Genomic DNA, 57671 nt, shown 5'->3' with positions numbered 1-57671 from the left:
GTTGTGCTGGTGACTACTTCGCTGCGCGTGCGGCGGAGAGTCGAGTTGCGGCGAATCCTGCGAGAGCAAGGAGTGCTGCGAGGCCGCCGAGGCCGGCGACGAGGATGCCGTTGTTGTTGTCAGCGGCGAGTCCTGCGGTTCCGGCGTCTACTCCACCGGGGTTCGAGTGGAGACCGTCGATGGTCTGCACGGCGAGGGTGAGGTTGTCGTCTGCGGCGCTGCCCCAGGCGTACACGATCGTGTTGACACCTTCGGCGATTTCGACGTCGGCCGGGCCAATGACGGGGTCAGTGGTTCCGGTGAGCGCGACAGCGGCGGAGATGGTTCCGACCGCGAGGTCAGCCTTCACTTCGTCGGGGTTACTGAGGTTGTCGAAGGCGACTGCATCGTTGGCGAGCACGTCGACAGCAGGGGCTGCAGCAGTGTGGCGAACGGTCAAGCGGCCTTCACCCGCAGCAACAGTGCTGAGGTCGTTGGTGAAGAGGCTGGCCGTGGGGTCACCTGATTCATCGAGGTGAGCAACAGCGGTGTAGCTCGTGTTGGCTTCGAGCGTGAGGTCGATGGGGCCGATAGCGGGCTCCGAGTCGTCGGCAGCATCAGAAGCGGTGATGGCGACCGTGTACGTATCGGCGGGGAGGTCGAGGGGGCCTGCGAGGTCACCGGGCTCGAAATCGTCGAGGGTGAGTTCACCGTTGACGTAGACGTCGACGGTGAGTCCCGGCACAGCGTGCAGAACATACAGGTCAGCGGTGGTGTCCGAAATGGCGTTGGCGGGGATGGCGACTCCTACGGCGGCAATCGCTCCGGCGGCTACACCGGCAAAAATTTTGTTTCGCACTGTTCTTGTCCTCTCATGGTCGGGCGTAAATCGCCTTACATGGAGTACTTCCGGCTGAACCCCTGTTTTGGATGCAGCAATCTCAAAAAACTTTAACGTTTCTTTTCTGGGGCGGTCGGCTCGGCGCCCTCCGGAGTTGATTCTCGGCCAGCGGGCGCGATTGCCGGAGCCTTTTTTCGGCGCCAACCGAGCCACGCCATGATGACCGCTCCCCCGATGAGCGCCCAGAACGCGGAGCCGATTCCGATCACGGTGATGCCCGACGCGGCAACGAGGAAGGTGGCGATGGCCGCGATGCGGTGCTCGGGAGCATCCAGAGCCGTGCGCACCGAGGTGATGAGAGCACCGATGACCGCGAGCCCCGCAATGGCAACAACGACGATCGGAGGCGCTACCGAGACGAGCGCTGTGGCGAAGCCAGCGGCCAGCCCGATCACGACGTAGGTTGCCCCAGCGGACACCGATGCGATCCACCGCCGCTTCGGGTCATCGTGCGCCTCCTCGCTTGCCGTGAGCGCTGCCGTGATGGCAGCCAAATTGAGAGCGTGGCCTCCGAAGAATGCGCTCGCCGCCGATGCTGCGCCCGTGGCGGTGAGTGCTGGACCCGCAGGAACGGCGTAGCCATACGTGCGCATCACCGTGAAGCCAGGCACGTTCTGGCCCGCCATCGTCACGATGAACAGCGGAATGCCGAGGCTCACGATCAGAATCGGATCGAAGACAGGAACGACGGGAGTGAGCTGCGGCACGACGGCGGCATCCCCCAATAAACTGCCCTCGGTCGTGAGCGCGATCGCGACAATCGCCGCCACGAGCGCGCCGGGAACAGCCCAGCGCGGCGCCACCCTCAACAGGATCAGCCACACCACGACCATCGGTAGCCCCAGCAACGGGTAGTCAACCGAAGCCGTGATCGGAGCAAGACAAATGGGAAACAGGATGCCCGCGAGCATCGCACTCGCGATCGGCTGCGGAATGCGAGTGATGAGGCGGCCGAGTGGCGGCACGAGGCCACACACCATGATGAGCACCCCACACACAATGAACGCGCCAACAGCCGCCTGAAACTCGACATCGCCCTGCGCCGCGACGATCAGCAGCGCTGCTCCCGGAGTCGACCACGCCACCGTGATCGGCATCCGGTACCGCCAGGCCAAACCGATCGTGACTAGCCCCATCATCACGGTCAGAATCAGCAGACCGGATGCCGCTTGCGCGTCACTAGCGCCGACGGCCTGGAGCCCAGCAACAACGAGGGTAAACGACGAAGCGAAACCGGCGATGCCCGCAATGATGCCGGTGGTGAGGAGCTGGAAAATAGTGGTTGTCGCTCTCTGCGCAGGGACGTGGCTAGGCCAGGTGGTGCGCTAGAGCGCGAGAACGATCTTTCCGCGGGAGTGACCCTCGAGGAGCTTCGTGTAGGCCTCAGAAACCTGCTCAAACGGGAAGACCGAATCAATCGGCACCTGCACGGAGCCGTCAGCAACCAGCGCGGCGAGCGCCGCGAGGTCGTCGGGGGTCGCACCGGCGGCACCGATACCCGATGTACCGTATTCGGAAATGGCGGCGTAGTCGGCGATCGTGTTAATGCGGTGGGCTGGTGATCCAAGCGCAAGCGCAGCATCCACGGTTTCGCGGCCGTTGTTGTCGAGAGCCGCGGTGATGCCCTCGGGACTAATCTCCAGAATCCGTTCGACCATGCCCTCGCCGTAACGAACCGGATGGATGCCGAGAGAACGCAAGAACTCGTGGTTCGATTCGCTGGCGGAGCCAATGACTTTCGCACCCTTGAGCATGGCAAGCTGAGCGGCAATAACGCCGACACCGCCCGCTGCTGCGCTCACCAAGACGGTATCGGCGGGTGTCAGATCGATTGCTTCGACACTCGCCCACGCGGTGCGCCCGACAATGTCGAGGCCACCGGCCTGTTCCCAACTGAGATCGCTGGGCTTTCGGACGAGCTTGTCGGCGGGAACGACAACGAAATCAGCTTGACCGCTGAAGCCCTTGCCACCGAGAACGTCATCCCCGACGGCCCATCGATCAACTCCAGTGCCAATCTCGTCAACGACACCGGCAAAATCGTTGCCGTTGCCACTCGGAAACTGCACATCTTGAGGAGCAGCCGTTGCTGCACCCCTGAAAACCTTCGAGTCAAAGGGATTGATGCCGGCGAACTTCACCCGCACTCGCACCTCACCTTCGCCCGCATGAGGTTCAGAGACTTCGGAAATCGTGAGCACTTCAGGCCCACCGAGCTGAGAATAAGTAACACGACGCGACATGGTTCGAGCCTAATGGGTGCGTCGCAGTTGCACACCGGGGCAATCGAACTGGGAGAATGAGAGAGTAAGGCACCACTTGACAACTCTGGATAAGGACCCTCATGAGCTCGTCTGACAGCACGACACCGCCAACCACTTCGGTGAATGATCTTCTTCCCGGCTTGCTGCGCGTGCACCGTGGTCAACTCATGGCGGTGGCCGTCATCGGACTCGTCCTGGGAGTGATCGGCCTGCTGTTCCCCGGCGCCACGTTGCTCACCATCGCGGTGCTCTTCGGTATCTACCTCATTGCCTCCGGCATGTACCGCGTCACCGCAGCCTTCGTTGCCAACAACCTCGACTCCCCGATGCGCTGGACGACCGGCCTCCTGGGACTCCTCGTCGTCATTGCCGGCATCCTGTGCCTTGCCAACCCCTTCCAGTCACTCATCGCACTCGCGCTCGTCATCGGAATCGGTTGGATTCTCGAAGGGATCGTTGACCTCGTCGGCGGCGTTCGCGGCACCATCCACCCCCGCTGGTTTGGCTGGGTTAGTGGAATCGTCTCGATGGCCGCTGGTGTTGCCATGTTCGTGCTTCCCGCTGCGGGCGTTTTCTCGCTCGTCGCGATCGGCGCGATCCTCATGATCGCCGTGAGCCTCACCACCCTGCTGACGCTGCCGCGCAAGCCCAAGACCGACGCAGAAAGCGCCACAGCCACCACCGCCTAGGGAGCACTCTCGACCGACCGAATGGGGTCGGGCTAACCGCACGGTTCGCCCGACCCCATTCCGTTTAAACGGTGCAGCTCATTACTGACGAAACTCGCACGGGGTCCAGCCGCTACGCAGTGCAGCTCATTCGTCGGACCGCACTACCTCTGCAGGAAACAACAAAGGCCGCCATCGCATTGCGATGACGGCCTTTGGCAAGTGTGACGAATCGACTAGCGACGCAGTCCCAGCTTCTCGATCAGCGTACGGTAACGCGTGATGTCAACGTTCTGCAGGTAACCCAGCAGACGGCGACGCTGACCAACAAGAAGAAGCAGTCCACGACGTGAGTGGTGGTCGTGCTTGTGCATCTTGAGGTGCTCCGTGAGGTCGAGGATGCGACGAGTCATCATCGCGATCTGGACCTCGGGGGATCCCGTGTCACCTGGGTGGGTTGCGTATTCTTCGATGATCGCCTTCTTGATACTTGCTTCAAGTGCCATTAGGTAATCCCCTCTCTAGTCGTTGCGCGGTGCTCATAGCTGAATGCGCGAGCTCTCTTTATCCGCGGCCGTTAGACGGCAACCTTGAAAGCTTAGCAGAATGGATGCTCCGGCAGAACTATCCCGAGAAGAGCGCAAAGACAGCGGGAATCGCGAACGCCAGCATTGTGACGGTAGCCGCGAGGGCAACCGCTGCCCCGAAGACGATCCACAGCCGCGAGCGCCGGCGGGCGGCATCCACTTCTGTTCGCAATCGTTCGAATCGTGCCGTGAGTCGAACGCTCGCACCCGTGACGGCAGGGCGAACCTGCCAGCCCGCGAGGCGGCCAGCCACCGGCACGAGAGCCGCGACTTGAGCACGCGAATACACCGCTTCATGGCGGATCAACCAGCCGGCTAGCTCGCCGAGAGCAAGCACGGGTACCGGTGCTTTCGACCGGCCACGGATGAGATCGGATGCGCCGGTGAGCGCCACGATCGGCCGCACAGCGACATCGGCCGCGCCTCGTTGCACAAACTCTTCCGACAATTGCACCGCACGAGTTGTTGCATCGCGCACGTAGGCGGCACGGTGACCATTCACCAAAATCATGCGTCCCGCAGTGACAATTCTGTCCCCCGGATGCCGTCGGCTGCACACGATAAAGGCACCGGCCGGGCCTAACACCAGGTGGTCGGCGCCCACGCTCTGATCGTGATCGTCATCGGAGTGCGCGACCATCCAGTCGGATCCCAGCGCGGCAAGCGCCACTGCCGACTCCAGCTCGCCGACTCCGTGCTGGTACAGATCCTTCGCTTCCGGAGACAACGGGCTCGTTCCGCGAAGGGCCCGAAACCAGGTGCGTGGTTCATGATCAGCTTGCGCTCGGAGACATGCAGCCATCGCAGCGCCAAAGCCGCGATCGAGCGTTGGGGTCGCCGGAGCTTGGTCTTCGTGTGCTGACTCGCTCACCGGATCCCCCAACATCGTTCTGTCAGAGAATATCTGGCGTCTCGCTTTCGCCCAACTCGACACGTCACGCGCCGACGCAGTTTAGGCTGAGTCCATGAACGTGGCGCCCTTGCTCGATCTACTCCTCGTAGTAGTTCTGCTGGGGTATGTCATCTATGGCCTTGTCATCGGACTCACTCGCGGCATCTTTGTGATCGCAGGCGTTGGTGTCGGCATCTTTTTTGCCACGATGCTCGCCCCGGCAGCATCCCAGCTCGTCGCTCTCCCCCAGCTGCGGGCGATAGTTGCGATCTCTGTTGCCATCGGGCTTGTTGCCCTTGGCCACGCTGTGGGAGTTGCTGCGGGCAAAGCAATCCACGTAGAAATCCAGACCAGCGCCTTGCGTGGAGCCAACCGCGCGGTTGGTGGCCTGGTGATCGGCGTCGTTGCGGCCCTCGTGATCTCGACAGTGAGCTTCAGTGCTGCCCAACTTGGGCTGCCGGTTCTCTCGCGCACCATTGCCTCCTCTGCGGTCATCCGAACGATTCAAGACATCACCCCCGATGTCGTCGAAGCGAGCATCGCCCGCTGGCGAACAGTGCTCACCGAACAAGCTCTGCCCCTGCTCGGCTCCCCTCTCGGCGACCCCAATGCTCTGATCCCGACGATCGACTCCGACAGTCCAGCACTGGCGGCCGCTGCACAATCGGTCGTACGGATTACCGGAAACGCGTACGCCTGCGGTCAGGGTCAAACCGGCAGCGGGTTTGTCATCGCCCCTGAGCGTGTGATGACAAACGCGCACGTGATCTCGGGCACTACAGACCCCGTCGTGGAGGCGCTGAACGGTCAAGTGTTGCCTAGCACCATCGTGTACTTCGACTCCGTCAACGACCTCGCTGTACTCGCCGTTCCCGGATTGAGCCTCGATCCATTGCGCCTCGGCGTCACCGCTCGCCCCGGAACGAGCACGGCGATCCAGGGCTACCCCTACGGCGGTCCGTTCAGCACCCATGCCGCTCTCGTGCAGCACATCAGCACGTTTGAAAGTCCCGATATTTATGGGGATGGAGCTGCGCCGCGGGAGGTTTACACCCTCGCCGGTCAGGTAAATCCTGGCAATTCAGGCGGCCCGCTTCTCACCCTCGATGGAGAGTTCGTCGGCACCATTTTCGGCAGCAGCACCGAACAAAATAATGTCGGTTACGCTCTCACGCTGGATGCCGTTCAACCGGTAGTAGACAACGCTGCAGACCTGACGAGCACCGTTTCTAGCGGGGCGTGCATCGCGCGTTAGCCGGTGCCATCACGCCGCAGGAACTCGGCGACGGGTTAGAGAGCAACTCTCCGCCCACTCGTTACCGATTGATAGCTCTGCGAGGAGCACGGGCCGCTAGCGACCGAAAATTAGGTACTCCGGTGCATCCGGTGTTCCCGGGCACGTATCAATTGTCGATTCGCCGGCCGCGCTAAACGCAAACCATGACCAGTCATCGCCGAGTTTTTTGCCGATCGAGCGCGGAACAAGGAAGCGAACAGTGGAGCCATCAACTTCGGCGTCGTCAGTGTCGAGGCTGTCGCTGTCGTCGCGGTAGAGCTCATAGGCCGAGACCTCGTCGATTTCGCCATCATCCAACTCCACTAAGAATTGGTAGGCACGCTCACCGTCAGCAGTCTCCGCATAGATCCCGAGCTGGGATGAATTCTGATCGACCGGTGCTGTGAGAGAAAACTCGATCGCGACCTCCTCCCGGTCCGATTGCGCCACCAAAACCGACTCGATATCGAGCGACGCAACCTCACGCGTGAAATCGACACACTCGTTGCCACTCGATTCACCGGCAGGCGCAACCACGGTCGACTCAGGCTCCGGAGCGCGTGGTTCGAGCGATGGTGCGGACGAGGACGACGCGGCAACCGGAATCGCCGGCTCCTCGTTAGTCGATGCCGCCGCCAAGGTAACGACGACGGTCAAGACAACGGCGAAGACCACTAACAGAGCGACCCCGACGACCACAGGGACGACGGCGACGCGTCGGTTCACAGAAGGCTCGGAGGGCTCGGGAGTCACCCGGATACGCTAGCAGTGTTCCGCGAGCCTCTTCGTGCCGCAACAAAGCCAACCGCGATCAGAAGCTGACCACCGGTATAGAGCGTCATGATGAGAGCATCTGACTGCCACCACACCGCTGCTGGTGCAAAAAGTGCCCAGGCAAGCGCGGTGTCAGACGCCAAAAATAACACCGCTCCGGTTGCGATGAGCCGAGTGGTCGCGAACGCTGAGGCAGTGGATGCCGCCAACACGGCCCCGTAGGCCGCGAGTGGCACAAAAAATGACCCAAGGTCAGCCCGCAGCACGACGAGCAATCCCACCCACCACACGAGGAGGACTGCGGTAGCCCACGGAACTCGGCGGGAACGCACGGCCCTCAGGAACAGCACGAGGTACACCGCGTGGGCGGCGAGAAATGCCGCAAGCCCAATGATGAAGCTTGAGCTTGCGGCATCCGCTACAAAAATATCGCCGACCCAGGCCAGAGTGAGTGCACCGATAAAGGCGTAGTCGGGCCACCGAAACCCGCGCGCGGTCGCGAGAATGACCCCCACGCCGAGCGTCGGCATGAGGAGAAATTTGCTGGGGTTGGCCACTGCGTCCCAGCCCGCGAGAAGGCTCACGACGTGCACAATCGCCACCGCGACGTAGATCCCACACCATCGGAAGTTGACCACGCTCATAGCGTAGGGCGAATCACCGTTTTTGTGAATAATTATCGTAATTGGTCCGGCGTTGATGACGCCGGCGAGCGCGCTCGCGAGCCGCCGCCACGCTCAACGTCACCACGACGCCGATCGTGGCCCCCAGCGAATTCGACACAATGTCGCGCACGTCAGATACCCGAGAAGGAATGAACTGCTGCACCCATTCGATTCCCGACGTAAGAATGACGGCCAGACCGAGAGCGAGCCACCAGCGACGCTTACCCACCAACAGCACGAAGAACAACCCGAGCGGCACAAACAGCGCGATATTCGCGACGAACTCAAGATCGTTGAACGTCAGCCACTGCGTCGCCGGGAAACGATCAAGAAAGACAGCAAACTGCCACAGCGGACCATCGCGTTGGTCAGGGGCCTGCGGGCTCAACGTCAACCACGCCACAACGGCGAGATAACTGAACGTGGCAGCGCTCAGATAAGGGTGACGCCGAAACATCCACCAATCGTGCCCTATGAACGCTCAGAAAGTGCTCGACGCGCTAGGAACTCATGACAAGACGGGCCAATACCGACACGAGAACCCACACCGACAAGAAGGTGACGATGAGGGCCACAACGATCCACAAGAAACTTCGGAAGCTTGCAGCGCGAACATCATGATGGATGCGCACGAAAGCGCGCGTCAGATTCCGCGACTTCTGCGCCGCCTGTTGAGGATGCGGCCAGGTTGTTCCCGCTTCAGCCGCAGTCGAGATTGTGGCAACTTCATCCCCGGTGAACACTTCGGGCGCGCTGGCGAGCCATTGCTCTAGCTGCGTGGAGGTGAGGACATGGACGTCAGCGGGGGCGGCCAGTAGTGAAACTTTTACCGGCTCGACCATGACGAGCACAGGAATAACCTCGACCTCGTGACCGAGCGCTGCCGTCAACGCCGTAGCGACCGCACGAGCAGCGGTGCGCGACGCAACGATAGCGGTGCTGACCGCTCGGGTAACGACGAGTTCGTCACCGTTGACCGCGACATCGTCACCCTGGCAGTTCACGACGGTCACCGCGAAGATGCCGGCACGGCCAACCGCAAAGTGATCGAGAGAAGTTTCTCCAAGCGGAACCCCGTGGAGCACGTCCCAACTGTGCCCGAGCCGATCAAGGATTGAGCCGACGAGGAGCTCGCCGACCGCACCGCGATACTGCGCGCGGCTTTCTTTGGTCAACGGAGAGACGCCACACAAGCGCGCCACAAAACCTCGCGGCGCACGGCGCGATTGTGCCTCAACGACGGCAGCCATGGCTGACTGTCCGGCGATCCGGCCGCGAAGATCGATATTCTGCGGCACGCAGACCTCCAGCTCTCACATGCGTCTGAATGCATGCAGAAATACGTTGGGCCGGAGGCTCCCCCGCCTCCGGCCCGACTCGTGGCGAAGAATCGCTCCCGAGTGAAGGTTCCTCCCCCGAGGAATAACTTCTAGGTACATACTGCCGAACCTGTGAATCCGCCGAAACCCCCACTATTGGGCATACCCGAGTGGGGGTCAACTACTCAGACCACCCCTTATGACGGTTGCGGAATACCTTCAGGAAGGCCCTCAGCAGCCACGATGGCGAGCCGCTGAGTGGGTCGCGTCATGGCGACATACAGCGCCGCGGCACCCCGGGAAATCTCCTCCACGATCCGCTGTGGCTCCACCACAATGACCGAGTCGAACTCGAGTCCCTTCGACTCTTGTGGCGTCAGCACCGCGATGGGCCGATTGAGCCCCGCGGCACCCTCCCCGACCTCTCCGGCGAACGACTGCTGCAGGGCATCCACGATGGTTGCAGTCAAAGAATCGCTCACGATCACCGCAATGGTGCCGTCGTGGGAAATAGCACGGTCAGCTGTTACGACCGCGGAGACACTGGCTGCCAGCTGTTCGGGGGTCGAGACAGTGACCGCAACGGGCCACTCACTGTGACGAACCGCGCGCGATGGAGTGATCGAGACGTTGTGGGCAACCGCCACTGCCTCGGCAACCGCAACAATCTGCGACGGCGTGCGGTAGTTGACCGTGAGTTCCTCAAGACGCCAGTGGTCACCGATGTCGGCCGAGAGCGCCGCACCCCAGCTGGAGGTAGCTGCAGCAGCACTCGCCTGAGCGACGTCTCCGACAATCGTGAAGGACTTCAACGGATTGCGACGGGCCAGCAGTTTCCACTGCATGGGCGACAGCTCTTGAGCTTCATCAACGACGATGTGGCCGTATGTCCACGACCGGTCAGCGGATGCCAGCTCCGCCGTCGTTGACCGTTCGACACTCGCCTCGAAACCCTCAGCCAGCGTTTCCGCATCGATCATGCCGTCGACACCCATGTTGCGAATGGCCGCCGTAGCGTTCTCCACATCGCGTTTACGCTGCTGTTTGCGTTCGTGTTCCGCCGCGGTCTGGGCAACATCGACTTCACCGAGCAACTCGGCAGCTTCGTCGAGCAAGGCAACATCACTGATCGTGAACGGAACGTCCCGCTCGCGACGCAACAGTTCGCGCTGCTCGGGCGTCCAGTGCGGCGTGAGGCTCTGCAACCAACCAGGTCGGGCATAGAGGTCGTCAACGAGTTTTTGGGGCGTCAGTGGCATCCACGCCGTGTTGAGCGCCACCTTCACGTCGTGGGCGGTGCGAATGTCTTCCCGCAACCACTTCTGGTCTGCGTCATCAATCGTGTTGCCGTGAGCGCGCAACTGATTTGCGAGCAGACGGCTGATCCCCGCGATCGCTGCCTTGTTGAAAATCACCCGTGCAAGGTTGTGTGGTTTGTGAGAGTCCCACGCTTTTTGCATGGCGGAGCGCAGAAGTTCGGCAGGGACATCCAGGATCTCGCCGTTGATTTCGAGGCGCTGCGTCTCAGTCGGAACGACACGGCGCGAACGAACAGCACGCTTGATGAGAGCCGCCATTTCGCGCGAGCCCTTGAGCTGCGCCACCGCAGCGACATCATCGTGGCGCGCATCTTCGCCAGGGAACAGTTGCCCGAGGCTCGCCAACACAACGCCCGTTTCGCCGAGAGACGGCAGCACAGCTTCGATGTAACGCAAGAATGCGCGGGACGGTCCCACAATAAGCACACCGGATGCCGAAAGCCGTTCTCGATGCGAGTACAGCAAGAATGCAGCGCGATGCAGCGCGACCGCAGTTTTTCCGGTGCCAGGCCCACCCTGCACGACGAGCGCGCCGCGAAGTTCGGAGCGGATGATCGCATCCTGCTCAGCCTGAATCGTCGCGACAATGTCGCCCATACGACCGGTGCGCTCCGCGGTGAGACTCGCCATGAGGGCGGCTTCGCCCTGAAGCGATGCTGCATCGGTCTCGAGGAGTTCAGCGTCAAAAATCTCATCGTCAATGCGCACGATGTCTCGGCCCTTGCTCTGCAGATGCCGGCGGGCGCGGGCTCCTAGTGGCGTCGCGGCTGTGGCCTGATAAAACGCTCGGGCCTGAGGAACGCGCCAGTCGAGCAATAGCGAGCGCTGATCTTCGTCACGCAATCCGATGCGACCGATGTACCGCACCGGGCGTTCAACGGCGCTCTCGCTCTCGGCGTCAGTTTCAGTGCCGGCCTCTGTGTCAGTCTCGGCTTCGAGTTCAAGGCGCCCGAAGGCGAGCCGCTCATCGATTTCGCGCAACTGACCGATCCGGTCTTCGTAGATGCGGGCGAATGCGTCGCGCTCTGAGCGGTTTTGGTGGGTGCCACCTGGCGCACTCCGGCGCACTGATTCGAGCTGCTCCTGAGCCGCATCTCTCAGGGCGTCGAGCCGCCGGTAGAGGCCGTGGACATAGTCCCGCTCGCGTTCAAGCTCACTCGATGACATCAGCTGTCCTCTCCAAATTGCGACCTCCAATCGTACGCGCTTTTTGACTATGAATTCGCCGCTTAACCCTTGCGCTCAGCGAAACTCAGTGGCAATCTAAAAGCAGTTAAACTCATCGCCCTCCAGGTCGCAGGCAGTGCCGCACCGGCGGGCGATGAGTCTGTTAAAGGACAAAGACTGAGCAGATCACCCCCAAAGGGAGGCTGCAGCAGACAGCATCCCAGCCTCTACGATGGGCTGATGCTTCGCTCTATCGACTATTCCGGGTTGATCTATCCGGTGAACCCGCACGATGTCGCAGAGTTCAAGCGCAACCGCCGGGATCTCTTCGGGTATTCGCAAGTGCAGCTCATGGGCAAAGTTGTGCTCGTCGGCGTTGCCGTAGTGGTGTTCATATTCGTCGCCGGCGGGCCACTCATCGCGATTGCGACCCATAACTTTCGCACTGTAGCGGCCACAGGCAACATTGGCCCGTCCGTTCCTGCGCTGATCATCGGTGCTCTTGTCGTATCGATTGCGGGAGGCGCACTCTATTCGCTCGTGCGGGCGTGGCGCAAAAACGGCGGACCATGGCAACGTTTTTATCGGATGAACACATTTGCCGAAGACAACGAACTGGTCTTTTCGCCCCGTGATCGAGTGATCGACTATCCGGGGCTGATTTTCGATGAAGGCGGAAACCGTTCCATGCGCAACCGCTTTCGAAGCGTGAGCGGTCGAACCCTCGACTACGGAAACTACCGCTATACCACCGGTTCGGGAAAGAACAAGCGAACCCATGACTGGGGATTCTTGGCGTTCGAACTCGACCGCGCTCTGCCCCACATGGTCCTCGATGCCACCGGCAATAACCAGCTTTTCGGCGTAAGCAATCTCCCGCAATCGTTCGCGAAAAATCAGATCCTGAAGCTCGAGGGTGACTTCAATTCGCACTTCACGCTCTATTGCCCGCGCGAGTATGAACGCGACGCCCTGTACATTTTCACGCCCGACCTGATGGCGCTGCTGATCGACAACGCGGGAGCGTACGACGTGGAAGTCGTCGACAAGTGGCTACTGGTGTACTCCCCGAAACCGTTTGACCTTGTTGACCCGGCGCAGCACCGCCGCCTCCTCGGCATCGCCGACACCGTCGGCACAAAAACGGTGCGGCAATCCCGTCGCTATGCCGATGAAAAAATCGGCGATTACAGCGTCAACCTAGTGGCTCCCCGCGGTCAACGCCTCAGGGCCGGTATCCCCGCAACCACGCTCGTAATGGTCGCGCTCTTCGCGGTGGTGTGGGGCATCCCCTTCGTACTGGGGATGTTCAACTAACGCTGCAGAGATCGTGTTCGGCCGGTGCGATCAGAGCGCTACGGTCGCCGCTCACCCGTGAGCGCGTGGCGTGCTTCGACGATTGCGCTGAGCAATACTGCCTCGTCGGCAATTGCGCCGATCCTGTCTCGGCCCGTAATGATGCGCTGACGCGCAAAAGCAAGCCGAGTGGCCTCTTGAATGTAAACCTTCATCGTGGCGCGCTTGTTGTTCTGCGCAGCCCAAGCAAGGGCGCGCCGACGGCCCTGGGAGGTCGCGAGCACCGGAACCTCATCCTGATTGAACCAGCCAGCGTTCGCGTACTCTGCGAGCCTTTCAAACGTCATCCGTTCTTCTTGGCGACGCAGGTAGACGACGATGATGATCGCAATCACGAAGAGCGGAACCTGCACGATGGCGTAGTAGCCAAAGAAGTCGTTGACGAAGAAGAGGGCGCCGTTCCACAGTGCGTGCAGCGCAATCGCGAGCCCAAGCCCAGCAGCGAAGACTCCGACACTGCGGCCGTTGCTTCGTGACCGCACGGCGAAGCCCAAAGCGATGCCAGTGCAGGCCGTAAACATGACGTGGGCGAACGGCGACATGAGGCCGCGAATGAGGAACAACTGCAGGATGCCCGTGCTGTTGTCTCCCACATTGAGGAGCTCGGAACCAAAGTACAGAATGTTCTCGGTAAAGGCGAAGCCACCAGCGATCCACGCTCCATAGACGAGCCCATCAACCGGGCCATCGAAGTGGCGTCGTGCCACCCAGAAAATCACGAGGATGCCGAGGGCTTTGCCTGCTTCTTCCACGATTGGCGCCTGAATTGCCGCCGAGAAGAACGCGTAGCCGGGCCCTGGACCACCGAGCGAGTTGATCACGTTATCGATCTCGGCTCCTACAATGAGCGCAAGCAACACGGCAACGCCAGCGCCCCAGAGGAACGCAAAGACTACCGCGAGCCGCGGCTCAGGCTCCCAACGGTCGATCCACCGCACGGCAAAAAATACGACAGCAAGCGGGACTACGGCCAACACCCCGCCGATCGCGAAGGCGTCTGTTCCAATGCCCGAAATCACGTAGACAACAACAAAGAGGAGCACAAACGAGAGTGCGATGACTCCGAGAATTCCCAGAATCAGCAGCCCCGGGCCGCGGGGCTGAGGCACATGGGGCGGCAACTGGTGCCTCCGCGCCTCGTCGGCGATCTCGGCAGATGCCGCAGTGGGGTGAGGGGCTGATCGCCCCGACGATGCCGTGAAATCGGGAGTCGCAGAAGAAGAATGGCTCTCGGTCATGTCAACGAGACTAACGTGCAGGCTGCACCCCGCTGCGTCACTGCTACTCGGTTTCTTGCTGCTCGCGCAGAATGCTGAGCGCGCGAGTGACTCGATCGCCGAGCCCCGCAACACGCTTCTTGGACGAGCGCTCCGCATCCACAATCAGGCTCATTAGTTCACCGCGGTAGACGTCCTGCGTCGACCGCACCGATGCTCCCAGCGCGAGAGATGCCTGCGCAGCGCTGACGCCAATGACGAAGCTTGCCACCAGGGCGATCACGGCGATGAGGACGGCTAAGCCCTGCGACGAACCCTGCGACGTTTCAACGACGGCAGCGATCACCAGGCCGAGAGCAAGAACAGGGGCGATCAGGCGATACGGGGTGCGCACGCTGAGTTGCAGTGCCGCACTGACCGTGCCGGCGTCCGTGTTCACGCGACCACGGGAGGCGCCGTCGATTGCCGAGACGCGTGCACGAAACTCGTCGACCTGATCTTGATGGATGCGCAGCCCGGCAGACTCGATGAGTTCGTCGCGCACGAGACGGTAGCTATCCGCGGGGGGCCGAACGACCACGACGGCAATGATCGCCACAATCGTGACCGCAACAACCACCGTGCTGAGCGCGATAAGAATTGCGGCCGGTGCTTGTGCCGGTTCAGCAAAGAAAAGGCGCGTGCTCCAGTCGGCGGCAATGGTGAGCGCCACAATCCCCAGCCCGGCTGTCGGCACGATCCACGCCACCGGGTGCAAGCGCAACCGGGTTCGAACTCCACGCGCGAGGCGAAGGTCATCAAAGCGGGCTGTGGCGTAGTCAGCGAGTTGCGCCGAAAACGCAATGAGCCAGAGAGCTGCCAGAACGGTAAGGGCTGTCCACGAAGATTCCACGGTGCGACTGTAGCCGTTCACCGTCCCCTTCTGCACCGTCGTCGTGGAGCGTTGGGGAGAAACCCTGCCACAGTGATGTCTGATTTCCGCTGGTCAGGCACCACAGGCAGTGACAGAGTTAAGCCATGGTCTCCCCCACGCTCAGCTTCGACGAGCAATACCGCGCCCTCTGCTCGCGGGATGCTCGCTTCGATGGCCAGTTCATTGCTGGCGTGCACTCCACGGGAATCTACTGTCGCCCCAGTTGCCCAGCCGTTGCGCCTCAACCACGCAACGTGCGTTTCTACCGCACCGCCGCCGCCGCGCACGAAGCGGGCCTTCGCGCCTGCAAACGCTGCCAACCGGATGCGGTTCCTGGCTCCCCCGAATGGAACCTCAACGACGATCTCGCCTCGCGCGCCATGCGGCTCATCGCCGATGGCGTTGTCGAACGCGACGGCGTCGAGGGCCTCTCAACTCGCCTCGGCTACACCAGCCGCCACCTCACCCGCGTGCTCTCTGCCGAGCTCGGAGCCGGCCCGCTTGCTCTGGCCCGCGCACACCGCGCGCAGGCCGCCCGCACCCTGCTCGCCGCGACAGAGCTCAGTATTTCTGACGTTGCCTTTGCTGCCGGCTTTTCCAGCATCCGTCAGTTCAACGACACCATTCAGGCTGTATACGAAACCACGCCGAGCCAACTACGCGCCCTCGCCAGACGCGGAGCAGCAGCGCACCCGCACGCTGCCCACGAACGCCCTTCTTCTCTCACGCTGCGCTTGCCCACCCGCGCGCCGTTCGACGGTGCAGGACTCATGACGTTCTTCGCGAATCACGTAGTAGCCGGCATCGAGACCGCCACCGACACCAGCCTTGAGCGCGCCATCCGGCTCCCCGGCGGTATAGCTCGGGTTCGTCTAGAGCTCGCAGACCAGGGCATCATCTGCACGGCCCAATTAGCCACAATTTCGGATGTCGCCCCGCTCGTCGCTCGAGTGCGTCGCCTCTTCGACCTCGACGCCGACTCGCTCGCGATCGATCACGCGCTGCGCAGCGATCCGGCGCTGGCTGGGTCCGTGGCGCACGTTCCCGGGATGCGGCTCCCCGGCAGCGTCGACACCGAAGAGACTCTCTTCCGAACGCTCATCGGCCAACAGATTTCCGTTGCTGCCGCCCGCACGGTGCACGCCCGCGTCGTGAAAGAACTGGGCAGCGACGGGCTGTTCCCCTCCGCGGCCGTGCTCGCAGCATCCGGAGCACAGGTTCTGCGGGGTCCGGCCACGCGCATTGCCAGCATCCTCGGGGTCGCCGAAGCCATCGCCTCGGGTGACCTCGACTTGGATGTCTCGACCCCTGTCAACGAATTCACAGCAAAATTGGTGGCGATGCCCGGAATCGGTCCGTGGACTGCGGGCTATATGGCGATGCGTGTGCTCGGCAACTCCGACATCATGCTCAGCAGCGACCTCGTGGTTCGCCAAGGTGCTGGGGAGTTGGGGCTGCCCGATACCGCGAAGGCTCTCACCGAATACTCACGCCGGTGGGCGCCGTGGCGAAGCTACGCGTGCATGCACCTGTGGCGATCGAGGCCCGTGCAGGTGGAGCGAAAGGCAACGTCACCGTAGGCTGGGGTCATGAACGCCAGACTCTTCATCCTCGGTTTCGGTATCGCTGTCGGATACGTTGTTGGCGCCCGCGCCGGCCGCGAACGTTACGACCAAATGAAGGGCAAAGCCACCCAGGTGTGGGAGAGCCCTCGAGTGTCGAGCGCACGCACTTCGGTCGAAGAATATGCCCGCACTCAGGCTCCGATCGTGCGCGATAAAGCAACCGCCGTGGCCAAAGCGACCCCCGGCTTCGTGAGCGCGAAGGCGAAAGATGTCGCCGAGAACACTCGGGAATTTGCCGAGCACACGCGCGACACCGCCAAAGATCTCGCGGAGAACGCAAAGAAGTCAGCCAAGGAGCTGGCGGAGAACGCGAAAGAGTCAGCCAAAGAGCTCGCCGATACCGCGAAAGAATCCGCCAAGAGCCTCGCCGATCGTGCTTCCAGCACTGCGCGCGGTGCCGTCGGTCGCGTCACGGAAACGGCCGACGACGTTCGCGAGAACGCCAATAAAGAATTAGCAGAGCTTCGCGAACGCGGCGAAGAAGCCATCGACCGCGCTTTCATCACCGCGGGTAAGGCTCGAGATGAAGCACTCGCGCCCCTCGATGACGAAGACGACGAGGATTACGACGAAACGGCCGCCCCGAAGTAGCGCCACCTGCACCACGCTTCGCTATCGCCAACGAGCGACCTGAGCACACAAAGACGCCCCAGCTTCTCTCGAGAAACTGGGGCGTCTTTCTGCCTTACCGGGTGGTTATTTTTCTTCCAACCAGGGCAACGAGATCGCTGCTGTCATCGGTGAAGTTCCGCTGAGTCGCTCAGGCGTGAGGACGCGCTTGACGTCTTCTTCCTTCATGAGCCCCGACGAGACGACAAGCTGCGCGATCGACGCGTTTGTCGTGAGCGCAGTGTGGGCAAGATTCGCTGCCGCCGCGTAGCCGATGTACGGGGTCAACGCGGTCACGACACCGACACTCGTCTCGACCTGAGCGGCAAGTCGCTCTTCATTGGCTGTGATGCCATCAATGCAGTTTTCCCGCAGCGTGCGGCAGGCGTTGGTCATCCACATCACTGACTGGAGTATCGAGTGAGCAATCACGGGCTCGAAGGCGTTGAGCTGCAATTGGCCAGCCTCCGCGGCCGCCGTGACCGTGGCATCCGCCCCAATAACGCTGAAGGCAACCTGGTTGACGACTTCGGGGATGACCGGGTTGACCTTGCCGGGCATGATCGACGACCCGGCTTGCTTGGCGGGCAAGTTGATCTCGCCGAAGCCAGCCTGCGGTCCGCTCGAGAGCAAGCGAAGGTCGTTACAAATCTTGGAAAGCTTGACAGCAGAGCGCTTGAGAACGCTGCTGAGGGTCATGAAGATTCCGACGTCGCTCGTGGCCTCGATGAGGTCGAACGCGGTCTTCATCTCGATGCCGGTCGCCTCGGTGAGGTGACGGCGCACCGCTTCGGCGTAACGCGAATCGGCGGTGATACCGGTGCCGATCGCGGTAGCACCCATGTTGATCTCGCTCATGAACGGCAGCACCTCAGTGAGACGCGCGTAGTCCTCTTCGAGGGTGTGCGAGAATCCCGTGAACTCTTGCCCAAGAGTCATCGGCACAGCGTCTTGCATTTGCGTGCGACCAATTTTGAGGATGTTGACGAACTCACGTCCCTTGGCGCCGAACGATTCCGAGAGCAACTCGTGCTCCACGAGCAGTCGCCGCACACCGAAGACCATCGCGAGCTTGATCGCCGTGGGGTACACGTCGTTCGTGCTCTGGCTGCGGTTGACGTCATCGATGGGATGCAGGAACGAGTATTCGCCTTTGCCGTGTCCCAAAATTTCCAGAGCCCGGTTCGCGATCACTTCGTTCGCGTTCATGTTGGTCGACGTGCCGGCGCCGCCCTGGATTACTCCGACGCAGAATTCTGCGTGCAGTGCGCCATCAAGGATCTCTTGGCAGGCCTGATCGATAGCGTGCGCCTTGCGTGATTCGAGAACGCCGAGTTCGGCGTTAGCGCGCGCCGCTGCCTGCTTGATGTGGGCGAGCGCGCGGACAAGATCGGGGTAAACGGAGATAGCGCGACGCGTGATCGGAAAGTTCTGCATCGCGCGTAGCGTGTGCACTCCCCAATACGCATCAACAGGGACCTCAAGCGAGCCGAGTGAATCGGATTCGATACGGGTGGCGGTGTTCTGCACAGAGGTGTTGCTCAACTCTTTTTCTCATCTCCATTGATTTTTGGCGCGACGCACAAGCGTTGTGATCACGCCTCAAGTGTACGCTCGCGCAGAGTCGTGCCGGAGGAAAGAGCGGTGACCAGAAAGCCATTTCTTAACGCGGTGCTACTCCTTGATAGCGTCGCGCAAGAGTGCCGAAAGAGCCTGCAATTGAATGTTCGCTTCGGCGACAACAGCCTCATCAGAACCGTCGAGTGCGCGGGCGGCAAGACCGGCCTTGCTGTCGATCAGTTCGGCGATGCGAGCATCGATCGTGTGGGCAGCGATGATGCGCCAGGCCGTGACAGGAAGCTCCTGACCGATGCGGTGCACGCGGTCGATTGCCTGCGTCTGCTCGGCGTTGGTCCAGCTCAGTTCGGCAAGCACGACGTTGGATGCTGCCTGCAGGTTGAGGCCGACGCCAGCGGCGGTGAGCGATGCAACCACGATCGCGACATCCGGATCATTGGCAAAGGAGTCAATGGCATTCTGACGCGCCTTGGCGCTCTGATCGCCACGGATGGAAACAGCCTTGAGGCCGACCTTCGCAAAGTGAGCCTCGGCGGTATCCATGACGTCAATGTGCTTGGCGAAGAAAACAACCTTGCCCACCGAGCGAGCGAGCTGGGCCGTGTAGTCGGCGGCCAGTGTTGCCTTGGCCTGACCGATGCGGCGCACCATCGTGAAGACGTTCTCGCCGGTGGTTGCACTCTTCGACTCTTCGAGTTCGGCGTGGGCAACAACGCGGATGAGGTCTTCAATGGCGACGTCTGGCTTGAGCTTGCGTACTCGCGTAAACCGGTCGACAAGACGAGCGGTGAGGGCTTGCTCGGCAGCACGAATCGAGCGACCGAGGTCGTTGTCGAGTTCGACGGGGATGTCAGCGATACGGCGAGCGGGGATGTCCGCGGCAACGTCGACCTTCTTGCGACGCACGATACCCATATCGATAACGGCGCGGCGCGCTTCGGAGAAGAAGCCAGGGTCGGCCGGGGTGAGATCGGTGTCTTCGAGCTTCGACATGAGCGGCGCGAGCGGCTTGGCGCCATCGATCCAGCCGAGGAACTGCCAGATGGCTCGGAAGTCTTCAATCGAGTTGATCAGCGGGGTTCCCGTGAGCGCCATGAGCAACGCCTTCGGGTACGTCGCACGAATATTCTGCGACAGGTTCAAAACGTGCTTGGAGCGTTCAGATTTGAGGTTCTTAATGAAATGGGCTTCGTCGACGACCATGCCCTTGAAGCCAAAACGACCGAGCCAACCGACGTGGCGGTCAAGAACTTCGTAGTTGACGATGACAACGTCGCTGAAGGCATCAACCGTGTCGCCATCACCGTGAACGACTGTCGCACTGCGACCAGGAGTCCAGAGTTCCACTTCGCGTTCCCAGTTGGTTTTCACCACGTTGGGCACGACGACAAGCAAGGGGTAGGAGTTGGAAGCTTCCGCCGCCATGAGCGCCTGCGCGGTCTTGCCAAGTCCTGGTTCATCGGCGAGTAAGAAGGTGCGATGACCCTGCTTGACGACCTCAACGAAACGCGCTTGGTGACGCATAAGTTCAAGATTTCCGCGCGTGCGCAGAGACTCGGCTTCTGGCAACTCCATCGAGGCAGCTCCACCACCGGAGCCGTGCTCGAAAGCACGGAAGAGTGGATCGATGAGTTCCCAGTTGGCGAGCCGGTTGTTGTGTTCCTGCTGAGGAGCAATCGCGCTGAAATCGGGAGCTAAGAATGGATTCGCCATCTGCATTTGACGAACGGATGCCGGCACGACCTGCTTCTCGATCTGCTTGTCGACGGGCTTTGGCTCTTCGGTGATGATCAGTTCATCGGGGCTCAACTCGACACCAGCGTCGAGGAGGAGGTCACGGCGCAACGCCTTCGCTGCGGGAGTGATCGGTGCCGACTCCCCCAACATCGACAGCAGGCTCGTGTCTCGAGCGGCAGTCTTCGCGAGAATGCCCGCGAGGCCATCGAGGCGCTTTTGTTCATTCGCGCGCTCAGAGTCCGTGAGGGTGGCATCCATCTTCACCCGAGCACGCTCTTCGCGCAGCAGCAGTGCCGCGACTTGGAAGCGAGCACGGTTGGCGGGCTTGAGCGGCCCCTTCTGCACGGCGGTTTCGACCTCACGGGCGGCACGGGCCAACACGGGGATCACGCCGGTGTCGTCACCGGGACGAGCACGACGACGCTGGGCACCGCCCGCTTGACGCTGACCCGAATTTTTGGGTCGTTTGTTGCGCTGTGCGGAATCGGACTTTGACGAGGTGGTCAATTATTCTCCTGGCGCTAGGCGAGCGGCTCAGTCGCGGGTACGAGGACTCATAGCCGTTGAACGAATAGACGTTGCCACGATAGGGACTTCAATTGAGTGACAACATCCACTCAAGTGAGCCAGACCCAACTGCGATGCGATTGGTGGTCTCAAGGGATGCGTGGATCAGTCTACGCAGAAAATCACCAGAGTGCGCTATCCGCGCGAATTAACCTCGACTTGTGGAGTCGGTGACACGTGCCCCAACGCCGACAGCGATGAACACGAGCGCCGCGGTGTAGTGCAGTCCTTGGAAGAGTTGGATGTCGGCAATCTCGATCGGGAAGATCGGATTCCACAGGATGGCAATCGGAATGAGGCCGATGGCCCACCACCACTGGCGCACCTGCCAGACGAGGACGACGCTGATGAGCGCGAGGATGCTCACCACATAGCGCACGACCGTGAAGATTTCGGTTCCGACTACGCCGGCGCCCACCAACAGCACGAGCGCGGCAAGAATTGCGGCGGGTAACGCCACGCGTCGGGGGCGATTCGGATACGTTGCACTCACTCGTTCGAATATACCCGTCTGCACGGAGTCGAGTTCGCCGCCCGGGGCGCTAGACCCCGCCGCCACCGCCACCACCGCCACCGCCTCCTGACGACCCGCCACCGCCGGAACCTCCACTGGAGCTACTGGAGGAACTACCGGAGTATGAACTGGCTACCGTGGTGGAAAAGTTTGAGATGCTCGACGCGAAGATTACAGCGTTGAAGCCGCCGCTTCCGCGGTACCAGTCAGGCGAGCTATCGGCGTAGTAGCGGCCGAGCTCGGTCGACCATTCCTTCTCAAGCCCAAACAGAACCGCGTACGGCAGGAGCTTCTCGTACACCTTGAGGACGTCGGTGTTGCCTGTTGCTTCATTTCGCTCGCGCAAAGCGCCCTCGGGGCTTTGCAACATCCGCAAACGGTCGGCCTCTGCCAGGCGGATATAGAGCTTGAGCCCCTCCAAATGATCGCGCAGCTCGGCCCCGTGAGGGGTGAGCGGTGAACGCGCAAGAAGCGCCAGCGTGATCACGGCAGCAATGATGGCCGCCATAATGACCACGAAAGGCACCGCGGCGCCGTAGGAGCCCGAGATCAAGCTAATGCCGAAGAAGATCGCCATAATGACCGCGACAACAGCGACGAGTAACGGCAGAAAATTGCGGCCGTGAACCTTGCGACGGTAGCCAGCATCCGCGAGACCGGAACGTTCCGCCATAATCAGCTTGTAGAGCTTCTGGCTGAGCTTGGCATCCGTTTTCTTCATATCCCGGATGGCGCCGTGTTGAAGCGACTGACCGAACAGGGCGCGCAAGATGTCGAGCTGGTGCCCCGTCACCCCTGTGGGGTCGGTCAGTTCGAGGCGGTACGTGGTGCGAGATGAAAAGAATCCGCTCGATTCTTCTTCGAGGATGCGCAGCTTGCCCCGCACCGCAAAGTCGAGAATCTGCGCGGCGATTGCCTTGTCACTTTTCTTGATCACGAGGGCAGCGGTCACGACAGGGATGTCGCGGGGCGGCGCATACTCGGCGATGATCGTGGGGCGCCCAGCAGCATCCGCGAGAGTGGTGCGACGAAGTCGGATAGCCCAGATAAGCGCTCCGATCGCCCCGATGAGTCCGAGCGGCTGAACGAATCCTGCCGCCGAACCAAAGTACGAGCTATCGCGCGCGACGAAAGTGTCGGGAACGAATCCGAACGCCACAGTCACGTTCTGGCCGGGCCCTACGAGCTCTCGAGTGGCGACGAAGGTGTCGGCGTCGAGCGTGGCGATTTCGCACGTCTCGGTGGAGCCGTCCGCGCCCCAATAGCAATCGGGTTCGACGCTCAACGCCTCACTGAGCCCTTCGCCCAGATGAATAGTGGCCGTGACCGAGCCGAACGGTTGATTCCAGCCGGTTCCGTTGGTGTCCCAGTAGAACTCGTCGGCGTTGGTATCGGCGGCGAACCGCGTCACGTTCGAGCGGGTGTAGGTGAAGACGTACGTGTGCGCCCCCTCGACGAACGATCCGGAAGCACTCGTAATCAGGGTGAAGTCGCCGTCGTCCTCCACGTCAAAATCACGCGGCTCTCCCGCCTCATCCGTCACAGCGATGTTCTGAATATCGACAGGGTCACCCTTGTAGAAATTGGGGATGGCCCGACGCATTCCGCGGTTTTGGTCGGGCGGAAAGTTGGCGACGAAGGTCTCAACCGTGAGCAGCGTCGAGTGGCCTTCTGCGTCACGATCAAGAAAGAAATCTGCGTCGTAGCTGTCGAACACGAAATCATCGAGGCCCGAGTGAACAACGCTGGTGACAGCGCTACCGGCGTTACTGATGGCGACCGGATGCTCGGCCGCCGTCGCCGCGAGAGGTGCTGTGCCGAGCGCCAGCACGACCGCTAGCGCCCCCACGAGCCGCGCGCCGAGTCGCACGCTCAACCGGGCTCGAGTGCGTCGCTGCGCTCTGGTCGTCATGGCGTCTCCGTTTCCATCACCCTCGCGGGAAAACACGCACCGCCCAGCGCTCGCTAGAGTCGAGGTATGAAGAGTGCTTTGGCTGTCGAACATCTGCAGGAACTCGTTCGAATTCCCACCATTTCGCGGGAGGATGCCTCCGCTACTGAATGGCAAGAGTTCGATCGATTCGTCCAGACGCTGCGCAAACTGTATCCACTGTGCCACAGCCGGCTCGAGCGTGAAACGGTGCTGGACCATTCCCTGATTTTCCGTTGGCGTGGTCGCGCATCAACTGAGCCCGCCGTGCTCATGGGGCATTACGACGTTGTGGCAGCGACCGACGAGGGCTGGAAACGGCCGCCGTTCGCTGCCGAACTCAGCGGTAAAGACGATGAACAACTGATCTGGGGTCGAGGCACGCTCGACGACAAAGGTTCTGTAGTCGCCATCCTTGAGGCAGTCGAGGCGCAGCTCGAGGCTGGTCTTGTTCCTGCCCAAGACATCTACTTGTGCTTCGGCCATGATGAAGAGACTCACGGCTCCGGGGCGTCAGCGATTGTTGATCTCTTGGAAAGCCGTGGCGTCAGCCCCACCTTCGTGCTCGACGAGGGCGGCGCCATTGTCGATGATGTTTTTGAGCAGGTTGACTCCCCCATGGCGGTCGTTGGCGTTGCTGAGAAAGGCACGGCCGCTCTTCGCCTGACGGTCGACCAGTCGGGCGGTCACGCTTCCACCCCACCCCAGTTTCCCGCCGCGGTTCGTCTCGCTCAGGCGATCATGCGCTTGAACTCTCGGCCATTTCCGTCTCGACTCACTCCCACGGGCGCCGACCTCCTGCGTCTGCTCGGCGAGCACGCTGGCGGCGTAACCGGCTACTTGCTGCGCAACGTGTCGTGGACCAAAACCCTGCTGCTGCCGATTCTCGTGCGCAAAAGCGATGAACTCGCCGCCATGATGCGCACAACGCAAGCGGTCACGATTCTGGAGGGCGGTCACGCCGTCAACGCCATGCCCGAACGGGTCAACGCCATCATCAACGTGCGCATTGCCGTGAACTCGAGCCTCGAAGAAACGGTCAAGCATGTCACGCGCGCGATCAACGACAAGCGCGTTCGAGTGACGGTCGACTCCCCCGGCGAACCATCGCCGGTTTCAGCCACCACCGGCCTGGCGTGGGAACTGCTGCGCTCAACGATCGAGAAGAGCTTCCCAGGAACCCTCGTGACCCCGTACGTACAAAATGGCGCTACGGACAGCCGCCACTTCACCCGCATCAGCACCGGCGTCTACCGCTTCACGCCGTTCGCGATGGCACGAGAGGTGCGCGACACTCTGCACGCCCGCAATGAGCGGATGCTCGTGAGCAGCTACCTCGACGGCATTGCGTTTTATCGAGCCCTCATCGCTTCGCTCTAGGCGAGGCGGTCACGGCTGGGTTATCCCGCAGCAGCACGACGAGGCGCTAGCGGGAGGGTATTTGCGTCCGAGACTTCTTTCGCGATCCACGTGCCGAGCTCTGCCGGACGATCGGTGACGATTCCGTCAACGCCGAGGGCGACGGCATCCGACCACGTATCTGAATCGTTGAGGGTGTAGATCAAGATGCCGAGACCCGCATCGTGCACGACTTGCACGAGATTCGGGTCGCGAGTGATGGCTTTCTTGCTCGTGACGAGTGCCACGGCGCCCGACGCGGCCGCGAGTTCAGCCGGATCGCCCACGATGTCACGAACGATAAGCATCCCGGGCAATTCGGGGCTCACCCGCTGCACGGCCTGCAACGTCATGATGTCGAAGCTCCCGATGATCACGTGGTTGTTCACGCCATTGCGGGCAATCAGATCGGCGACGAGCGCGACCTGATCGTCGGTCCACGAGCCTTTGAGTTCCAGAATCGCGTTCTTTGTTGACCAGCGGAGCACTCCCAGAAACTGCTCAAGCGTGGGCACGGTGGCTCCGGCGAATTCCTCGCCGAACCACGAGCCAGCATCGAGGGCAGAAAGCTCCTCGTAGGTGTACTGCCACACCGGCCCAGTGCCGTCTGTTGTGCGATCAACGGTCCAGTCGTGCATGAGCACGGGAACGCCATCGGCCGTCAGCTGCACATCAGTTTCGACATAGTCGGCCGCGCTATCAAGCGCGAGACTCAAGGCCTCGATCGTGTTCTCGGGAGCAACCGTCTTGTCGCCGCGATGACCGGCGATGAACGCGGCCTCCCCCGGCGCCTTGAGCGAGGTGAAAACTCCCGCCGCATGCACGCGGGCGACGTTAGCGTTCAGTACGAGAGCGAGCGTGATTGCCGTGACAATCGTGGCCGCTAGCGCAGCTCTCCGCGCTCGAAGATGGTGTTTCGGGTGTGCCAGGTGATGCGATGTCGCCATTGACTCGCCGTCCTTGTGTCGGGTTGCCGCACGTTCACGGTGACCCCACTATAGCGAGCCTGTTACCAATCCGTTACCTTTTGGGGCGGATTAGTTAAGGCGTGTCTCAATCGCTGCCCGGTGCGGAATCGACGGCACAGCACCGTGGTTCTCCACCGAAATGGATGCCGCAGCCCCGGCAAAGCGCAACGCATCATCCATCATCATTCCCTCGACAACGCCCGCGGCGAAAGCACCACAGAACGTGTCGCCAGCGCCGGTAGCGTCTACGGCCGTGACACGGTGAGCAGGAACGACGACCGGCTCAGAGCCTACGCGGTGAAGAGCAGCACCCTTCGAACCCAAAGTGACGATGACAGTGGAGACGAGGCTCAGGAGGCGCTCGCCCACTCCCTCAAGGTCAGCAGAGAGGCCGTTATCGCGCGCGAGCTCAGCAGCCTCGTGCTCATTGACGATCAGGATGTCAAGGTTGTCGAGGAGTTCTTTGGGCAATGCCTGAATCGGCGCCGCGTTCAGAATCACCTGCGTGCCAACGGCGTGCGCAATACGCGCTGACTCGATCACGGTAGCCAGCGGGATCTCCAGCTGCATCATGACAGCGGATGCTGCGCTGATCGCGGCGGAGTCTTCGCTCGTCAGGTTAGCGACGTCGTTATTGGCTCCGGCCTCAACGATGATCGTGTTCTCACCCGTGGGATCGACGGCGATGAGCGCGGTTCCGGTTGGCTTGTCTGTGGTCTTCAAGTGCGACACATCGATGGAGTCAGCCGCGAGACCGGTACGCACCATTTCTCCGAAACCATCGTTTCCGACGGCACCGATAAACGTGGTGGCTACTCCCGCGCGCGCTGCCGCAACCGCTTGGTTTTGGCCCTTGCCGCCCAGAGCAGTGTTCAGCCCTTGAGACATGACGGTCTCCCCCGGAGAGGGAATCCGTTCCACTCGAAAGACCTGATCAATGTTTGCGCTACCGACGACGACGATTCCTGACATTAGTCAAAAGTAGCGCATTCCCGGCGCGAACGGCGCACTTTATTCGGCAGCGTCAGCTTCGGCGGCTGCCACAATCCGATTCACCATGCCACTAAAGATCACGCCATGGAACGGCAGAATTGCGGCCCAATAGAGCCGGCCGCCTAAACCGCTCGGAAAGAACACGGCACGCTGGCGATACACGGCACCGTCAGCGCCGCGATCCTCCACCGTGAGTTCAAGCCACGCTCGCCCAGGGAGCTTCATCTCGGCACGCAAGCGCAAACTGTGCCCGCGGTCGATGCTTTCCACTCGCCAAAAGTCGAGGGCATCGCCTGTATTTAACGTGCTCGGATGGCGACGACCACGTCGTAGTCCTACCCCGCCAACGAGCTTGTCGAGCCAGCCGCGCAGAGCCCACGCCAGCGGGAAGGAATACCACCCGTTCTCGCCACCGATTCCCTCGACGACGCCCCACAGGGCCTCCGCCGAAGCCGGAGTTTCACGTTCCCGAAGATCGGTAAAGACCGTGTGCCCCGTCCACTCCGGGTCGCTAGGAATCGGATCGCTCGGCGCACCAACAACGGTGGCGTCCTGCCAGCTCGTTTCAACCTCGCCGTCGCCCATCTTCACGAGAGCTAAGCGCACCGAAGCGCGGTATCCCGTAAGGCCGCCCTCGGGTTCCGGGATGAAATCTGACACCGACGTGTCGCGTACGACACAGTCGAACTGCAGAGATTCGATAATCGGCACGGCGAGCAACCGCGGGATGGGCGTCACCAGGTTGACCCACTGCGAAGCCAGCCACGGGGTCAGCACCGGTAATGACGCGATGGGGCGCTGGTGAAGGCCAGCCTCAAGGGCGTAGCCATTCATCATCTGGCCGTAACGCAACACATCCGGGCCACCGATGTCGAAACTGCGATTGAGATCTGCCGGCAATTCGAGGGCCGAAACGAGGTAGTAGAGCACGTCGCGCACCGCGATCGGCTGAATGAAGTTGCGCACCCACTTGGGTGCCGGCATGTAGGGCAGCACCTCGGTGAGGTGACGGATCATCTCGAAGGATGCCGACCCGGAACCGATGACGACTCCCGCATTGAACGCAATCGTGGGCACACCAGATTCCAGCAGGATGTTGCCGACCTCGGCACGACTGCGCAAATGGCGGCTCAGCTCAGCGATATCCCCCGCGGGGTGCAACCCACCGAGGTACACAATGCGTGAGACGCCGGCCTTCTTGGCTGCCTTCGCCACATTGTTTGCGGAGAGCTTCTCGGTCTTTTCGAAGTCGCCGGCAGCGCCCATGGCGTGCACCAAGTAATAGAGCGCATCGATATCGACCATGGCGTCCGTGAGTGAACTCGCGTCGGTGAGATCACCAACGACGACGTCAACATCGTCACTCCAAGGAACGTCCTGAAGCTTGCGGGGGTTGCGCACCAGAACGCGCACCGTGTGGCCTGCTTCGATCAGCCGAGGTACGAGTCGGCCACCCAAATATCCTGTTGCTCCAGTTACAAGAACGCGCATGCGGCAACACTAGGCAGCGCGACTGGGAAGCAGCGCACAAACGCCTAGATACTCGCCGTAGGTTCTTCTATCGGCGGGCGCGACGCGCTACGGGCCGTCGTGACTTCAGACGACGCCACACCACAAACCAGAAGCCTCCGCCGACCGCAAGCAGGGTGAAGAAGATGGTCCACGAAATCCACGTGTAGTCCGGTTGAGTGCCATAGACGCTGGCCTGCAATTCGGCTTGAGTCAACGTCGGGGCTGCGTCGGCATCAATTTCACCGATCGTGCCGTCAGCTGACGACCCCGACGACGAGTTCGACCCCGCCCCAGAATCCCCGGCGTCGGTTGCTGTCGGCGTGGGAGTGGGCGACGCGGAAGACGTCGCCGTTTCGCTCGACTCCTCAGAAGGCTCGGGAGCCGGTGCGGGAGCTGCGGAGGCGGCATCCGGTCCAGTGTGGCCGGGATAGGTCGCGAGGACCTGCACTCCCCACGTCGTGCCGCCGCTCGTATAAAACGCGATACCGATGTCGGTGAACGCGCCCAAGATGTTCTCGCGGTGGCCCTGCGACGACATCCAGCCGTCATGCATGGCCTGCGCGGTGCGGTACCCCTGCGCCACGTTCTCGCCGGCGGAACGCCAACCAGTCGGGATCTGATCCGAATAGTTGGGGTTGTGCGACATCGTGTTGTTCGCCGCCATCTTCTTGGCCCACGCCAACGCAACCGCGTCCATCTCTGCATTGCGGATGAGGCCGAGCTGACCGTCATCCCAGCGAGCTTGGTTCACAAGTCCGTGAATAGTGTCTGCCTCGGCGGCCGAGGCAGAACTTGCGGCACCGAGGGGAACAAGGAACATCGCCAAGAGAAGCGCAAAAAATGCGCTGGCGATACGAGACGGAGTGTGGCGTGAAAAAATCATTACTCAGCAAGTATCCGTAGATACGCGCGCCGGGCAACCCCCACGCCACACTTCTCGGCTAAATCAGAGACTTCGTGTGCCAGACCGTCTTCGTTTCGGTCCACTGAACGATGCGCTCGACGGACGGTGCGGGAACTCCCACGACCGGCCCCAGGACGCGCTTGAGCGTGTCGGCAGCCGCGATTTGAAGGTCAACCCACTCGAGCTGTTCTGCTCCGGCGAGGTCGAGACCATTGACATCCGCGTGGCTCGCAAGCCACGGTGCGATCTCGGCTGGTGACCCCGTGAGGATGTTGACGACGCCACCGGGAACGTCGCTCGTCGCGAGAACCTCAGAGAGGCTGATCGCGCTGAGCGGGGCGTTCTGGTGAGCAACCACGACAACCGTGTTTCCGCTGACGAGAGCCGGAGCAATGACGCTCACGAGACCCAACAACGACGACGAATCCTGCGGAGCCACAATGGCGATAACGCCACTCGGCTCAGGAGTGGAGAGGTTGAAGTACGGACCAGAAACGGGGTTACCGTTACCGGCAACCTGCACGTACTTGTCTGCCCAGCCCGCATACCAAACCCACGCATCGATTGCCGTATCGAGCTGTGCGGTCGCTGCCGACTTCGACAGCGACTCCGTTGCCATGAGCTCGTCGATGAACTGCTCGCGACGACCCTCCAACAGTTCTGCAATGCGGTACAGCACCTGGCCGCGGTTGTAGCCCGTGGCCCCCGACCAACCGCTGAAGGCTGCGCGGGCGGCGACTACGGCATCCCGAGCGTCCTTGCGGCTTGCCAGGGCTGCGTTCGCGAGGAAGGCGCCCTTCTTGGTTGCTACCTCGTAGGTGCGACCGCTTTCGCTGCGCGGAAACTTGCCACCGATGTAGAGCTTGTAGGTCTTAGGAACCGTGAGACGGGTCATTTCTTGCCACCTTTCGTGACGGCGGGCGCGGCCCATCCAGCGGATTCTAGGTAGGAGGCCAGTCCGTGACGGCCACCCTCGCGGCCGTAGCCACTCTCCTTGTAGCCGCCGAATGGCGACGCAGGATCGAAACGGTTGAACGTGTTAGCCCAGATAACGCCAGCACGCAGCTTGTCAGCCACAGCAAGGACTCGTGAGCCCTTCTCGCTCCAGATGCCCGCAGACAGGCCGTAGGGCGTGTTGTTGGCCTTAGCGATAGCTTCTGCTGGGGTGCGGAACGTGAGAACGCTCAGCACAGGCCCGAAGACTTCTTCGCGAGCGATGCGACTCGAGGTCGACACGTTCGTGAAGATGGTGGGCGCGAACCAGAAACCATTTTCGGGAATCGGGCAGTCGGCGGTCCACCGTTCTGAACCTTCCGCTTCACCGATATCGCTGAGTTCACGGATGCGGTCGAGCTGAGCCTTCGAGTTGATCGCACCGATGTCGGTGTTCTTGTCGAGCGGGTCACCCATGCGCAGTGTGGACAGTCGCGCCTTGAGACGATCGACGACCTCATCGTGCACGTTCTCTTGAACCAGCAGACGTGAACCTGCACAGCAGACGTGGCCCTGGTTGAAGAAGATGCCGTTGACGATTCCCTCAATGGCCTGGTCCATGGGGGCGTCATCGAAGACGATGTTCGCCGCCTTGCCACCGAGTTCGAGCGTGACCTTCTTGCCCGTGCCTGCGACCGACTTCGCGATTGCACGGCCAACACCGGTAGAGCCGGTGAAGGCAACCTTGTTGACGTCGGGGTGATTGACGAGCGCGTGGCCCGTGTCGCCAGCGCCGGTGACGATGTTGACGACACCCTTGGGCAGGTCCGCCTGCTGCAAGATTTCGGCGAAGATCATCGCGCTCAACGGGGTAGTCTCTGCCGGCTTAATCACGACAGTGTTTCCTGCCGCGAGCGCCGGAGCGATCTTCCACGCGAGCATGAGCAGCGGGAAGTTCCACGGGATTACCTGAGCGGCGACACCGAGCGACTGCGGGTTGGGGCCGAGACCGGCATAGTCGAGCTTGTCGGCCCAACCGGCGTAGTAGAAGAACCAGGCAGCAACGAGAGGCACGTCAACGTCGCGGCTCTCCTTGATCGGCTTTCCGTTGTCGAGGCTCTCGGCAACAGCAAGCTCACGAGCCCGCTCCTGAACGAGACGCGCGATGCGGAAGAGGTACTTGCCGCGGTCTGCGCCCGAGAGCTTCGACCACGTGCGGTCGTAGGCCTTGCGGGCTGCAGCGACTGCGACATCCACATCGGCGCTGTTGGCGTTGGAGATCGAGGCGATCTCCTTTTCGGTTGCCGGTGAGATCGTGCTGAACGCGTCGCCGCGGCCATCCACAAATTCACCATCAATGAAGAGACCGTAGTGCTTCTTCAAGTGCAGAACCGAAGTCGATTCGGGGGCGGGGGCGTAGTCGAGAAAACTCGGGACCTTCGCGCTCAGTGCTTTGTCGTTCTCTGTCATGGTGTGCCTTAGTCAATCGTGACGTAATCGGGGCCGGAGTAGTGGCCGGTGGTGAGCTTCTGACGCTGCATGAGCACGTCATTGAGAAGACTGGATGCTCCGAAACGGAACAGGTGCGGCTGAAGCCATTCCTCGCCCACCGTTTCAGCAACCGTGACGAGGTACTTGATGGCATCCTTCGAGCTACGGATGCCGCCAGCCGGCTTCACACCGATCTTCTCTCCGGTGAGCAGGTGCCAGTCGCGCACAACCTCAAGCATGAGGAGGGTGACGGGCAGGGTCGCTGCTGGCGCGACCTTTCCGGTTGACGTCTTGATGAAGTCTCCCCCGGCCAGAATTGCCAGCCAGGATGCGCGGCGAACGTTGTCGTAGGTGTTGAGCTCGCCGGTCTCCAAGATCACCTTGAGGTGAGCGTAGGTGCCGTTCTCGCGGCGGCAGGCTTCTTTGACAGCAACGATCTGATCGAAGACGACCCCGTACTTGCCGGAGAGGAAGGCGCCACGGTCGATGACCATGTCGATTTCGTCTGCACCGTTAGCGACGGCTTCTTTGGTGTCCATGATCTTGATCGGCAACGAGGAGCGTCCGCTCGGGAACGCGGTGGCGACGGCAGCAACGTTGATTCCGTTGTCTGAACCGTTCGACCAGGATGACCCGAGGGCTTCGGCCGCGTACGGAACCATGTCGCCATACACGCAGACAGCAGCGACCTGAGGGGTCGAGGCATCCGAAGCATCCGGCAGCACAGCCTTGGCCGCGAGTGAGCGAACCTTGCCAGGGGTGTCTGCGCCCTCAAGCGTGGTGAGGTCGATGAGCTTGACGATGGTGTCGAGGGCCCAGGCCTTTGACGTGGTCTTGATCGAGCGGGTGCCGAGCGCTGCGGCACGCTGCTCAAGACCGACCGCGTCGACGCCCGGGAGTCCCTCAAGGTGAAGCTTGAGGGATTTCTCGGTCAGGTCTGCTCCGATGAGATTGACCGCGCGCTCAGCAGGAGCGAGCGCGATGGCCGATTCGATTGTCATGTTGTTTCCTCCAGAAGGGCGTGAGCGGTGGCCTCATCGGTGACGATGACGGAACACAGCCCACTCGTAACGACGGCGCGCGCGACGTCATGTTTAGCGTCGCCAGCGACGACAAAAATTGCGTGCTCAGCAGCACGAAGCTCATCAAGGCCGATACCGACGGTTCGTTCATCGAGTGCCGAATCGACGATCTTGCCTGCGCTATCGATGTAGCGACCAACAACGTCGCCGACCGCTCCCTTAGCCACGAGTTCGTCGACATCGCTCTCAGTGAGGTAGCCGCTATCGACGTGCACGGAACTCGCTCCCGCAACACCAGCGCTATATAAGTACGCGGATGCCGAAGCACCCAGAGCGCGCACACTCGCCACCGTGCGGTCACGTTCAATCGCACGCTTCGTTTCGACCTGCTCAAGAATCGCGGGGATCGGCAGCAGCGTTGCTTGACCGTGTCCCTTTTGCGCAATGGTCACTGCGGTCTGCGCTGCGGTGCCTTGCTTGCTGTTGAGGCTCACTCCGCCATTGATCTGTACTACTTGCACCCCGATGGTCCAGCCGTCGGCGAGCAAACGAGCGACCTCGTCGAGCGTGCGGCCCCAGCTCACGCCGAGGGTGCGAGGAATGGGACGCACAGCGGCGAGGTAGTCGGCAGCAGCCTGAGCCACACGAGGGCTCACTTCTTCGTCTTCGGCGGGAAGCGGAACAACAACGGCATCTTTGAGGCCGAAGCGGTCTCGCAACTGACGTTCGATATCCAGCCGGCGGGCTCGGGGGTGCACGATCTCAATGCGAACAATCCCGGCTTCGCGTGCGCGGGTGAGCAGACGGCCCACTTTCCACCGGGTTATTCCGAGGAGGGCGCCGACTTCGTCTTGCGTCTTGTTCTCTTCGTAATAGAGCTCGGCAACGCGCACGGCCAAGAGTTCGGTTGATTCATCCACTGCTGCCTCCTGCTTCAACGATAGAGTCACGGACACCGAGCTGCAACATATGCGGGGCCACTTGCTCAGATGAGCAGCAGGTGGCCGACGCGAGTGCGCACACGAGCAGCAAACACCCCCAAGCTGAACACCACACGAACGTCCACAGGTGCACCATGACCACCCCTTGAACCCAATAAGGTGGATGCCGTGACCACCACCACATCGAATCGCTATGCCCTTGCCATTGATATTGGCGGAACCAAAGTCGAAGCCGCTCTCGTCGACCCCCACGGCGTCGTTCTCACCCCGAGCCGCTTTCGCGCGCCAACGGGCCGCGCCTCTTCCAGCGCTCAGCTCGCTGACAGCGTGCGCACGGTCGTGCGACAGTCGATCGCTGAGCTTCCGGATGGCGCGGAGCTGCTCGGTGCTGGCATCGGCAGCGCTGGCCCGATCTCGGTGTCCCGCGGTGAAGTCTCCCCGTTGAACTTGCCCGCGTGGCGCGACTTTGGCGTCCGCGCCCTCGTCGAAGAAGAATTGCCAGGACTCACGGTGTCTCTGCGCGGCGATGGCAACTGCATCGCACTGGCAGAACACTGGATTGGCGCCGCCCAGGGAGTGAAGTACTTCATGGGCATGGTCGTCTCCACCGGCGTCGGCGGCGGGCTCATCCTCGACAATCAGCTCATCGACGGTCCCACGGGCAACGGCGGCCATTTCGGTCACGTCGAAGTTGGCGGAGAAACTGTCATCTGCGGCTGTGGCGGAACAGGCTGCGTCGAAGCTGTCGCCGCTGGCCCGAAAACCGTTGAATGGGCACAGTCACAGGGCTGGACCGGCGCGACCGGCGAAGAGTTGTCTGCCGACTACGCCGCAGGAAACGACATTGCGATCGCTGCAGTTCGCCGCTCTGCGCGTGCCGTCGGCCACGGAATTGCCTCAGCGACGGCGCTCGTTGATCTTGAGCTCGTCGCAATCGGTGGCGGCTTCTCGCACGTTGCCGCCGACTACATCGATCTCGTTGCGGAGGCGATCACCGATCGAGCACCCTTCCCGTTCATTACGAAGGTGCGCGTCGTCGCCTCCGGGCTCTCCAGCGATGGACCCCTTATCGGCGCCGCATCTCTCGTGCATCACCCCGAACGGCTGAGCACGTCAGCTCTCGGCTACTAGTCACGCCGTCGGGATGCCGCGCTGCGGCCGGCATCCGAATTGAACGTCGGTAGCCGCGCGCCGGTTACTCGTCGAGAGCCGCTGCTGGAAAGTCGATCTCGTCTTCGACGAAACTGGGGCGGGCGAGCATGACAGCGCTGATAAGCGCGAGCAGACTTGTGACGAGCAAGAACATCAAGGGCCAAACCCAGCCGCCGCTGAGCTCACGCACGAGAGCGACAGCAAACGGGCCAAGCGCCGCCACTGAGTAGGCAACGCTCTGCACGAAGCCGCTGAGGGCTGCCGAACCTTCATGGCTTCTCGTACGCAGGTTGATGAGCACGAGGCACAACGGGAACAGGATCGAACTGATTCCAACGAGCACGACCCACAGCCAGGTGGCGACCGTGGGGGCGAACGCAAGACCGGTGAAGCCGATCACGCCGGCAAACACTCCCCCGGCAATGACAACACCGATGTTCTGTACGCGGCTGGCAAGAATAGGGCTCAGGATGCCGAGCGGAATTCCGATGAGCCCGAAGAGAGACAGCATTGCCCCTGCTTCGACCGGGGTGAACTGAGCAGACTCGATAAGAATCTCTGGCAACCACGCAAAGAACGAGTAGAACGCGATTGATGAGACTCCGAAGGCGATCGTGATGGCCCACGCCGTTCGCGACTTCGCGACGGCCCACACCGAAATATGCGGTGTCAGCGGCAGTACACTCTCGTCGTTCACAGCCCGACGCTTGGCGTGGCGCCCCCGCAGCGTCAGTACGAGCCACGGGACAAACGCGGTAAGCGCGAGAGCAGCCCACACCGCAACGGACACACGCCAGCCAGAGGCGTCGGCGATCGGCGCCGCGAAGAACGCCGGAATTGCGGCGCCAAGCGAGATGAGCACGACATAGCCGCCCGTTACGGTCGCTAAACGGTCGGGGAAATACTTTTTGACGGCGGGAGGCAGCAGCACGTTGCCGATTCCCATTCCCGCAAGCGCCACGAAACTGCCGATCGCAAGCACGATGTAGTTGTCACTGACGGCACGCAAGCTCGAACCGGCAACCATGGCCGCCGCCGCAATGAGCAGTCCCGCGTCAAGACCGCGGGCGCGAGCGAGCGCTGGTGCCGCGACTCCGGCGATGGCAAAAGCGATCGGCGGCAACATCCCGAGCACTCCCAGGCCCAGACTCGAGATCGGAATATCGTTTTCGATCACGCCGATAATCGGCGAAATAGCGGCAACCGCGGTTCGCACATTCAAAGCGACGAAGAGGATGCCAGCAAGCGCAAGAATGCGCCCCCTCCAGAGGGTGCGCGTGGGGGTAGTCATTCGCACGAGTCTACGTCGTGAAAAGCCCTACCTCTACGATGGTGGGTATCGCCGACAACTCGTGTCGGCTGGCATCTCAGGGAGATAAATATGGGTAACAGCGGATTCGATCTCGGTGACATCGGCGACGTCGTCGGCGATCTCGTCAAAGGCAAGGGTCTTGACACTGACGCTCTAGAGCCCATCTGGGAAGGCATCCAGCCAACCCTCAAAGGTCTCGACACCGACACGATCCTTGAGACTGTCGCGAACTGGGCCAAAGACCTCAACCTGCCGATCATCGGCGATGTGCCCGATGACATCGTGGAGAACCTCAAGAACGGCGTCAAGGTTCCCCTCAACAAGCTCCTCAAGGGCTAACCCTCAAGAACTATTTCTTGGGCGTCTTTTTTGCCGGGACGCCCAAGATTTCTCTCACCGCAATCTCATCAAGGCACATTTGCTCGATTAGAGCATCAACTGTCGTGTACTTGACCATGCCACGAACGTATTCCACAAACTCGATTTCGACGCGCTTGCCATAGATATCGAAATCTTGGTCGAGCGCGTGCGCTTCAACCTGCTTCTCGGGCACCCCATCAAAAGTCGGGTTGTTGCCGATAGAAACCGCGGACGCAAAGCGAACCCCGTCAACCACAAGCCAGGCCGCATACACGCCATCAGCGGGAATGAAACCCTCAGAGTTTCGATCCAAATTGGCGGTCGGATACCCGAGCTCTCGTCCACGTTGCTGGCCGAGCACCACCACGCCGCGCACCGAGTGTGGAGCGGTGAGCAATTGCCCCGCTTCGGCCACGCGACCCTCGGAGAGAAGCTCGCGCACAAAGGTTGACGAGACGCGACGCCCTTCCTCAAGAGCAATGTCATCGATGACGACGACGTCAAAACCATGGTTCTCGCCCAGAGTACGAAGCAGGGCGACATCGCCAGCGCCGCGAGCGCCAAAACGGAAATCAGCTCCGACGAGAACAACCTTGGTGTCGAGCGCCCCCGCGAGCACCGTCGCAACAAAGTCATCAGCCGAGACTTCGCTGAGGGCACGGTCAAAGGTCAAGACAAGAGCGGCGTCGACGTCGGTCGTGGCAAGTCGCTCCAGCTTCTGTTCCTTGCTCAGCAAGGGTTGCGGGCACGCTGCAGGGTTCAACAGGCTCATCGGATTGCGGTCAAACGTCACCACAACAGAGCGCAGACCGCGTTCGGCGGCAACCGCGCGCAACCGCGCCAACACCGCACGGTGCCCGCTGTGCACGCCATCAAACTTGCCGATGGTGACGGCAACCGGACCAAAGGTCGCGGGAACAGCGTCAACTGAATCGAAAACATCCATGTCAGCGTCTCCCCTCAGCACGACGCACCCGATACAGCCAGATAAGGCCAAGCACCGGAAGAGCGAGAGGCACGAAGAGGTAGCCGGCGCCGAAAGCAGACCAGACAGTATCTGCCGGGAACAACACGGCATCCACGAGACTGAGGACGCCGACGGTGATCACTCCGACAAGTTCAAACACGATCGCGATCACAGCGACGCGGAACCAGACACGACCCGAGCGAATGAGCGCGACAGTGGCAACGATGTACACAAGCCCCGCAAGACCAGACAAGAGATACGCCACGGGCGCCTCATCGAACTTGGTGGCGATTTGAAACAGTGACCGAGCGGTAGCGCCCAGCGCCATCACCGCATAAACGGCGATCAGCACTCGGCCGATGCCCGAGGCAGTCGAAGAAGCTTTCCTAGTCATCACATTCAACTTTAGGCGCTCTCGGCTAGGCCAATTGCACAAACCAGATTTGGCTCATGCGGTAAACCATGATGGCGATCGACAAACACGCCACCCCCAAGATCACCGTGCTCCAGCGGTTGCGCTCGATAAGCCCCCACATGACCGCTGCGGGAGGGATCAGGATGGCCGAGACCAAGTAGATCCAGAACTCTAGAGAACTACCCGTCGCCACGTTCCCGAGCAACGGCGCAATGATCGCCATGACAAGTTGGACGATGAGCAACAGCTCAACCAGCAACGTTGCCCCCAGGGTGTAATCATTGGGCTTCACTCGCGCGAAGCCGACAATCACGGCGCCAAGGCCTGCGGTGACCGCCACAACGATCTGAACCCACACAAACCACTCAACCATTGTTCGGGGTTCCTTCCTCAGAGGCGGACTCGCCGTCGCCCGACACCAGAAGCTCAGGCGCTGCTGGCTCGGCATCCGGTCGAAAATTCGAGAGGATTCGGGCGCGACCATCAACAATTTCGAGGAGGCCGACCAAGCGGCCCTCTGAGTTGAGCGCCGCAAGTGCCCCCTCGCCCCGAGGCTCCAAAGCAATTTGCTTGCCCTGCGCCAAGTCGGCAGCCTGCTCATCATCGAGCTCAACAGTGTCAAAGAGCACTCGGGCCACGACGGCCGGCGCCACGAGCTTCGTTTCAAGGTCCTCATCGACAGCACTCGCCTCCTCGACGGAGAACGGCCCAACCCGAGTGCGACGCAGCACCGTCAGGTGACCGCCAACGCCCAGCGCCTCCCCCATATCGCGAGCAAGAGCGCGGATGTAGGTGCCGGAGGAACAATCCACCCGCACCTTCACATCGATGAACTCTCCGCGCGCAATCTCGAGCACCTCGAAAGCAGAAACCGTGACCGCTCGCTCAGCGAGCACGACCTCTTCGCCCGCGCGAGCCAACGTGTACGCGCGGCGACCATCTACCTTGATGGCGCTCACGGAACTGGGGCGCTGCGAGATAGCGCCAGTGAGATTGGCCACGGCGTGCGCGATGGCATCGTCGGAGAGGGCAGCGAGAGCCGCGGCATCCGCGGTCTCAGAGAGTTCGCCCTCAGCGTCGTCAGTGTTTGACGATGCCCCCAAACGAATCGTGGCGGTGTACTGCTTGTCGAGCCCGACGAGATAGGTGAGCAGTCGAGTCGCGTTATTGACGCCGAGCACAAGGAGCCCGGTGGCCATCGGGTCAAGCGTTCCGGCGTGGCCGATCTTGCGGGTGCCCACTGATTTACGGGCCCGTGAGATCACGCCATGGCTCGTGATGCCTTGAGGCTTATCTACGAACAGAATCCCGCTCGTCGGATTGCGCGGCGGCTTAGCCATGACATTCCTTTCCGCACGGGTGCCCAGGACGGGCAGCCCCACAACTTTAGCCAATTCTGACGCGGTCGATGTGCGGCGCTCCATTGCGGTCGCTCACGATAAATGTTCACGCAGTACGCCTAGACTTCCCCTATGCGAATCGGCGTTATTGGGGCGGGTGCCGTCGGCGGTGCAATAGCAGCGTTGCTCGCGCGCGCTGGCAATGATGTCGAAGTGACGGCACGAGGAGCTCACCTCCACGCCATCCGCGAATCGGGCCTGACCCTCACCGGGGCCTGGGGAGACAGCGTCTCTCGCGTGCGCGCCTCTGGCACCCTCAGCCGCGTCAACGAGCTCGTGATTGTCGCCACAAAAGCGCACGACGCCGAAGAAGCGATTCGCGAGAACATTCGCTTTTTGCGTGACCTCCCCGTTGTCATCTTTCAAAACGGCCTCGACTCGCTCGACGTTGCCACCTACGCCTCGCCGCGGTCAGACATCATCGGCGGGCTCGCCACCTTCGCCTCCTCGTTCCTCTCCCCCGGCGCCATCCATGTCACCGCCGCCGGCCCCAGCTATTTGGGTGTTGCCGGAGACAACGATGTGCCAGCACGTTATGCCGCAAACGCACTCAACGCGGTCATGCCAACCTTCGCTGTGCCCAACTTTCGCGGTGCACAGTGGACAAAGCTCGTCATCAATCAGGTCAATGCGCTGCCTGCGATCACTGGCCACAGCGTGCAGGCCGTCATCGGCGATCGTTCGCTGCGCCGGATAATGACCGCGAGCATGCGCGAAACAGCACGCACCGCCCTTGCTGCCGGAATCCGCTTCGAAACACTTCAGGGGCTCTCCCACCGACGCCTTCGTAACCTGGCACGGTCACCACTGTGGCTCGGTCAGATCATCCCATTGCTCATGAGCCGGCGAATGGGGCACACCCCCAATCCTGGCTCGACGCTGCAGAGCATTCGTCGCGGTCAACCCAGTGAAGTGGATGCCCTCAACGGTGCCGTGGTGCGCGCCGCCGACGAACTGAACCGTGCCGCTCCCCTCAACGCGCTGATGGTCGAACTTGTTCACGGCGTCGAAGAGACCGGCAATTTTCTGACCACGGAGGATGTTGCCGCGCGATTCGCTGCGCTCGACGCCACGCCTCCCTCCACGCGTTAGCCAGTGCTACACAGCCTCACACAACGCCCCCACGACCCCGACGAAACCGACACCCCTCCGTGACCACAGAAACCTCGACGGCCGACCGCGCTGAACTCGCCAGGCTCATCGGTGACTGGTTCGTCGAACATGGCCGCGATCTGCCCTGGCGACACGACGGCTTCGGCGCCTGGGGAATCCTCGTGAGCGAGATCATGCTCCAGCAAACCCCGGTCGTTCGCGTGATCCCACGGCTCGAACAGTGGCTCGAACGCTGGCCATCGCCCGCCGCCCTCGCCGCTTCCGCCCCTGGCGACGCTGTTCGGGCGTGGGAGCGCCTCGGGTACCCGCGTCGTGCCCTCAACCTGCACGCCGCCGCAACCGCCATCGCGGAGCAGCACAACAACGTGGTTCCCGAGGATGTGCCGACCCTGCTGGCGCTGCCCGGGATCGGCGACTACACGGCTCGCGCTGTCGCTGTGTTCGCCTACGGCCACCATCACCCGGTCGTTGACACCAATGTGCGTCGCGTAATTGCTCGCGCCGTCAATGGAGAGGGTGAAGCCGGGCCGCCCTCGAGCAAACGAGACCTCGCAGCCATGGAACAGCTCCTGCCTGATGACCGGGCTGCCTCTGCTGCGACGAATGCCGCCGTCATGGAACTGGGCGCGATCGTGTGCACGGCCAAGAACCCGCTGTGTGAGCAATGCCCGGTGCGCGAACTGTGCGCGTGGCGTGCTGCCGGTTACCCGGCTTATGAGGGCAAGCGGCAGGTGGTGCAGAAAAAGTTTGAGGGCTCCGACCGGCAAGTGCGCGGTCTTATCCTTGCCGAGCTTCGGGCCAGCGATGTGCCGGTCACCCCAGACGAAATCACGCAGATATGGGCGGATGCCGAACAGCGCGAGCGCGCGCTGGCAGGCCTCCTGAAGGACGGACTCGCCGTCGCCGAAGACGCGGGATACGCGCTGCCCTAACGGGCGTGAATCAGCCGCTCTGCCGGCACGCGGCAGTCGCTAGGCGTGGGTGGTGTCATCCTCGTCGTCGTCGTCCTCGTCGTCGTCGTCGTCGTCAAAGCCTGCGGCTTCTTCTTCGGCGGCAAAATCGCGAGGCTTCACGTAGGGGTCTTCTTCTCCTGCGTACTTCGCGCTCTTCTTGAGAGCGTCAACCGACGCGTCCCGCTGTTGGGCTTCCGTAAGAAGCGAGTCGATGAGAGCCGCGTTCTCGGGGATGCCGTCTGCAATGAACTGAATTGATGGCGTGAGGCGTGCGGTGAGGTTCTTACCCACTTCACGGCGCACGAGGCCGGTGGCCGATTTGAGAGCCGCTGCGCTGTCGCTGCGTTCTTCGTCGGTGCCGTACACCGTGTAGAAGACCGAGGCATGCTGGAGGTCGCCGGTTACCCGGACGTCAGTGATGGTGACAAAGCCGAGGCGCGGGTCTCGGATGCCACGTTCTAGGGTCTTGGCAACGATCACCTTGATACGGTCGGCCATTTTCGCGGCACGAGCTGCGTCAACCATCTCTACTCCTTCTATAACTTTTGCTGCCTCGAGAATAACCGAGGCGTTGACGGCACCCCGGTCAGGAAGCTTGCGGAGCCTGCGTAGCTCCGCTTCCTGACCGGGGTGCCGTCATAAGCCAGCGAGCTAGACCCGCGGCTTTTCCTTCATTTCAATTGTCTCGATCTCGTCACCGATTTGGATGTCGTTGAACTTACCAAGACCGATACCGGCTTCGTAGTCGGTACGAACTTCAGTGACGTCATCCTTGAAGCGACGCAGCGAGTCGATCGCCAGGTTGTCGCCAACGACGACACCTTCGCGGATAACTCGTGCCTTGGCGTTTCGCGTGATCGTTCCCGAACGCACGATGACACCAGCGATGTTTCCGACCTTGGAGGAACGGAAGATCTCGCGGATCTCAGCAACACCCGACTGAACTTCTTCAAATTCAGGCTTGAGCATTCCCTTGAGCGAGTTCTCAACGTCTTCAAGTGCGGCGTAGATGACCGAGTAGAAGCGCACGTCGACACCTTCGCGAACGGCACGCTCGCGTGCCTTCGGGTCGGGGCGAACGTTGAATCCAATGATGATGGCGTTGTCGACCGTGGCGAGGTTGATGTCGCTTTCGGTAACAGCACCGACACCGCGGTGGATGATGCGCAGCTGAACCGAGTCATCAACATCAATCTTGAGCAGCGACTCTTCGAGGGCTTCAACAGCACCCGATACGTCACCCTTGATGATGAGGTTGAGCGATTCGACCTTGCCGTCTTCGAGGGCCTTCGTGAAGTCCTCGAGGCTGATGCGCTTGCGGCTACGAGCGAGCATTGCGTTGCGCTCTGCTGCTTCGCGCTTTTCAGCGATCTGGCGGGCCATGCGGTCGTCATCGGTAACCAAGAACACGTCGCCGGCCTTGGGTACTGAAGTCAGACCGAGTACGGCAACGGGGCGCGAAGGCTCCGCGTGAGTAACCGATCCACCGTTCTCGTCGAACATGGCACGAACGCGACCGTAGGCGGTACCCGCAACGATGGGGTCTCCGATTTCAAGCGTTCCCGACTGGATGAGCACGGTAGCAACAGCACCGCGACCCTTGTCGAGCTTGGCTTCAATCGCGACACCACGAGCATCCTTGTTGGGGTTTGCACGCAGGTCGAGTCCGGCATCCGCTGTCAGGAGCACTGCGTCAAGAAGCTCGGTGATACCGACCTTGTTGAGCGCTGAGACATCCATGAACATGGTGTCTCCGCCGTACTCTTCTGCGACGAGGCCGAATTCGGTGAGCTGCTGGCGCACCTTGGCCGGGTTTGCACCCTCTTTATCGATCTTGTTGATCGCGACAACGATTGGAACGTTTGCTGCCTGAGCGTGGTTGAGTGCTTCAACCGTCTGGGGCATGATTCCGTCATCTGCTGCAACCACGAGGATGGCAACGTCGGTGACCTGAGCACCACGAGCACGCATAGCGGTGAACGCTTCGTGACCCGGGGTGTCAATGAAGGTGATCGGACGTTCGTAACCGTCGTGCTCCTTGACGACCTGGTAAGCACCAATGTGCTGCGTGATACCGCCGGCTTCGCCAGCAACAACGTTGGCGTTACGGATGGCGTCAAGCAGCTTGGTCTTACCGTGGTCGACGTGACCCATGACGGTAACAACGGGAGGACGGATGACGAGTTCGTCGTCAGATTCGTCTTCCAGCTCTTGGTCGAGGTCCATGTCGAAGCCGAGAAGCAGTTCACGGTCTTCTTCCTCAGGCGAGACCATTTCGATCTTGAACCCGAGCTCTTCACCCAGGATGTCGAAGGTCGCCTCGTCGAGGGACTCGGTTGCTGTCGCCATCTGTCCCAAGTGGAACAGTACGGTGACGAGGTTTCCGGGGCTCGTGTCGATCTTGTCGGCAAAGTCGGTGATCGATGCACCACGGCGAAGGCGAATAACTTCCTTGCCGTTTCCGCGGGGGACGCTAACGCCACCAAGCGACGGTGCTTCTCTCAGTTCGAACTCTGCCCGCTTCGCCCGCTTGGACTTGCGTGCCTTGCTCTTGCCGCCACCGCGACCGAAAGCACCTGCGGTACCTCCGCCGGGACCGCGACCGCGACCGCCGGCTGGTGGACGGTTAGGCCCAAAGTTGTTTCCTGGTGCTCCACCGGGACGGAATCCGCCACCAGCTCCACCTGGGCGTGCGCCGGCACCTGCTCCAGCGGGACCGCCTGGACGCTGACCGAAGCCACCGGGACGCTGACCCTGACCTGGTCCACCCGGACGAGGTGCACCGGGACGAGGTGAACCTGGGCGCGGCGAACCGGGACGAGGTGCACCCGGACGCGGAGCGCCAGGACGAGGCAAGCCCGGACGCGGAGCGCCGGGACGAGGAATCGAGCTTGCGCCACCGGCAGGTGCGGGACGCCCCATGCCTTGATTGGAGGCGAAAGGGTTGTTTCCCGGACGGGGAGTACCCGGACGAGGAACAGAGGAAGGGTTGGGAGCATCTGCTGCGCCGCCCTCGGGCTTTGCACCAGACTCGGCAGAAGCCTTTTCTGCGGCCAGTGCCTTTTCAGCAGCCAGTGCCTGAGCTTGACGCTCGGCAACCGTCAGAGGAGCGGGAGCCGCGCCTTCTTCTGGTTCAGCAGCGTGCTCGGGCTCCGGTGCTGCTGCGGGTGCTTCCTCAGCAACAGGTGCTGGGGTCGGCGCGCTTGGCATCGGAGTTTTGGGCTTCGGTGTCGCTTTAGCGGCAGCCTTCGGCGCGGCCTTGGGAGCAGCCTTGGGCTTCTCCGGCTCTGCCGGTGCTTTCGCTGCGTCAGCTTCGAGTGCAGCCTTCAACCGTCGTGCGACGGGGGGCTCAATGCTCGATGACGGGCCCTTAACGAATTCGCCCATTTCTTTGAGCTTCGCTAGAGCAGCCTTGCTATCGACGCCAGCTTCGGCGGCGACTTCGTGTACGCGTGGTTTTGCAGCCACTTTTCTCCTGTCTGGGTCTGCTCCCAGACAGGGGCAGACCACTAATTACGGACGGAACTCATTTCGAGCCGCTCATTAGTTGTCCATAGGTCAATCAGCCTGTTCGTTAGGGGACATCGGTTGATGTCCCGCCTCATATTCAGCTAACACTGAAAGAAGTGCTCCGGTATCTAGCGGTGGTTCCACCTTCAACGCACGTGCAAAAGCTCTGCGTTTGATTGCAGACTCAAAACACGTGGTTGTGGGATGAAGCCACGCACCGCGACCCGGAAGTGTGGCCGAATGGTCGGCCACAACCGCACCGTGAGATGCGATAACCCTCAGTAACGAGGATCTGCTGGCGCTCGCGCGACAGCCAATACACGTTCTTACTGCTTCCATGATACCCCTACTCTGCAATCCCGCACTCCCCCGCGCCCGACACTGAGCGCACGCGGCGATGGAACGCTACTGGCTCTCCCCTCAGCGCACTGCGCTGAGGGGAGAGCCAGGCGTACGACTATTAGTCGTCGAGAATCGAGTCGGGCTGGATGTCGATGCGCGCGCCGGTGAGCTTGGCAGCCAGTCGGGCGTTTTGCCCTTCCTTGCCAATCGCCAATGACAGTTGGTAGTCGGGCACGAGGGCACGCACTGCCTTGGTGGCCTCATCGATCACGAAGGAGCTCGATACCTTGGCGGGCGAGAGAGCATTAGCAACAAACGTGGCCAGGTTCTCGGAGTAGTCGACGATGTCGATTTTCTCGTTGTTGAGCTCCGCCGTTACTGCCCGCACACGCTGGCCGAGCTCGCCAATGCAGGAACCCTTCGCGTTGATGCCGGTCTCGGTTGCCCGAACCGCCATCTTGGTGCGGTGGCCCGCCTCGCGGGCTACAGAAGTGATTTCTACCAGTCCGCTGGCAATTTCGGGAACCTCAAGCGCGAAGAGCTTGCGAACGAGCGACGGGTGGGTGCGGCTGACCGTAATCTGCGGCCCCTTGTCGCCCTTGTTCACAGCGGTGACGTACACCCGAATGCGTGATCCGTGCGTGTATTCCTCGCTGGGGACCTGCTCTTCGGGAGGCATGATTGCCTCCACCGAGCCGAGGTCGATGTGGATCATGCGCGGGTTGGGACCCTGCTGGATCACTCCGGCAACGATGTCTCCCTCTCGGCCCTTGAACTCGCCAAGAACCTTGTCGTCACCAATGTCGCGCAAGCGCTGGTTGATGACCTGTTTTGCCGCGAACGCTGCAATACGTCCGAAATCACTGGGGCTATCTTCAGCCTCGCCAATAACCGCACCCTCTTCGTCATACTCAGGGACCCAGACACTGACGTGTCCGGTTTTGCGGTCGAGCACAACGCGAGCGGTCGGCTGTACTTCGACAGCCTTACCTTCGGGAGCCTCAACGTGCTTGAGATAGGCGCTCAAAATCGCCTGCTCAATGATCTGCACCAGTTCTTCGAACGGTATCTCTCGCTCGCGCTCCATCATGCGCAGCACGCTCAAGTCGATATCCATTGAGGACCTCCGATATTCATTTAGGGGTTGTGACTCAGAACCGTCTGCGGCTCCGAACTTGCTAGTTTAGCTGGCTTATTTAGAGAGTGCGGCGACGACATCGGCGACAGGAGTGCTCGTGCGCTCGTTCGTCACGCGATCCCAGACTTCGACCATTCCATTGGCGGCATCGCGACCGACAATCACGATCGTGGGAACGCCAAGAAGCTCGGCATCGCCGAACTTCACACCCGGCGACACCTTGGGGCGATCATCGAAGAGCACGTCAAGGCCGGCCTGCTCAAGCGAGCCCACGAGCCCTTCAGCAGTCTCGTAGACAACAGCATCCTTGCCCGCAGCAACGATGTGCACGTCGAAGGGACTGATCTGCTTGGGCCACAACAGGCCCTTGCCATCGTTCGTGGTCTCAGCGATGGCCGCCATCAAGCGGGTGACACCGATTCCGTAGGAACCCATCGTGACGGTGACAAGCTTGCCGTTCTCATCGAGAACCTTGAGCCCGAGAACCTCGGCGTACTTGCGGCCGAGCTGGAAGACGTGACCGATTTCCATGCCTCGAGCGGTCTCGATGGGACCACTGCCGTCAGGGGCAGGATCGCCGGCGCGGACATCCGCAACTTCAACGGTGCCGTCCGCAATAAAGTCACGACCGGCGACGAGGCCGAGAACGTGCTTTTCGTGGAGATTGGCGCCCGTGATCCACTGCGTGCCATCAACGACGCGGGGGTCGAGCACGAAGCGCACGCCCGTCGTCGACTTCTCGCCGATGACAGCGCCCTCGGGCGACCACGGACCGATGTAGCCCTTGACGAAGCCGGGGTTTCCCTCGAGCTTGGCCAGCTCGGCAAAGTCCTTTTCCGTTGCAGGTTCGACCTCAGCCGGCGCGAAGGCGACCTCGGCGCGCTTCATGTCGACATCGCGGTCGCCGGGCAAACCGACAACAACGAGCTCGCGCGTGCCATCGATCGAGGTGAGAGCCAGAACGATGTTCTTGAGCGTGTCTGCTGCAGTCCAAGGACGATCGTCGCGGGGCTGCTCTTCGTTAGCGAGAGCAACAAGAGTATCGATCGTGGGAGTGTTCGGCGAATCGAAAATCAGCGGGGCGGGCAGGCCGTCAATCGGCAATGCCTCGGGAACAGTCGTGCGGTACGCCTCAACGTTGGCGGCGTAGCCACCAGCCGAGCGCACGAAGGTGTCTTCGCCGACGGGGGTTGGGTGCAGGAACTCTTCGCTCTTGGAGCCACCCATCGCACCGGCATCCGCCGACACGACAACGTACTCGAGGCCCAAGCGGTTGAAGATGCGCTCGTAGGCGTCACGGTGCTGCTGGTACGAGACGTCGAGTCCGGCATCCGTGTAATCGAAGGAGTAGCTGTCTTTCATCGAGAACTCGCGACCACGCAGCAGACCGGCACGGGGGCGGGCCTCATCGCGGTACTTGTCCTGGATTTGGTACAGCGACAGCGGCAAGTCTTTGTAGCTCGAGTACAGGTCTTTCACGAGCAACGTGAAGACCTCTTCGTGCGTGGGTGCCAACAGGTAGTCGGCGTCTTTGCGGTCCTTAAGACGGAAGATGCCGTCACCGTACTCAGTCCAGCGGCCCGTGAGCTCGTAGGGTTCGCGCGGCAGCAGAGCCGGGAACAGCACCTCTTGGGCACCAAACGACTCGAGTTCTTCACGGATGACCGCTTCGATCTTGCGGCGAACCTTAAGCCCGAGTGGCAACCACGCAAAAACACCGGGAGCCTGACGACGGATGTAGCCGGCGCGCACCAAAAGGCGGTGGCTTGCTACTTCAGCATCGACGGGATCTTCGCGAAGCGTGCGGACAAAGAGTTGAGAGAGACGTGTAGACACGCCTCAATGGTAGTGCGCCTACGGGGTGAGAACTTGCGGACTTCCCGTGGCACCGGCAGGCATCTCTGCTGCGATGCGATTGGCCTCTTCGATCAAGGTCGCCACGATGTCTGCTTCGGGAACCGTCTTGATGACTTCACCCTTCACAAAGATCTGGCCCTTGCCGTTACCACTGGCAACACCGAGGTCAGCTTCGCGAGCTTCACCAGGTCCGTTGACTACGCAACCCATAACAGCGACACGTAGCGGGACAGTCATGCCCTCGAGGCCCTCAGTGACATCGTTTGCGAGCTTGTAGACGTCGACCTGAGCGCGACCACACGAGGGGCACGACACGATTTCGAGCTTGCGCTCGCGCAGATTGAGCGACTGCAGAATCTGCAGGCCAACCTTGATTTCCTGCACGGGCGGTGCCGAGAGCGAGACACGAATCGTGTCGCCGATGCCCTCCGACAGCAGGATGCCGAACGCCGTAGCGCTCTTGATCGTGCCCTGGAACTCCGGCCCGGCCTCGGTCACACCGAGGTGCAGCGGCCAGTCGCCGCGCTCAGCGAGCATGCGGTACGCCTTGACCATGACGATGGGGTCGTTGTGCTTGACCGAAATTTTGAAGTCGTGAAAGTCGTGCTCTTCGAAGAGGCTTGCCTCCCACACGGCGCTCTCGACGAGCGCCTCTGCGGTGGCCTTGCCGTACTTCTGCAACAGGCTTGGCTCGAGCGAACCGGCGTTGATACCAATGCGCAGGCTCGTGCCCGCATCCTTGGCAGCCTTAGCAATCTCGCCAACCTTGTCGTCGAACTTGCGAATATTGCCCGGGTTGACGCGCACGGCGCCTACTCCGGCATCGATTGCCGAGAACACGTAGCGCGGCTGGAAGTGGATGTCGGCAATAACCGGAATCTGGCTTTTCTTCGCGATGATGTGCAGCACATCCGCGTCGTCCTGATGAGGCACAGCAACACGCACAATGTCGCAACCGGATGCCGTGAGTTCGGCAATCTGCTGCAGCGTCGCGTCAATATTGGTGGTCTGCGTCGTCGTCATGGACTGGACGCTCACTTGTGACTCGCTGCCGACTCCTACTGAACCGACCTTGATCTGCCGGGTCTTGCGACGGGGAGCGAGGACTTCAGGGACTTTCGGCATTCCGAGATTAATTGCTGGCACTAACCCATCCTAAAGCCGACTCCTGAACATCAGCGGAACGCTAGCGCGCGCCGAGGTGAGCAGTCAGTGCGTCGACGAACTCCCTCGGGCGCTCCAGGTGCGCGGAGTGGCCGCAGTTCTCCCACGCCAACTCGGTGTATTGCCCACCGTTGGCCTGGTACTGGTCGAACACGGCACGGGTCTGCTCGATCATCGGCTGCGGCGGAGCAACCTCGGCGCCGGGCCAGCCGGGAATCACGCCAAGCTGCCCCAAAAAGTTCAGGTCGAACCCCGAGGCATCCGACACAATCGCGTCTTGCAGGCCGCGCACCCACAAAATGCGCGGCTTGGTGGCAAGTTCGGTAATGCCGCTGACGTTGAAGTGGTCGGGCGTCATGGTGTTGAGCACTCCGCGACCGCCGGGACCAAAGCCGGGCCACGGCTCAACAGCAACCGAGTCGCCAGGGTAGTTGTCGTCGCCGGTGGCGGTCGTGAGCATCGACTCGACCCACAGATCTTCGTGCTCGGTGTGGGCTGCGGCATCCGCCACATAGGCCGTACGGAACACCATGCGAGCGGATGTCGGCGAATCGTCGGCCGCATCGCCCGCGTTCAATTGAGCGACGAAGTCGGGGTTCGCTCCCCCGCCGCCCGTGCCAGAGCACTCCGGATTCAGGAGCTCACCGTTCGCCCCCTTCGTTCCGCCAAAGCCGTAGGGCGAAACGGGCGAAACGAACGAGACGGTGTCGACACGATCAGCGTGGTCGAGCATGAACTGCATGACGACTCCGCCACCCATGCTCCAGCCGACAAAGCTCGCACGCTCGATGCTGAGCGCGTCGAGCACGGCTGCGATGTCGTCGGAAAAGTCGCGAACGCCGCGGGTGGCATCCACGGGAAGAGTTTCGGTGCCACCGAAACCGCGCAGGTCAACTGCCAGAGCACGGACACTGCTGTCGAGGGCAAGCATGGTGGGCTGCCAGAACAGCGAGGACGAGACGTTTCCGTGCACGAACACGACCGTCGAAGTTGCGATGTCGGATGGGCGCTCGAGAACCGACGCGACGATGCGCGGTGTGGCGACGCTGTGCTGAACGATGCCGTCGAGAAGGGTAGCCATGGTGTGTCCTTTGGTGAGTGGAACTACGGGTGGTGGCGAAATTATTTAGGAGGCGAGCTCGACGATGAGCTCGGGTTCGGTAGCGGCGCGGACGGTTGCTTCGTCAACGCCGGGAGCGAGTTCGCGAAGAACGAGACCACGGTCGGTCACATCGATCACCGCAAGATCGGTGATGATGCGGTGCACGACACTCCGGCCCGTGAGCGGCAGGGAGCATTCGTTCACGATCTTGGGGCTGCCATCTTTGGCGACATGCTCCATGAGCACGATGACGCGCGCAGCGCCGTGCACGAGGTCCATGGCGCCGCCGGGACCCTTGATCATCTTGCCGGGAATCATCCAATTGGCGAGATCGCCGGCAACGGACACCTGCATGGCGCCGAGGATGGCCGCATCAATTTTGCCGCCGCGGATCATGCCGAAGCTCATAGCGGAGTCAAAGAAGGCGGTGCCCGGGAGGGTCGTGACCGTCTCCTTTCCCGCGTTGATGAGGTCGGGGTCGACGTTCTCTTCGGTCGGGTATGGCCCGACGCCCAAAATGCCGTTCTCCGACTGCAGCACAACCGTGCGGCCCTCAGGAACATAGTTGGGCACGAGGGTCGGAAGGCCGATACCGAGGTTCACATAGGAGCCGTCGGCCAGTTCGAGCGCGGCACGCGCCGCCATTTCTTCGCGAGTCAAAGCCATTATGCGACCACCTTCTGCACTGTGCGACGTTCGATCCGTTTCTCGACATCGGAGCCAACCTCAATGATCCGCGTGACATACACGCCGGGCAGGTGAACGGCATCCGGTTCTATCTCGCCTGGCTCGACGAGTTCTTCGACCTGGGCGATGCACACGCGGCCCGCCATTGCGGCAAGGGGCGAGAAATTGCGGGCCGACTTCGCGAAGACGAGGTTGCCGTGACGGTCGCCCTTGAGCGCGTGCACGAGTGAGAAGTCGGTCGTGATCGCTTCTTCGAGCACGAAATCTTTGGCGATGCCGTTCACGTCGAACGAACGAACCTCTTTTTGAGGCGAGGCAATCGCGATGCCGCCCGAACCGTCGTACCGACGCGGCAGGCCGCCCTCGGCAACCTGCGTGCCCACACCCGTCTGAGTGAAGAACGCACCAATACCCGACCCGCCAGCACGCAGCTTTTCGGCAAGAGTGCCCTGGGGAGTCAACTCGACTTCAAGCTCGCCCGTTAAAAACTGGCGCTCGAACTCCTTGTTTTCCCCGACATACGACGATGTCATCTTGCGGATGCGGCGGGCAGCCAGCAGAACGCCGAGCCCCCAATCATCCACACCACAGTTATTGCTGACGATGCTGAGGTCATCTGACCCCAGCTCAAGCAACGCCTGAATGAGCACCATCGGATTTCCGCACAGGCCAAATCCGCCAACGGCCAGAGATGCCCCGCTGGGAATATCAGCGATTGCTTCGGCCGCCGACCCCACTGTCTTATCGATGCTCACGCTCGGACCTCCCGCGGTTGATTCGCCAATATTTCAGTCATGACGCCCGCAACACGGTCTGCACCGCGCGGCGTCAAAGTAATCGTGTAGTGATTGACCCCTGGCGCCTCATGAAATGTCACGTGAGGAAGCTCCGACCGCCAGTGGTCGCACTGTTCCGGAGAATACAACGCCGGAACCTGATTGAGAAGACCCCGCGGTGCCCGGATGAAGTGCACCGGCATCGTGAGCCCCTGAAGCCCTGCGAGATAGTCGGTGTCGCCGCTCAGCTGCAGGGCATCGAAACTCACTGCCGCCAGGTTGCTCGCCGGGTGCAACTCGGGGGCTGTTCCCACCAAGTCATAGTCGACATAGTCGCGGATGGCCTCAGTGAAATTATCGGCAAACGCCGGATGCACTCGCCAGAAGTCTTGGTAACTCTCGCGATCGGCGAATGTCATCGACAGCCGATCAACAGCCGGCCCCAGAATCACCTGCGGCAGGTCTTCCATCGACACACCCTCCGGTGCCGGAATCGGCAAACCGCCATCAATCAAGAGGAGGCTGGAGACACGCTCCGAGGACTGCGCCGCCAAGGTTGCCGCGACGAAAGCACCCATCGAATGCCCGACGACGAGCGCGGAATCAGTGCCGGTTGCAGCCAACAGCGCATTCATGTCCTTGGCGTGCTGCGGCATCCCGAACGGAGCGGGAAGATCACGGCTGGCGCCACGCCCCCGCAGGTCAGGAGCGATCACCCGGTAGTCGGGAAAAGCTGCGGCCACGAGCGGCCATGACATGTGGGAGGCCGTAATGCCGTGGATGAGCAGGATGGTGCCGCGCGGTTCCGACTCGGGCTCCCACACTGCTGCGGTGAGCTCGCCGCCGTCGACCGTGCACGTGATGGTGGTGTGTTGCTCGGTCATCGTGCGCTCCAGCCGCCATCCATCGTGTACGAGGCACCTGTGACCATTCCGGCCGTGTCCCCCGCGAGCCAGAGCACGAGATCGGCAACCTCACTCGGTTCGAGGAGTCGCTTGATCGCGCTCTCAGTGAGCATGACTTTCTCGACGACCTCAGACTCGGGGATGCCGTGCACTGTGGCCTGATCGGCAATCTGCTTTTCGACCAGCGGCGTGCGCACGTAGCCGGGGTTGACACAATTACTCGTGACACCGTGGGCGCCACCTTCGAGCGCTGTGACCTTGGAGAAGCCCTCAAGCCCGTGCTTCGCGGTGACATACGCCGACTTGTACGGCGAGGCACGGAGGCCGTGCACCGAACTGATGTTGATGATGCGGCCGAATTCACGCTCGTACATCTTCGGCAGAGCAGCCCGAACGAGCAAGAACGGTGCCTTGACCATGAGGTCAAGGATGCGGCTAAACATCACCGGATCGAAGCTCTCGATGGGACTGACGTGTTGGATTCCTGCGTTGTTGACGATGACATCCACATCGAGAGTGAGATCGGCGAGCGCCGCAGTGTCTGTGAGGTCAACCTCCCAGACTTCACCGCCAATGCGGTCGGCTTGAGCTTTCGCGGCGTCGCCATTGAGGTCCGCCACGATGACGTGGGCTCCCGCGCGAGCAAGCGATTCGGTGCACGCGGCACCGATTCCGCTCGCTCCGCCGGTGACGAGGGCTCGACGGCCCGTGAGATCGGTCATTTCTCGACTCCTTCGGTGCGCGGCTCTGGCACGGCCAGAGCGCGGCGGATAAACGTAATCATTTGATCGAGAACTTCATCGGGCACACGAGAGGTGCCGCTCGCGGTCGGGTCAGCGTCGTGGCCGGCGTCGGGAGAATCGCCCCACAGCACCCAGCGCATCCCGATCATTTCGCCAATTCCCATGAGAGCCCACGCGGCGACGGTCGGGTCGATGTCACCAATCTCGCCGAGCAGTTGAGCTTCTTTGAGGCCCTCGATGTAGCCGTCGACGATGCGTGAGTAGTGCAGGCGCAGCGACTTGGGCGACACAAATTCTGCCTCGCGCACGACGCGATAGAGGGCGGGGTGTTCGGCGGTGAATTCAAAGAAGGCCCTGAATCCAGCACGCTCTGATTCGATGCGGTTGGATGCCGCCCCCGACGCTTCGCTCATGGCACGACGAACGCGGCGGTTGAGATCCTCAACGAGCTCTTCGAAGATTTCGAGCTTGCTCGCGAAGTAGAGATAGAAAGTGCCCTGGCCTACGCCGGCCTCTTCCGTAATGCGCACGACAGAGGCATCCGTGTAGCCATAGCGGGCAAAGATTGTTTCGGCAGCCTCGATCAGTTTCGTCTTAGTGCGAGTGCCGCGAGCGGTAAGAGGTGTGCTCATGAACTGATCCGTCCGTGTTGTAAGGGCTGTTCTGTCCATTGCTCCAGCAGCACCCGGCGACGAACTTTGTCGCTGGATGACCGCGGAATACGGTCAACGAAGATGACCCGTTTGGGCACTTTGAATTTGGCGAGACTTGCCCGCGCAAACTCAAGAACGTCGGTCTCGTCGGTCGATGCCCCTGATCGCACGACCACCCAGGCGATAGCGACTTCGCCCCACGTCTCGTCGGGAACCCCAACGACAGCGACGTCGGCTATTGCCGGATGCCCGAAGAGCACCCCTTCGATCTCGGCGGGCGCTACGGACTCTCCCCCGGTGATGAAGATGTCTTTGAGGCGGTCGAGAACGCGATAGTAGCCTTCCGCGTCACGACTGACGAGATCGCCGGTTGCCAGCCAACCATCACGCAGAGCGAGCGCGGTGGCTTCAGGGGCACGAAAGTAGCCGCTGAAGACTCCCGGGCCGTGCACGAGCAATTCGCCCTGGCCTGCGCCCTCAATGCGTTCCCCCGTGACGGGGTCGGCGATGTCGACATCCACGTGCGGGTAGGGCTTGCCTGCTGAGCCGATGCGGGTACGTGCTTCTTCATCGGGCAGGCACAACACGTTGGGTGCCGCTTCGGTGAGGCCATAGCCCTGAGTGAGGGCGACGCCACGGCTGTGCCAGACGCGCAAAAGCGGTTCGGGCATCGGCGCTCCCCCGACTATGGCGTGTTCGAGGCTCGAGAGGTCGCTGGAGGCGAAGCGCGGATGCTGCGACAAGATCAAGTAGTTCGCAGGCACGCCCATCATCGTGGTGATGCGACGGTCGGCGATGAGCTGCAGCACGCGGGCCGGATCAAAGGTGCGCTCGAGCACGACGGTCGCGCCCATCCACCAGGCCAGCAGCGGCTGAATGTTCCAACCACCGACGTGGTACTGCGGCATGACCGCGAGCACGGTGTCGGCGCTCGTGATCTCGGCGGTGCGCGAGAGCGAGAGGTTGGTCCAGAAGCAATTGGCGTGAGTAAGGATCGCGCCCTTGGCCTGATCGAGCGTTCCCGAGGTGAAGATGATGAGCAGGGCATCGTCGTCGCGCACGGGGCGACGCACGGGCTCGCCGCTCGCGTGCTGGAGCGGGGCGACCATGTCGCGTTCAATACCGTGAGTGCCGAGGATGCCGCGAGCGATTGGCACGATAAGACGATCGGTGGCGAGAGTGGCCAGGGTTGCAAATTCGTCCTCAACGAGCAGCAGTGCGGGGTCGGCCTGTTCCAGTTGCTGGGCGATCTCTCGCGGCGACAAACGCCACGAGAGCGGCACGAGCACGAGTCCTGCTTTGGCGCAGGCGAAGAACACGACAACGTGATCCGAGCTGTTGCCCGTGATGGTGGCGATGCGATCGCCGACACCGTAGCCGCCATCGAGGAAGGCTTCGGCGAGCGCCGTGGCACGGTCATCCAATTGGCGGTAGGTCAGTACGACGCCGCGGTCATCGACAGCAACACGGTCTGGGGTGGCGAGCGCGCGGTCAGCGGTCCACCGTCCTAGCGTGTGGAGCCCTTCAGACTGGGTCATTCCGCCTCCTCAAGCAGCTTGCGCTCTGACGGCGTGGCAGAGGTGCCTGTGGAGAGGCGCTGCACCGCACCGGCGATTCCTCCGGGAAGGAACAACACCACAAGGATAAACAGGGTGCCGAGGATAAAGAGCGGTTCGGAGAGAGGAATGCGCAAGATTGCCGGAAGTCCGTCGATGGCATCCGAGCTGGCCAGTGCCGTGAGGCGCTGATCGAGCAGCGTGTAGATGATGCCGCCGACGATGGCGCCCCAGCGGGAGCCAACGCCACCGAGCACCACGATCACGAGGATCGTGAGCGTGAAATCAGCAGACGTGGCGCGGGGCGTTGTGCCACTCTGCAGCAGCAGATGGACCATTCCCACGAGCGATGCCAGCACGGAGGCGATAACGAAGGCCATGAGCTTGACGCCAAACGGGCGTAGTCCCAGCACTCGCACGCGCAACTCGTTTTCGCGCGTCGCCGTCACCGCGTGACCGGCACGGGAGTTCTCGAACCAGGCGACAACCACGAACACCACGACGAGCAGCGCGAGGGCGAGCCAGTACAGGTTGCGAGTGTTGACGACACCGATGAAGAAGTCGGGGATGTGCTCAGTATCGAGTCGCAGCCCTTCCTCACCGCCCGTGAGGCCGGGGTTACGGCGCACAAGCACGTTACCGGCCTGAGCGAAGGCGAGGGTCACCATGGCGAAGGAGATGCCGGTTACCCGCAGGCTCAGCGAGCCCAGCAGGTACGCCGCCGTAATGACAATCGCGAGCGTGAGCCCCAGCGCCGGCAGCAGTGTCAGTTCGGTCTCGTGGAGCACAATGCCGAGGCCATAGGCCCCCAGAGCAAAGTACAGCGCGTGGCCGAAGGAGAGCATCCCGGCGGTGCCGAACAGGAGGTGGTAGCTCAACGCGAGAGAGGCGAAAAGCAACGCGAGCGCGAGCAACTGCAGGGTGCCCGGTGTGTAGGTTGCCCCGGGCAGCACGCCCGGAATGGAGATGTTCAGCAACGGCAAGATCGCTGCGACGACAACGAGAACGCCACCGACGATCCACCAGGTGCGCTGGCTCAACTTCGAGAGCGACTTCATGCTTTCTTCCCCAAGATTCCGGTCGGGCGAACCAACAGCACGACGGCGAGCAACAGCACGACCATCAAGTCGCCGGTTCCGCCCCAAAAGTAGTTAGCAAACTGCTGAAGTACCGCAACGACAACCGACGCGATGGCGGCACCCGCGAGTGAACCAAGCCCACCGATCACGGTGACGATGAAGGCAAAGATCAGCAGGGATCCGCCCAGTTGAGGCGACACGTAGCCGAAGTAGTGCGAGGCAAGAACTCCACCGAGACCGGCCGCAGCGCCACCGATCGCGAACACGACCGTGAAGGCCTTGCGCACATCGATACCGAGTGCAGTCACCATGGACCGATTCTCAACACCGGCCCGAATGATGAGGCCGAAGCGGGTGTAGCGCAGGAACGCAACGATTCCGAGCAGCACCAGGACTGCCGCACCGATCATCAAGAAGCGATCGTTGGGAACGCGTGCCCCTAAAATTTCGGTGGTCTGCGACAGCCAC

General features: G+C 61.7%; 54 protein-coding genes (1 of these 54 only partly in view). 10 read left to right on the top strand and 44 right to left on the bottom strand.

Annotation, left to right across the window (positions count from 1 at the left end; genetic code table 11):
* Positions 1 to 13: 13 nt before the first annotated feature.
* From I6E73_RS14160 to I6E73_RS14150, 3 genes are all read right to left on the bottom strand, one after another.
* Positions 14 to 838 (bottom strand): DUF4397 domain-containing protein, encoded by an 825-nt coding sequence (locus I6E73_RS14160; RefSeq protein ID WP_197108785.1) that lies wholly within the window; start codon positions 836 to 838, stop codon positions 14 to 16.
* Between the two features lie 92 nt (positions 839 to 930).
* Entirely contained in the window at positions 931 to 2157 is a 1227-nt protein-coding gene (locus I6E73_RS14155) for a benzoate/H(+) symporter BenE family transporter (protein ID WP_197126632.1), read from the bottom strand.
* A 48-nt stretch (positions 2158 to 2205) separates the two neighbouring features.
* Positions 2206 to 3123: an NADP-dependent oxidoreductase gene (locus tag I6E73_RS14150; protein WP_197126550.1), complete on the bottom strand. Its 918-nt coding sequence runs from the start codon at positions 3121 to 3123 to the stop codon at positions 2206 to 2208.
* 101 nt (positions 3124 to 3224) lie between these two features.
* On the opposite strand from I6E73_RS14150, the gene I6E73_RS14145 reads away from it, so the two are divergent.
* Positions 3225 to 3833 (top strand): HdeD family acid-resistance protein, encoded by a 609-nt coding sequence (locus I6E73_RS14145; protein ID WP_197126548.1) that lies wholly within the window; start codon positions 3225 to 3227, stop codon positions 3831 to 3833.
* Between the two features lie 215 nt (positions 3834 to 4048).
* On the opposite strand, the gene rpsO is transcribed toward I6E73_RS14145, so the two are convergent.
* The gene (gene rpsO, locus I6E73_RS14140) at positions 4049 to 4318 is read right to left on the bottom strand and encodes a 30S ribosomal protein S15 (protein ID WP_009771894.1); all 270 of its coding nucleotides are present in this window, start codon (positions 4316 to 4318) and stop codon (positions 4049 to 4051) included.
* Between the two features lie 118 nt (positions 4319 to 4436).
* Positions 4437 to 5270: a hypothetical protein gene (locus I6E73_RS14135; protein ID WP_197108791.1), complete on the bottom strand. Its 834-nt coding sequence runs from the start codon at positions 5268 to 5270 to the stop codon at positions 4437 to 4439.
* A gap of 94 nt (positions 5271 to 5364) precedes the next feature.
* On the opposite strand from I6E73_RS14135, the gene I6E73_RS14130 reads away from it, so the two are divergent.
* A complete protein-coding gene (locus tag I6E73_RS14130) occupies positions 5365 to 6546 on the top strand; it encodes a MarP family serine protease (RefSeq protein WP_197108799.1) in 1182 nt (393 codons plus the stop codon).
* Between the two features lie 96 nt (positions 6547 to 6642).
* Here the strand turns inward: I6E73_RS14130 and I6E73_RS14125 are convergent, their stop codons facing one another.
* The 5 genes from I6E73_RS14125 to I6E73_RS14105 all read right to left on the bottom strand — a co-directional run bounded on the left by I6E73_RS14125 (position 6643) and on the right by I6E73_RS14105 (position 11811).
* On the bottom strand, positions 6643 to 7320 hold the full coding sequence (locus I6E73_RS14125) for a hypothetical protein (protein WP_197126546.1): 678 nt from the start codon (positions 7318 to 7320) through the stop codon (positions 6643 to 6645).
* Complete coding sequence (locus I6E73_RS14120) at positions 7317 to 7979, bottom strand: lysoplasmalogenase family protein (RefSeq protein WP_197108803.1); 663 nt, start codon at positions 7977 to 7979, stop codon at positions 7317 to 7319. The genes I6E73_RS14125 and I6E73_RS14120 overlap by 4 nt, the downstream gene beginning before the upstream one ends.
* A 19-nt stretch (positions 7980 to 7998) precedes the next feature.
* Complete coding sequence (locus I6E73_RS14115) at positions 7999 to 8463, bottom strand: VanZ family protein (protein WP_197108805.1); 465 nt, start codon at positions 8461 to 8463, stop codon at positions 7999 to 8001.
* A gap of 43 nt (positions 8464 to 8506) precedes the next feature.
* Positions 8507 to 9304, bottom strand: coding sequence for a nuclease-related domain-containing protein (locus I6E73_RS14110; RefSeq protein ID WP_307784327.1), 798 nt, complete (start codon positions 9302 to 9304; stop codon positions 8507 to 8509).
* 218 nt (positions 9305 to 9522) lie between these two features.
* Complete coding sequence (locus I6E73_RS14105; RefSeq protein ID WP_197126544.1) at positions 9523 to 11811, bottom strand: UvrD-helicase domain-containing protein; 2289 nt, start codon at positions 11809 to 11811, stop codon at positions 9523 to 9525.
* A 240-nt stretch (positions 11812 to 12051) separates the two neighbouring features.
* On the opposite strand from I6E73_RS14105, the gene I6E73_RS14100 reads away from it, so the two are divergent.
* The gene (locus I6E73_RS14100) at positions 12052 to 13128 is read left to right on the top strand and encodes a hypothetical protein (protein ID WP_197126542.1); all 1077 of its coding nucleotides are present in this window, start codon (positions 12052 to 12054) and stop codon (positions 13126 to 13128) included.
* Positions 13129 to 13166: 38 nt separating this feature from the next.
* Here the strand turns inward: I6E73_RS14100 and I6E73_RS14095 are convergent, their stop codons facing one another.
* Together I6E73_RS14095 and I6E73_RS14090 are read right to left on the bottom strand one after the other, a co-directional pair.
* Positions 13167 to 14405: a PrsW family intramembrane metalloprotease gene (locus I6E73_RS14095; protein ID WP_197126540.1), complete on the bottom strand. Its 1239-nt coding sequence runs from the start codon at positions 14403 to 14405 to the stop codon at positions 13167 to 13169.
* 43 nt (positions 14406 to 14448) lie between these two features.
* Positions 14449 to 15276: a hypothetical protein gene (locus tag I6E73_RS14090; RefSeq protein WP_197126538.1), complete on the bottom strand. Its 828-nt coding sequence runs from the start codon at positions 15274 to 15276 to the stop codon at positions 14449 to 14451.
* Positions 15277 to 15401: 125 nt separating this feature from the next.
* On the opposite strand from I6E73_RS14090, the gene I6E73_RS14085 reads away from it, so the two are divergent.
* The gene (locus tag I6E73_RS14085) at positions 15402 to 16877 is read left to right on the top strand and encodes an AlkA N-terminal domain-containing protein (RefSeq protein ID WP_197126536.1); all 1476 of its coding nucleotides are present in this window, start codon (positions 15402 to 15404) and stop codon (positions 16875 to 16877) included.
* Positions 16878 to 16886: 9 nt separating this feature from the next.
* Positions 16887 to 17513, top strand: coding sequence for a protoporphyrinogen oxidase (locus I6E73_RS14080; protein WP_197126534.1), 627 nt, complete (start codon positions 16887 to 16889; stop codon positions 17511 to 17513).
* 105 nt (positions 17514 to 17618) lie between these two features.
* Here the strand turns inward: I6E73_RS14080 and I6E73_RS14075 are convergent, their stop codons facing one another.
* From I6E73_RS14075 to I6E73_RS14060, 4 genes are all read right to left on the bottom strand, one after another.
* Positions 17619 to 19076, bottom strand: coding sequence for an aspartate ammonia-lyase (locus I6E73_RS14075; protein WP_197108818.1), 1458 nt, complete (start codon positions 19074 to 19076; stop codon positions 17619 to 17621).
* Between the two features lie 129 nt (positions 19077 to 19205).
* Complete coding sequence (locus tag I6E73_RS14070) at positions 19206 to 21353, bottom strand: DEAD/DEAH box helicase (RefSeq protein ID WP_197126532.1); 2148 nt, start codon at positions 21351 to 21353, stop codon at positions 19206 to 19208.
* A 208-nt stretch (positions 21354 to 21561) separates the two neighbouring features.
* Positions 21562 to 21906 carry a DUF6804 family protein gene (locus I6E73_RS14065; protein WP_307784326.1) on the bottom strand — a complete coding sequence of 115 codons (345 nt, stop codon included), beginning with the start codon at positions 21904 to 21906 and terminating at the stop codon, positions 21562 to 21564.
* Between the two features lie 49 nt (positions 21907 to 21955).
* Positions 21956 to 23839 carry a DUF2207 domain-containing protein gene (locus tag I6E73_RS14060; protein ID WP_197126530.1) on the bottom strand — a complete coding sequence of 628 codons (1884 nt, stop codon included), beginning with the start codon at positions 23837 to 23839 and terminating at the stop codon, positions 21956 to 21958.
* 66 nt (positions 23840 to 23905) lie between these two features.
* Between I6E73_RS14060 and I6E73_RS14055 the strand changes: the two genes are divergently transcribed.
* Positions 23906 to 25237 carry a M20/M25/M40 family metallo-hydrolase gene (locus tag I6E73_RS14055; RefSeq protein WP_197126529.1) on the top strand — a complete coding sequence of 444 codons (1332 nt, stop codon included), beginning with the start codon at positions 23906 to 23908 and terminating at the stop codon, positions 25235 to 25237.
* Positions 25238 to 25257: 20 nt separating this feature from the next.
* On the opposite strand, the gene I6E73_RS14050 is transcribed toward I6E73_RS14055, so the two are convergent.
* The 8 genes from I6E73_RS14050 to I6E73_RS14015 form a co-directional block, all read right to left on the bottom strand.
* Positions 25258 to 26202: a glycerophosphodiester phosphodiesterase family protein gene (locus I6E73_RS14050; protein WP_197110631.1), complete on the bottom strand. Its 945-nt coding sequence runs from the start codon at positions 26200 to 26202 to the stop codon at positions 25258 to 25260.
* Between the two features lie 90 nt (positions 26203 to 26292).
* Complete coding sequence (locus tag I6E73_RS14045; protein WP_197126528.1) at positions 26293 to 27195, bottom strand: ribokinase; 903 nt, start codon at positions 27193 to 27195, stop codon at positions 26293 to 26295.
* A 39-nt stretch (positions 27196 to 27234) separates the two neighbouring features.
* Complete coding sequence (locus I6E73_RS14040; RefSeq protein ID WP_197108830.1) at positions 27235 to 28707, bottom strand: SDR family oxidoreductase; 1473 nt, start codon at positions 28705 to 28707, stop codon at positions 27235 to 27237.
* A gap of 67 nt (positions 28708 to 28774) precedes the next feature.
* Positions 28775 to 29611: a CAP domain-containing protein gene (locus I6E73_RS14035; protein ID WP_197126527.1), complete on the bottom strand. Its 837-nt coding sequence runs from the start codon at positions 29609 to 29611 to the stop codon at positions 28775 to 28777.
* Between the two features lie 58 nt (positions 29612 to 29669).
* Positions 29670 to 30527 carry an aldehyde dehydrogenase family protein gene (locus I6E73_RS14030; RefSeq protein WP_197108834.1) on the bottom strand — a complete coding sequence of 286 codons (858 nt, stop codon included), beginning with the start codon at positions 30525 to 30527 and terminating at the stop codon, positions 29670 to 29672.
* Positions 30524 to 32035: an aldehyde dehydrogenase family protein gene (locus I6E73_RS14025; RefSeq protein ID WP_197108836.1), complete on the bottom strand. Its 1512-nt coding sequence runs from the start codon at positions 32033 to 32035 to the stop codon at positions 30524 to 30526. Before I6E73_RS14025 ends, I6E73_RS14030 begins: the two co-directional genes overlap by 4 nt.
* 8 nt (positions 32036 to 32043) lie before the next feature.
* Positions 32044 to 33057 carry a deoxyribose-phosphate aldolase gene (deoC, locus tag I6E73_RS14020; protein ID WP_197126526.1) on the bottom strand — a complete coding sequence of 338 codons (1014 nt, stop codon included), beginning with the start codon at positions 33055 to 33057 and terminating at the stop codon, positions 32044 to 32046.
* Complete coding sequence (locus tag I6E73_RS14015; protein ID WP_197108840.1) at positions 33054 to 33998, bottom strand: sugar-binding transcriptional regulator; 945 nt, start codon at positions 33996 to 33998, stop codon at positions 33054 to 33056. Before I6E73_RS14015 ends, deoC begins: the two co-directional genes overlap by 4 nt.
* A 189-nt stretch (positions 33999 to 34187) precedes the next feature.
* Between I6E73_RS14015 and I6E73_RS14010 the strand changes: the two genes are divergently transcribed.
* A complete protein-coding gene (locus I6E73_RS14010; protein WP_197126525.1) occupies positions 34188 to 35150 on the top strand; it encodes an ROK family protein in 963 nt (320 codons plus the stop codon).
* Between the two features lie 64 nt (positions 35151 to 35214).
* Here the strand turns inward: I6E73_RS14010 and I6E73_RS14005 are convergent, their stop codons facing one another.
* Positions 35215 to 36462, bottom strand: coding sequence for a CynX/NimT family MFS transporter (locus I6E73_RS14005; protein WP_197126524.1), 1248 nt, complete (start codon positions 36460 to 36462; stop codon positions 35215 to 35217).
* A 90-nt stretch (positions 36463 to 36552) separates the two neighbouring features.
* Between I6E73_RS14005 and I6E73_RS14000 the strand changes: the two genes are divergently transcribed.
* Positions 36553 to 36822 carry a hypothetical protein gene (locus I6E73_RS14000; protein WP_197126523.1) on the top strand — a complete coding sequence of 90 codons (270 nt, stop codon included), beginning with the start codon at positions 36553 to 36555 and terminating at the stop codon, positions 36820 to 36822.
* A 10-nt stretch (positions 36823 to 36832) separates the two neighbouring features.
* Here I6E73_RS14000 and I6E73_RS13995 read toward each other — a convergent pair whose 3' ends face one another.
* From I6E73_RS13995 to truB, 4 genes are read right to left on the bottom strand one after another with little or no spacing between them, the layout of a single operon-like run.
* Entirely contained in the window at positions 36833 to 37789 is a 957-nt protein-coding gene (locus tag I6E73_RS13995) for a bifunctional riboflavin kinase/FAD synthetase (RefSeq protein WP_197126521.1), read from the bottom strand.
* 1 nt (position 37790) lies between these two features.
* Positions 37791 to 38204: a hypothetical protein gene (locus I6E73_RS13990; RefSeq protein ID WP_197126520.1), complete on the bottom strand. Its 414-nt coding sequence runs from the start codon at positions 38202 to 38204 to the stop codon at positions 37791 to 37793.
* A gap of 25 nt (positions 38205 to 38229) precedes the next feature.
* Complete coding sequence (locus tag I6E73_RS13985; protein ID WP_197108852.1) at positions 38230 to 38598, bottom strand: hypothetical protein; 369 nt, start codon at positions 38596 to 38598, stop codon at positions 38230 to 38232.
* Positions 38591 to 39565 carry a tRNA pseudouridine(55) synthase TruB gene (truB, locus tag I6E73_RS13980; protein ID WP_197126518.1) on the bottom strand — a complete coding sequence of 325 codons (975 nt, stop codon included), beginning with the start codon at positions 39563 to 39565 and terminating at the stop codon, positions 38591 to 38593. Before truB ends, I6E73_RS13985 begins: the two co-directional genes overlap by 8 nt.
* A 132-nt stretch (positions 39566 to 39697) precedes the next feature.
* Here truB and I6E73_RS13975 point away from each other — a divergent pair, with 132 nt between their 5' ends.
* Complete coding sequence (locus I6E73_RS13975; RefSeq protein ID WP_197126516.1) at positions 39698 to 40717, top strand: ketopantoate reductase family protein; 1020 nt, start codon at positions 39698 to 39700, stop codon at positions 40715 to 40717.
* 59 nt (positions 40718 to 40776) lie between these two features.
* Positions 40777 to 41670, top strand: coding sequence for an A/G-specific adenine glycosylase (locus tag I6E73_RS13970; protein ID WP_197126514.1), 894 nt, complete (start codon positions 40777 to 40779; stop codon positions 41668 to 41670).
* A 39-nt stretch (positions 41671 to 41709) separates the two neighbouring features.
* Here the strand turns inward: I6E73_RS13970 and rbfA are convergent, their stop codons facing one another.
* From rbfA to I6E73_RS13895, 15 genes are all read right to left on the bottom strand, one after another.
* On the bottom strand, positions 41710 to 42216 hold the full coding sequence (rbfA, locus tag I6E73_RS13965; protein WP_197126512.1) for a 30S ribosome-binding factor RbfA: 507 nt from the start codon (positions 42214 to 42216) through the stop codon (positions 41710 to 41712).
* A gap of 126 nt (positions 42217 to 42342) precedes the next feature.
* On the bottom strand, positions 42343 to 45159 hold the full coding sequence (infB, locus tag I6E73_RS13960; RefSeq protein ID WP_197126510.1) for a translation initiation factor IF-2: 2817 nt from the start codon (positions 45157 to 45159) through the stop codon (positions 42343 to 42345).
* Positions 45160 to 45249: 90 nt separating this feature from the next.
* Positions 45250 to 45540, bottom strand: a complete 291-nt coding sequence (locus tag I6E73_RS13955; RefSeq protein ID WP_197108869.1) for a YlxR family protein — start codon at positions 45538 to 45540, stop codon at positions 45250 to 45252.
* A gap of 121 nt (positions 45541 to 45661) precedes the next feature.
* Positions 45662 to 46660: a transcription termination factor NusA gene (gene nusA, locus I6E73_RS13950; protein WP_197108871.1), complete on the bottom strand. Its 999-nt coding sequence runs from the start codon at positions 46658 to 46660 to the stop codon at positions 45662 to 45664.
* Positions 46661 to 46735: 75 nt separating this feature from the next.
* Positions 46736 to 48517: a proline--tRNA ligase gene (locus I6E73_RS13945; protein ID WP_197126508.1), complete on the bottom strand. Its 1782-nt coding sequence runs from the start codon at positions 48515 to 48517 to the stop codon at positions 46736 to 46738.
* Between the two features lie 18 nt (positions 48518 to 48535).
* Positions 48536 to 49684, bottom strand: a complete 1149-nt coding sequence (ispG, locus tag I6E73_RS13940) for a flavodoxin-dependent (E)-4-hydroxy-3-methylbut-2-enyl-diphosphate synthase (protein ID WP_197110642.1) — start codon at positions 49682 to 49684, stop codon at positions 48536 to 48538.
* Positions 49685 to 49724: 40 nt separating this feature from the next.
* The gene (locus tag I6E73_RS13935; RefSeq protein WP_197126505.1) at positions 49725 to 50783 is read right to left on the bottom strand and encodes an alpha/beta fold hydrolase; all 1059 of its coding nucleotides are present in this window, start codon (positions 50781 to 50783) and stop codon (positions 49725 to 49727) included.
* 45 nt (positions 50784 to 50828) lie between these two features.
* Positions 50829 to 51470: a CoA transferase subunit B gene (locus tag I6E73_RS13930; RefSeq protein ID WP_197108877.1), complete on the bottom strand. Its 642-nt coding sequence runs from the start codon at positions 51468 to 51470 to the stop codon at positions 50829 to 50831.
* Entirely contained in the window at positions 51470 to 52246 is a 777-nt protein-coding gene (locus I6E73_RS13925; RefSeq protein ID WP_197110644.1) for a CoA transferase subunit A, read from the bottom strand. The genes I6E73_RS13930 and I6E73_RS13925 overlap by 1 nt, the downstream gene beginning before the upstream one ends.
* Complete coding sequence (locus I6E73_RS13920; RefSeq protein ID WP_197126503.1) at positions 52243 to 53151, bottom strand: alpha/beta fold hydrolase; 909 nt, start codon at positions 53149 to 53151, stop codon at positions 52243 to 52245. Before I6E73_RS13920 ends, I6E73_RS13925 begins: the two co-directional genes overlap by 4 nt.
* Positions 53148 to 53894, bottom strand: a complete 747-nt coding sequence (locus I6E73_RS13915) for a 3-hydroxybutyrate dehydrogenase (RefSeq protein WP_197126501.1) — start codon at positions 53892 to 53894, stop codon at positions 53148 to 53150. Before I6E73_RS13915 ends, I6E73_RS13920 begins: the two co-directional genes overlap by 4 nt.
* On the bottom strand, positions 53891 to 54547 hold the full coding sequence (locus I6E73_RS13910; protein ID WP_197108884.1) for a TetR/AcrR family transcriptional regulator: 657 nt from the start codon (positions 54545 to 54547) through the stop codon (positions 53891 to 53893). Before I6E73_RS13910 ends, I6E73_RS13915 begins: the two co-directional genes overlap by 4 nt.
* On the bottom strand, positions 54544 to 56106 hold the full coding sequence (locus tag I6E73_RS13905) for a class I adenylate-forming enzyme family protein (RefSeq protein ID WP_197110646.1): 1563 nt from the start codon (positions 56104 to 56106) through the stop codon (positions 54544 to 54546). The genes I6E73_RS13910 and I6E73_RS13905 overlap by 4 nt, the downstream gene beginning before the upstream one ends.
* Positions 56103 to 57182 carry a branched-chain amino acid ABC transporter permease gene (locus I6E73_RS13900; protein ID WP_197126499.1) on the bottom strand — a complete coding sequence of 360 codons (1080 nt, stop codon included), beginning with the start codon at positions 57180 to 57182 and terminating at the stop codon, positions 56103 to 56105. The genes I6E73_RS13905 and I6E73_RS13900 overlap by 4 nt, the downstream gene beginning before the upstream one ends.
* Positions 57179 to 57671, bottom strand: the 3' portion of a protein-coding gene (locus tag I6E73_RS13895; protein ID WP_197108889.1) for a branched-chain amino acid ABC transporter permease. The gene runs 383 nt beyond the window's last position; the window shows 493 of its 876 coding nt (coding positions 384-876); its start codon lies beyond the right edge, outside the window — the gene reads right to left on this strand; the stop codon is at positions 57179 to 57181. Before I6E73_RS13895 ends, I6E73_RS13900 begins: the two co-directional genes overlap by 4 nt.

The sequence above is a fragment of the Salinibacterium sp. SWN248 genome (assembly GCF_015864575.1).
Taxonomy (GTDB): domain Bacteria; phylum Actinomycetota; class Actinomycetes; order Actinomycetales; family Microbacteriaceae; genus Rhodoglobus.
This window is presented reverse-complemented; position numbering and strand designations above follow the sequence as displayed.

Coding starts and splice junctions, on each gene's coding strand:
- I6E73_RS14150 (WP_197126550.1), bottom strand. CDS start 3,123: ATGTCGCGTCGTGTTACTTATTCTCAGCTCGGTGGGCCTGAAGTGCTC.
- I6E73_RS14145 (WP_197126548.1), top strand. CDS start 3,225: ATGAGCTCGTCTGACAGCACGACACCGCCAACCACTTCGGTGAATGAT.
- rpsO (WP_009771894.1), bottom strand. CDS start 4,318: ATGGCACTTGAAGCAAGTATCAAGAAGGCGATCATCGAAGAATACGCA.
- I6E73_RS14130 (WP_197108799.1), top strand. CDS start 5,365: ATGAACGTGGCGCCCTTGCTCGATCTACTCCTCGTAGTAGTTCTGCTG.
- I6E73_RS14115 (WP_197108805.1), bottom strand. CDS start 8,463: ATGTTTCGGCGTCACCCTTATCTGAGCGCTGCCACGTTCAGTTATCTC.
- I6E73_RS14105 (WP_197126544.1), bottom strand. CDS start 11,811: ATGTCATCGAGTGAGCTTGAACGCGAGCGGGACTATGTCCACGGCCTC.
- I6E73_RS14100 (WP_197126542.1), top strand. CDS start 12,052: ATGCTTCGCTCTATCGACTATTCCGGGTTGATCTATCCGGTGAACCCG.
- I6E73_RS14095 (WP_197126540.1), bottom strand. CDS start 14,405: ATGACCGAGAGCCATTCTTCTTCTGCGACTCCCGATTTCACGGCATCG.
- I6E73_RS14085 (WP_197126536.1), top strand. CDS start 15,402: ATGGTCTCCCCCACGCTCAGCTTCGACGAGCAATACCGCGCCCTCTGC.
- I6E73_RS14080 (WP_197126534.1), top strand. CDS start 16,887: ATGAACGCCAGACTCTTCATCCTCGGTTTCGGTATCGCTGTCGGATAC.
- I6E73_RS14060 (WP_197126530.1), bottom strand. CDS start 23,839: ATGACGACCAGAGCGCAGCGACGCACTCGAGCCCGGTTGAGCGTGCGA.
- I6E73_RS14055 (WP_197126529.1), top strand. CDS start 23,906: ATGAAGAGTGCTTTGGCTGTCGAACATCTGCAGGAACTCGTTCGAATT.
- I6E73_RS14050 (WP_197110631.1), bottom strand. CDS start 26,202: ATGGCGACATCGCATCACCTGGCACACCCGAAACACCATCTTCGAGCG.
- I6E73_RS14045 (WP_197126528.1), bottom strand. CDS start 27,195: ATGTCAGGAATCGTCGTCGTCGGTAGCGCAAACATTGATCAGGTCTTT.
- I6E73_RS14040 (WP_197108830.1), bottom strand. CDS start 28,707: ATGCGCGTTCTTGTAACTGGAGCAACAGGATATTTGGGTGGCCGACTC.
- I6E73_RS14035 (WP_197126527.1), bottom strand. CDS start 29,611: ATGATTTTTTCACGCCACACTCCGTCTCGTATCGCCAGCGCATTTTTT.
- I6E73_RS14030 (WP_197108834.1), bottom strand. CDS start 30,527: ATGACCCGTCTCACGGTTCCTAAGACCTACAAGCTCTACATCGGTGGC.
- I6E73_RS14025 (WP_197108836.1), bottom strand. CDS start 32,035: ATGACAGAGAACGACAAAGCACTGAGCGCGAAGGTCCCGAGTTTTCTC.
- deoC (WP_197126526.1), bottom strand. CDS start 33,057: ATGACAATCGAATCGGCCATCGCGCTCGCTCCTGCTGAGCGCGCGGTC.
- I6E73_RS14005 (WP_197126524.1), bottom strand. CDS start 36,462: ATGACTACCCCCACGCGCACCCTCTGGAGGGGGCGCATTCTTGCGCTT.
- I6E73_RS14000 (WP_197126523.1), top strand. CDS start 36,553: ATGGGTAACAGCGGATTCGATCTCGGTGACATCGGCGACGTCGTCGGC.
- I6E73_RS13995 (WP_197126521.1), bottom strand. CDS start 37,789: ATGGATGTTTTCGATTCAGTTGACGCTGTTCCCGCGACCTTTGGTCCG.
- I6E73_RS13990 (WP_197126520.1), bottom strand. CDS start 38,204: ATGACTAGGAAAGCTTCTTCGACTGCCTCGGGCATCGGCCGAGTGCTG.
- I6E73_RS13985 (WP_197108852.1), bottom strand. CDS start 38,598: ATGGTTGAGTGGTTTGTGTGGGTTCAGATCGTTGTGGCGGTCACCGCA.
- truB (WP_197126518.1), bottom strand. CDS start 39,565: ATGGCTAAGCCGCCGCGCAATCCGACGAGCGGGATTCTGTTCGTAGAT.
- I6E73_RS13975 (WP_197126516.1), top strand. CDS start 39,698: ATGCGAATCGGCGTTATTGGGGCGGGTGCCGTCGGCGGTGCAATAGCA.
- rbfA (WP_197126512.1), bottom strand. CDS start 42,216: ATGGTTGACGCAGCTCGTGCCGCGAAAATGGCCGACCGTATCAAGGTG.
- I6E73_RS13955 (WP_197108869.1), bottom strand. CDS start 45,540: ATGGAAGCAGTAAGAACGTGTATTGGCTGTCGCGCGAGCGCCAGCAGA.
- nusA (WP_197108871.1), bottom strand. CDS start 46,660: ATGGATATCGACTTGAGCGTGCTGCGCATGATGGAGCGCGAGCGAGAG.
- I6E73_RS13935 (WP_197126505.1), bottom strand. CDS start 50,783: ATGGCTACCCTTCTCGACGGCATCGTTCAGCACAGCGTCGCCACACCG.
- I6E73_RS13930 (WP_197108877.1), bottom strand. CDS start 51,470: ATGGCTTTGACTCGCGAAGAAATGGCGGCGCGTGCCGCGCTCGAACTG.
- I6E73_RS13920 (WP_197126503.1), bottom strand. CDS start 53,151: ATGACCGAGCAACACACCACCATCACGTGCACGGTCGACGGCGGCGAG.
- I6E73_RS13915 (WP_197126501.1), bottom strand. CDS start 53,894: ATGACCGATCTCACGGGCCGTCGAGCCCTCGTCACCGGCGGAGCGAGC.
- I6E73_RS13910 (WP_197108884.1), bottom strand. CDS start 54,547: ATGAGCACACCTCTTACCGCTCGCGGCACTCGCACTAAGACGAAACTG.
- I6E73_RS13905 (WP_197110646.1), bottom strand. CDS start 56,106: ATGACCCAGTCTGAAGGGCTCCACACGCTAGGACGGTGGACCGCTGAC.
- I6E73_RS13900 (WP_197126499.1), bottom strand. CDS start 57,182: ATGAAGTCGCTCTCGAAGTTGAGCCAGCGCACCTGGTGGATCGTCGGT.